We start from the raw sequence: 43276 nt of genomic DNA on the forward strand, positions 1-43276 counted from the left end.
TGGGGGGGGCGGCGGCGGGCGCGCGCCTCCTCACCCCCCCCCCCCCGCCCGGCGGCCCCCCCCCCCCCCCCCCACCCCCCACCGCAACCACCCAACGAGCCGGACAAAACCAGCCCGAACCGCAACCACCCAACAAGCACAGGCCAAGCTCAGCCCGACGCCACCAACTCCACCTCGTACCCCTGCCCGTCCGCCAGATACCCGGCGTACGTGTCGGGCCCGCCGGCGTACGGGTGCCGGTCGGCGAAGAGCAGCTCCCAGCCGTACGTCGGCGCCTGTTCGACCAGCCGGTCCACGGCGGCGGTCGGGCCGGCGTGGAAGGCCAGGTGGTTGAGGCCCGGGGCGCGTCGGTCGTGGCGCCCGCCGGTGAGCGCGGGTGACGCCTCCAGCACCAGATATGTCGGGCCGAGTCGCCAGGAGTGGCCGACCGGCCACTGCTGGAACGACGTCCAGCCCAATTCACCGAGCAGCCAGCCCCAGCTACGCATTGCGGCGTTCAGGTCGGGTACCCAGACCTCCACGTGGTGCAGGGCACCGAAGGTCACCGGCCTCCGCCGGGTACCCATAGCACGTCTCCGTCCGGATTTGCCGTTCTTGACAGGATAAAGAGCAGATCCGACAGCCGGTTGAGATACTTGGCCGGGAGGTGGCTGGTCCGGTCGGGGTCGTGGGTGATGAGGGCCCACGCCGACCGCTCGGCGCGCCGGGCGATCGTCCGCGCCGCGTGCAGCAGCGCCGCGCCCGCGGTGCCGCCGGGGAGGATGAAGGAGTCGAGCTTGCTCAGGCGCGCGTTGTACTCGTCGCACCAGCCCTCGAGGCGCTCGACGTATTCCTCGGTCACCCGCAGCGGCGGGTACTTCGGGTCCGGTTCGACGGGCGTGGACAGGTCGGCGCCCACGTCGAACAGGTCGTTCTGGATCGACCCCAGCACCGCGCGGAGTTCGTCGGGTAGCTGGCCCAGGGCGAGTGCCACGCCGAGCGCGGCGTTGCACTCGTCGACGTCGGCGTACGCGGCGATCCGCGGATCGTTCTTCGGCACCTGCTCGTTGTTGCTCAGCCTGGTCATGCCGGCGTCGCCGGCCTTGGTGTAGATGCGCGTGAGGTGGACGGCCATGACGCACAGCCTACGGATACCGGACCTGACGATTCCGTCCCGGCCGGACGCCGGCGCGGGTTGGCCGGCGGGCGTCGGCCCGGGTGACGCCGGTGACGCCGCGCTCGCCGACGTCGACGTCATCCGGGTGCGTGGTGGTGCCCGGCTCGCCGGCACCGTGCACGTGGTCGGTGCGAAGAACTCGGCGTTGAAGCTGATGGCCGCCGCGCTGCTCGCGCCCGGTCGTACGGTGATCACGAACGTGCCCCGGATCACCGACATCGCGATCATGGGTGAGGTGCTGCGCCGCCTCGGTTGCGGCGTGCGGTTCGACGCCGACGATCCGGTGGACCCGATGGTGGCGGTCGGCGGGGTGGCCCGGTCCCGTTCGGTCACCATCGACGTGCCGGAGCAGCCCGGCGTCGAGGCCGACTACGACCTGGTCCGCCGGCTGCGGGCGTCGATCTGCGTGCTGGGCCCGTTGCTGGCCCGACGCGGGTACGTGCGGGTGGCCCATCCGGGCGGTGACGCGATCGGCTCCCGGGGTCTGGACATGCACATCTCCGGGTTGACCCGGATGGGTGCCGACATCTCCGGCGAGCACGGCTTCGTGATCGCCTCGGCCCCCGACGGGCTGCGGGGCGCGGAGATCGTGCTGGACTTCCCCAGCGTCGGGGCGACCGAGAACCTCGTCATGGCGGCGGTGCTGGCGGAGGGCACCACCGTGATCGACAACGCGGCCCGGGAGCCCGAGATCGTCGACATCTGCACGATGCTCCAGCGGATGGGTGCGCTCATCGACGGCGAGGGCACCTCGACGATCACCATCGTCGGCGTACCTCGGCTGAGTCCGGTCCGGCACGCCACCGTGGGGGACCGGATCGTCGCGGGGACCTGGGCGTTCGGCGCGGCGATGACCCGTGGCGACGTGACCGTGACCGGCCTCGACCCGGCGTTCCTGGAGGTCGCGCTCGACAAGGTGGTGACGGCCGGCGGCATGGTCGAGACCCGGGCGGACAGCTTCCGGGTACGGATGGACGAGCGCCCCCGCGCGGTGGACGTGGTGACGCTGCCCTATCCGGGCTTCGCCACCGACCTGTTGCCGATGGCGATCGGGCTCGCCGCGCTCAGCGAGGGCGCCTCGCTGATCACCGAGAACATCTTCGACGGCCGGTTCATGTTCGCCAACGAGATGATGCGGCTGGGCGCGGACATCAAGACCGACGGGCATCACGCGGTGGTACGCGGCCGGGAGCAGCTCTCCGGCGCGCCGGTGCGGGCGACCGACATCCGGGCCGGCGCCGGGCTCATCATCGCCGGGCTCTGCGCCGACGGGGTGACCGAGGTGTCCCACGTGCACCACGTGGATCGGGGCTATCCCGACTTCGTGGCCGACCTGCGGGCGCTGGGCATCGAGGTGGAGCGGGCGACCGCGCCGGAGGAACCCGAGCTGACCATCTGAGTGACTTAGCCATCGTTCAGGCTCGCCGACTAGGGTGCAGGCAGACACTCATTCGCAGCGAGGGAGTAGCAGCATGGCGGGTCGACTCGCGGTCATCGGTGCCGGTCTGATGGGTTCGGGCATCGCCCAGGTGGCGGCGCAGGCCGGCTGGCAGGTGGTGCTGCGGGACCTGGACGAGACGGCGACGAAGCGTGGTCTGGACGGCATCCGGCGGTCGCTGGCGAAGTTCGCCGAGAAGGGCAAGCTCTCCGACGACGAGGTCGAGGCGGCGCTCGGGCGGATCACCACCACCACCGAGTTGGAGGCGGCCGGCGACGCGGACATCGTCGTCGAGGCGGTCTTCGAGAAGCTGGAGATCAAGCACGAGGTGTTCCGCGCGCTGGACAAGATCTGCAAGGCGGACGCGGTGCTGGCCACGAACACCTCGGCGATCCCGGTGACCCAGATCGCGACGGCCACCGAGCGCCCGGAGGCGGTCGTCGGCACCCACTTCTTCTCGCCGGTGCCGATGATGAAGCTCTGCGAGCTGGTGCGCGGCTACAAGACCAGCGACGCCACCCTGGAGCGGGTGAGGGCCTTCGCCGAGGAGATCGGCAAGACCGTCGTGGTGGTGAACCGCGACATTGCCGGCTTCGTCACCACCCGGTTGATCTGCGCCCTGGCCATGGAGGCGGTCAAGCTGGTCGAGGCCGGCGTGATCTCCGCCGAGGACCTGGACACCGCCTGCCGGCTCGGCTTCGGGCACGCGATGGGCCCGCTGGCCACCGTCGACCTGACCGGTGTCGACGTGCTGCTGAACGCGACCCGCAACATCTACACCGACACGGCCGACGAGAAGTTCTTCCCGCCGGAGCTGTTGCAGCGCATGGCCACCGCCGGCGACCTGGGCCGCAAGACCGGCCAGGGCTTCTACTCGTACTGACGCAGCTGTGGGGAGGGCCGTGCGGCCCTCCCCGTGGCTCAGCCGTCGCGGCGGGTGGTCCACCGGAAGGTGGTCAGGCAGAGCACCAGGCCGATCACGCACCAGACGCCCAGCACCACGGCGACGCGGGTCAGCTCGAACGAGCCGCCGGGCTCGTCCGCGCCGAAGCTCTCCGGCAGGAAGACCGCCCGGAGCCCCTGGCACATCCACTTGAGTGGAAACAGCGCCGCCACCTGCTGCATCCAGGTCGGCAGGTTGGTGAAGACGAAGAACACCCCGGAGATGAACTGGAGCACCAGCGCGACCGGGGTGACCACCGCCGAGCCGCTGCGGGCGGTCCGGGCCAGCGACGAGATGGCGATGCCGCAGAGCGTGCAGGCGGTCACCCCCAGGGCGCTGACCCAGCCGAAGGTCAACCAGGCCGTGGTGGTGGTCGGCAGCTCCAGGTCGAACAGCGTCACCGACACCGCGAGCAGCAGCGCGGTCATCACGACGCCGGTGACCAGCACCATGATCACCTTGCCGGCGAACCAGACCCATTTCGGCATCGGCGTGCCCCGGTAGCGCTTGAGCACCCCCCGATCCCGCTCGATCGGGATCCAGATGCCGAGGTTCTGGAAGCTGACCGTCATCAGGCCGGTCGCGATCATGCCGGTGATGAAGTACTGCGTGTAGCTCACCCCGGGGGCGATCTCCTCGTCGAAGATCGACGCGAAGATCAGCACCATGATGAGGGGGAAGCCCAGCGTGAACACGACGGACTCGCGGCTGCGCAGGAACTGCCGGATCTCCAGCCGCCCCTGCCGCAGGGCGAGGCCGGCCGGACCGATCCGCCGGGCCGGAGCTGCCGCGGTGACCGGCTCCGCCGGTCTCGTCGTGGTGGTCATCGGTGTCCGATCATCGTCAGGTAGATGTCCTCGAGGGTGGGCCGGGTGACGGTCAGGCCGGGCACCTCGCCGCCGAACCGCGCGGCGAGATCCGCCACCAGCGCCGTCGGCGTCGCGCTCTGCGCGCTGTCCGGCGTGCCGTCCGGAGTACGCCAGGAGACCGTGGCCAGCGCCTCCTGCCGGTTGCCGAGCTGGTTCGGTGCGGCGACCTCGACCAGCCGGCCGCCGGCGATCACGCCCACCCGGTCGGCGAGCGCCTCGGCCTCGTCCAGGTAGTGCGTGGTCAGCACGATCGTGGTGCCGGCGGCGGCGAGATCACGGATCAGCTCCCAGAACTCCCGCCGGGCCTCCGGGTCGAAGCCGGTGGTGGGCTCGTCCAGGAAGAGGAGTTCCGGGCGGCCGATGATGCCGAGCGCCACGTCGAGCCGGCGCTTCTGGCCGCCGGAGAGGGTGTGCGTACGGGCGCGGGCCTTGGCGGTCAGCCCGACCCGTTCGATCACCTTGTCGGGATCGTCGGCGTCGGGGTAGAAGCCGGCGAAGTGGTGCACCACCTCGGCGACGGAGAGTTCGTCGAACTCGCCGGTGCCCTGGAACACGATGCCGACCCGCCCCCGCCAGTCGCGCGTCGGGTTGGCCGGGTCGACGTCGAGAACGCGTACCTCGCCGGCGTCGCGCTGGCGGTAGCCCTCCAGGATCTCCACCGTGGTGGTCTTGCCGGCGCCGTTCGGCCCGAGCAGGGCGAACACCTCACCCCGGTGGACGTCCAGGTCCAGCCCGGCGACCGCGGGACTGCCGCCGTACGTCTTGCGCAGCCCTCGGACGCGGATCGCGACGTCGTCACTCATGCCGTCAAGTGTGCGGCCCGCCGTGACCTGGCGTCCGCACCGGGGGTGGCGGAGGCTGTGTGGTTTTGCACAATCCGTTCTACTGAACGGTAACTTAGACTCCCGGCCATGGACGAGAAGGCACTCATGGGCCGGCTGCCGGAGCGGGACCGTCCCTGGGTGATGCGGACATACGCGGGGCACTCCTCGGCCGCCGCGACGAACGCGCTCTTCCGTCGCAACCTGGCCAAGGGGCAGACCGGCCTGTCGGTCGCCTTCGACCTGCCCACCCAGACCGGGTATGACCCCGACCACGAACTCGCCACCGGCGAGGTCGGCCGGGTCGGCGTCCCGGTGTCGCACCTGGGTGACATGCGGGCGCTCTTCGACGGCATCCCACTGGCCGACATGAACACCTCGATGACCATCAACGCCCCGGCGATGTGGCTGCTCGGCCTCTACGGCACGGTCGCCACCGAACAGGGTGCCGAACTGGCCCGCTGTGCCGGCACCACCCAGAACGACATCATCAAGGAGTACCTGTCCCGGGGGACGCACATCTTCCCGCCGGCCGCCTCGCTGCGACTGACCGCCGACGTGATCGCGTACACGCTGCGCGAGATGCCGCGCTGGAACCCGGTGAACATCTGCTCGTACCACCTCCAGGAGGCCGGGGCCACGCCGGTGCAGGAGGTGGCGTTCGCGTTGGCCACGGCGGTGGCGGTGCTCGACGCGGTGCGCGCGGGCGGCCAGGTGCCGGCGCGGCGGATGGGCGAGGTGGTGCAGCGGATGTCGTTCTTCGTCAACGCCGGGGTGCGGTTCGTCGAGGAGATCGCCAAGATGCGCGCGTTCGGCGTGCTGTGGGACCAGCTCACCCGCGACCGGTACGGCGTGACGGACCCGCGACAGCGTCGCTTCCGGTACGGCGTGCAGGTCAACTCCCTCGGCCTGACCGAGGCGCAGCCGGAGAACAACGTGCCGCGGATCGTGCTGGAGATGCTCGGGGTCACCCTCTCCCGTCAGGCGCGGGCACGGGCGGTGCAGCTGCCGGCCTGGAACGAGGCGCTCGGCCTGCCCCGACCCTGGGACCAGCAGTGGTCGCTGCGCATGCAGCAGGTGCTCGCCTACGAGTCGGACCTGCTGGAGTACCCGGACCTGTTCGACGGCTCGCACGTGATGACCGCGCTGGTCGACGAGATCGTCACCGGCGCCCGTGCCGAGCTGGCGACGGTGCTGGAGATGGGCGGCGTGGTCGCCGCCGTGGAGACCGGTTACCTCAAGAGCGCCCTGGTGGCCTCCCTGGCCGATCGGCGGCGACGGATCGAGGCCGGCAGCGACGTGGTGGTCGGCGTCAACCGGTTCACCGAGACCGAACCGTCGCCGCTGACCGCCGCCGGTGCCGAGGCGGTCGAGCAGGTCGACCCCGCCGTGGAGATCGCCGCCTCGGCGGCCGTACGCGCCTGGCGAGCCGACCGCGACGCGGCGGCCGTGGACGCCGCGCTGGCCCGGCTGCGCGCGGACGCCGCGACCACGACCAACCTGATGACGGCCACGCTGGAGTGCGTTCGGGTGGGAGTGACCACGGGGGAGTGGGCGGCGGCTCTGCGCCAGGTCTTCGGCGAGTACCGGGCGCCCACCGGCCTGGTGGGCGGGTCCGCGAGCGGCGGTGACGACGGGCTGGCCGAGGTCCGCGCCCGGGTCGCCGCCACCGCTCGGGAACTGGGCAACGCGCGGCTGCGACTGCTCGTCGGCAAGCCCGGTCTGGACGGGCACTCCAACGGCGCGGAGCAGATCGCGGTCCGCGCCCGCGACGCCGGCTTCGAGGTGGTCTACCAGGGTATCCGGCTCACCGCCGGGCAGATCGTGGCCGCCGCGGTGGAGGAGGACGTGGACCTGGTCGGGCTCTCCGTGCTCTCCGGCTCGCACCTGGCGGCGGTGCCGGCGGTGCTCGACGGGTTGCGGGCCGCCTGCCGACCGGATCTGCCGGTGGTGGTCGGCGGCATCATTCCCGCCCGGGACGCCGAGAAGTTGCGCGCGGCCGGGGTGGCCCGGGTGTTCACCCCGAAGGACTTCGCGCTCACCGAGATCATCGACGAGTTGGTCACCGTCATCCGGCAGGCCAACGAGCTGTGACGCGCGGACCCCGGCGGGTCGCCGGGATCCGCGCGGACGGCACGCTCAGCGGTGGTCGTAGGTCATGCAGTCGGCCATGTCGGCGTCGGGGCCGACCCGGATCGCCGGTGCCTGGCACTCCAGTTGCTCGTTGTGCCGGCAGTCGGCGCGCTGGCACGCCCCGACCTGGGCGATCTGCCCGTCGAGACCCGCCCGGACGGCGGGCATCTCGATGAAGGTGTGGCAGTGGGCGTGGTCCATGCTGCCGATGGTGATGGCGAAGGCGTGGCAGTCGCCGGTGTGGTTGTACGCGCACGCGGCGACCACGCACTCCTGGACCCGGGGCATCTCCATTGCTGCGGTCATGACCCAACCTCCTCCGTTGATTGCCCCAATTTTAGGCTTTAGGGCGGGTTGCGGAGGGGATTCGGTCGAGCCGGCGGCCCGGGCTCAGACGCGGAAGCCCGCCTCGCGTGCCGCCTGCCGTTCCCGACGCCGGTCCGCGCGGCGACGCAGCAGCCACGGCAGGACGAGCACGAGACCGACCAGGAACGCCAGCACCAGCACCGGCAGGATGATCGCGACGAGGGACATGACCACGCTCGTGGCGTCCTCGGCGGTGCTCGCCACCGGCGCACCCAGGCCGGCCGTGGTGGCGTTGATGACCGGCCGCGCGGTCGACTTCAGCAGATGGACGCCGAGCGCGATGAGCACCCCGACCAGCACCGGCAACCACTGGCCGCCGCTGGCGAAGAAGCTGTCCGGGTCGCTGACCGTCACCGTCTCGGACGCCGAACCGGCCCCGAACGCCAGCCCGCCGGCCGTCGGCCGGACAACCGTCTGCACCATGTCGTTGACGTGGTCCACCACAGGCACCTTGTCCGCCACGACCTCGACCACGAGCAGCACCGCGAGGATGCCCAGCACCCACTCGTTGCCCAGCCACTGCCACCCGCCAGGCAGGTCTATCACGCTGGTGTAGCGGGCCAGCAGGCCCGTCACCAGCAACGGAATGTAGGCGTTCAGCCCCGCCGAGGCGGCGAGGCCGGTACCGGTGAGCACTTCGAGCACCAGCCCAGCATGGCACCGGCGCGCCAGCGCCGCTCGGTGGCGACGCCCGGTGACTCCGCTACCCTGCTCGGGTGCGGTTGGTGATTGCGAAATGCTCGGTGGACTATGTCGGACGGCTCTCGGCCCACCTGCCGCCGGCCACCCGGCTGCTGATGGTGAAGGCGGACGGATCGGTCTCCATCCACGCCGACGACCGGGCGTACAAGCCGTTGAACTGGATGAGCCCGCCGTGCCGGCTGGAGGAGGCCCCGGGCGTCTGGCGGGTGGTGAACAAGGCCGGCGAGGAGCTGCGGATCACCCTGGAGGAGATCTTCCAGGACACCTCGTACGAGCTGGGTGTCGATCCCGGCCTGCGCAAGGACGGCGTGGAAGCCCACCTCCAGGAACTCCTGGCGGCCAATCCCGGGGCGCTGGGTGACGGGTACACCCTGGTCCGGCGCGAGTACATGACCGCGATCGGCCCGGTCGACCTGCTCTGCCGGGACGCCAACCAGGGCACGGTGGCCGTCGAGGTGAAGCGCCGTGGCGAGATCGACGGTGTGGAGCAGCTCACCCGCTACCTGGAACTGCTCAACCGTGATCCGTTGCTCGCGCCGGTCGCCGGGGTCTTCGCCGCGCAGGAGATCAAGCCGCAGGCCCGGGTGCTCGCCACCGACCGGGGAATCCGCTGCGTGGTGGTCGACTACGACCGGCTGCGCGGCATCGAGCGCGACGAACTGACGCTCTTCTAGCCGGTCACCGGCTGTAGAGCAGCTTGACCGCCTTCACCAGCCGGCTCACGTCGGCCTCGGTGCGCTCGAAGGTGGTCGACGGCAGCAGCGAACGCCCCCGGCGGCGGGTGACGGCCTTGGCCCGGGCGAACTCGCGCAGCCCGTCCTCGCCGTGGATGCGGCCGAAGCCGGACTCGCCGACCCCGCCGAACGGCAGGGTGGACATGCCGGCGAAGGTGAGTGTCGAGTTGACCGAGGCCATCCCGGAGCGCAACCGCCGGGCGATCGCGACCGCGCGCCGCTGACCGAAGACCGAACCACCGAGCCCGTACGGCAGGGCGTTGGCCCGGGCGAGCGCCTCGTCGGCGGTGCGGACCCGGTTGATGGTCAGGGTGGGGCCGAAGGTCTCCTCGCGTACGGCGGCAGCCTCCTCCGGCACCTCGACCAGCACGGTCGGGTGCGCGTACGGCGGGCGTACCGCGTCCGGTCCACCGAGCACCGCCCGACCGCCGCGGGCCACCGCGTCCTCGATGTGCCGCCGGATCACGTCGAGCTGACTGGGCATGGTGATCGGACCGATGTCGGCGTGGTCGGGGCCGACGGTGAGCCGCCCGGCGCGCTCGACGACCTTGTCGACGAACGCGTCGAAGACCGGCTCCACGGCGTAGACCCGTTCGATGCCGATGCAGGTCTGCCCGGCGTTGGTCATCGCTCCCCAGACACAGGCGTCGGCGGCGGCGTCCAGGTCGGCGTCGGTGTCCACGATCATGGCGTCCTTGCCGCCGGCCTCCACCAGCACCGGGGTCAACGACTCGGCGCACGCCGCCATCACCTTCTTCGCGGTGGCCGTCGAGCCGGTGAAGGCGAGCTTGTCGACCCCGGACCGGCACAGGGCGGCACCGACGTCGCCGAGTCCGTGCACCGCGGCGAGCACCGGATGCTCGGGCACCACCTCGGCGAAGCTGTCGACGAGCCACTGACCGACGACCGGGGTGTATTCGCTGGGCTTGAAGACCACCGCGTTGCCCGCCGCCAACGCGTACGCGATGGAGCCGATCGGGGTGAAGACGGGATAGTTCCACGGACCGATCACGCCGACCACGCCGTGCGGCTGGTACTCCAGGTGGGCCGAGAACTCGGCGAGCACGAGCCGCGAGCGGACCCGCCGGGGGCCCAGCACCCGCCGGGCGTTACGGGCCGCCCAGTCCACGTGCTCCACGGTGGTCACGATCTCGACGAGTGCGTCGGCGATCGGCTTGCCGCCCTCGGCGTGCATCAGGGCGGCCAACTGTTCCATCCGCTGGGCGAGCAGCCGCCGCCAGCGCAGCAGCCGCTCCCGTCGCCCGGTGAAACCGAGCCCCGCCCACCACTGGCCGGCGGCGCGGGCCCGCTCGACGGCGCGTTCAACGTCGACCGCGGTGGCGACCGGGACGCGCCCGGCTTCGTCGCCGGACGCCGGGCTGGTCGAGATCAGGTGGTTGCCCTGGACCGCTGGGGTGCCGGGGGGTAGCACAGCCGTCATGGCGGAAGTCTAGACGCGAGAATTACTCGCCGGTAGGGGTGGGGAAACGGGCGAATCCTCCCAGCCGTCCGGACGGTTGAATCGGACGAACCGCTCGTGCCGCCCGGTAGTTCCGTCGCCGGGTGCCGTGGAATATGTGAACACAAAGCACCCGGACGGTTACCGGTACGCATCCGGCTGGATGGTGGAGGTGGACACCGGGTGGTGAAACGCTGACCCGGGATCGTCACACGGTGGAGGGGCTGACCGTCCATGGAGGAACATCCGCAACTGATGCCGCTGCTGACGGTGGCTGCCGGGCCGATGCGGGGATGGCGCTTCCGGCTGCCGCGCCGGCCGCAGGTGATCGGCCGTGATCCGGCGGTCGACATCGTGGTACACGACCCGCATCTGAGCCGGCGGCATGTCGAGATCTGGCGGGCCGGTGAGGGTGCCTCGCTGGTGGATCTCGGGTCCACGAACGGTACCTGGGTGAACGACCTCCGAGCGACCGAGGTCGTCCGACTCAGTGACGGCGACGTGATCCGGATCGGCGGTACCGAGCTGAGGTTCTTCGACCCGGGCGTGGCCCGCACGGATCCGGTGGGTCTGAGCTTCGAACTGCCGCGCCAGGAGCGGCGGCCGGTCCGACCGCTGCCCGCCACGCTCGCGACACCGGTGGTGCCCGGGCAGGCCGGCGTGCCGGACCCGGCGGCGGTGGTCGGCGTCCACCGCTGACGACCGAGTATCGGTCCCTGTGCCGGGCCCGGCTGTTGCACGCCGGCCCTGCACGCGTGGTTTCCGCCACCGGTTCCGGCCAGGACGCGTGGGTGTCCGCCACCCAAGGGGGCTCGGCCCCGTAGGTGCCGGCCATATGGACCGGCGGTGTCGATCGTGGCAGCATGCCGCGGATGGACAGCCAGCAGCGCGACGTCACCGCGAACGGAATCACCCAGACCCTCCGGGTGGCCGGACCCGTCGACGGCGTGCCGGTGCTGCTCGTGCACGGCAACTGCTCCTCGGCCGCCTTCTGGGAGCCGCTGGTGCGCCGCCTGCCGGCGACCCTGCGGGTGGTCGCGCCGGATCTGCGGGGCTACGGGGCCACGCAGACCGCCCCGGTCGACGCCACCCGGGGCCTGACCGACTTCGCCGACGACGTGGCGGCGTTGCTCGACGAGCCGTCACTCTTCGCCGAGGGCGCCCGGCCCGTGGTGGTCGGCCACTCGCTCGGCGGCGGAGTGGCGATGCGCCTGCTGGTGGACCACCCCGACCGGATCGCCGGGCTGCTGCTCGCGGCACCGGTGTCCCCGTACGGCTTCGGCGCCACCCGCGACGTGGCCGGCACGCCGACCACGCCCGACCTGGCCGGCTCCGGCGCCGGCACGGCGAACGGTGACTTCGTCGCGCGGCTGGCCGCCGGTGACCGCAGCGCGGAGGCCCGGACCAGCCCGCGCAGCGTGCTGCGGGCGGCCTACGTGGCGGACCCCGCCTGCCTCGGCGACGACGAGGAACTGCTGCTCGACAGCGTGCTCTCCACCGCCACCGGCCCGGACAACTACCCCGGCGACGCGGTGAGCTCGCCGAACTGGCCGGGTAGCGCGCCGGGCGGTCGTGGCGTGCTCAACGCGCTGGCGCGGTTCCGGGTCGCCGAGGAACTGGTGGCCGTGACACCGAAGCCCCCGGTCACCTGGATCCGCGGTGACGCTGACGTGATCGTCTCGGACACCTCGCTGTTCGACCTGGCGCAGCTGGGGGCGCTGGGCGTGGTGCCCGGCTGGCCCGGGGCGCAGGAGTGCCCACCGCAGCCGATGATCGGGCAGACCCGCGCGGTGCTCGACCGGTACGCCGGAACCGGCGGCAGCTACCGGGAGGTGGTGCTGTCCGGCTGCGGGCACAGCCCACACCTGGAGCGCCCGGCGGAGTTCGTCGCCGAACTGCTCGCCCTCGCCGGGGTCGATCCCGACTGACCCGGATCCGCTCCCGACCCCGGGCCCGGTCGAATGCCGACCGAGTCGCGCGGGAGAACCGCGACCGCTGACCGGGTCGCGTGGGTAAACCGGGACATCGGTGACATGTGCCACGACGCCTCGACAACGGTGCGTCACATGGCAGACTCGCGCGCATAACCTTAGCGGCCGTTAATGTCCGGCCGTGTCGTTGCGCACAGGGGAGGCCGGGTCGTGACGCGCGAGTTCACCAGCGTGGGTGTGGTGGGTCTGGGCACCATGGGTGCCGGCATCGTCGAGGTCTTCGCCCGCAACGGCATCGACGTGGTGGCGGTGGAGATCTCCGACGGCGCGCTCGACCGTGGGCGGGCCAATCTGACCGGCTCGACGGACCGGGCGGTGGCCAGGGGCAAGCTCGCCGAGGCCGACCGGGACGCGCTGCTGGGCCGGGTCACCTTCGCCGTCGGGCTGGAGGCGTTGCACTCGGTGGACCTGGTGATCGAGGCGGTACCCGAGCACCTCGATCTGAAGCAGCGGCTCTTCGCCGAGCTGGACCGCGTCTGCCAGCCCGAGGCCATCCTCGCCACCAACACCTCGTCGCTGAGCGTGACCGAGATTTCCGTGGCCACCGCGCGCCCCAACCAGGTCGTCGGCATTCACTTCTTCAATCCGGCACCGGTGATGAAACTGGTCGAGGTGGTACGCACGGTGGTCACCTCCGCCGACGTGGTGGCCGACGTGGAGGCGCTCTGCAAGCGGCTCGGCAAGGTCGACGTCACCATCAGCGATCGGGCCGGGTTCATCGCCAACGCCCTGCTCTTCGGCTACCTCAACCACGCCGTCGACCTGTTCGAGTCCCGGTACGCCACCCGCGAGGACATCGACGCGGCCATGAAGCTCGGCTGCGGACTGCCCATGGGTCCGCTCGCGCTGATGGACCTGATCGGCCTGGACACCGCGTACGAGATCCTGGACACCATGTACCGGCGTGGTGGCCGGGACCGCCGGCACGCCCCGGTGCCGTTGCTCAAGCAGATGGTGACCGCCGGGCTGCTCGGGCGGAAGTCCGGCCGGGGTTTCTACACCTACGAGCGGCCCGGCTCGCCGAAGGTCGTACCGGACGAGCAGACGCCGACCACGACGGAACCGGCGGCGTGCGACCAGGCTGTTACAAAGATCGGCATCGTGGGTTCCGGGACCATGGCGACCGGGATCATCGAGGTCTTCGCCACCGCCGGTTACGAGGTCGTGTCGGTGACCCGGGGCGCGGAGCAGTCGGCCAAGGTCTTCGAGGCGGTGCGGACGTCGCTCAACAAGGGCGTGGTCCGGGGCCGGCTCAGCGAGGCCGACCGGGATGCCGCGCTCGGGCGGGTCAACTGGTCGGCGACGCTGGACCACCTGGCCGACGTGGACCTGGTGGTCGAGGCGGTGGTCGAGGAACTCAGCGTCAAGAAGGCCCTCTTCGCCAGCCTGGACGAGATCTGCAAGCCGGGCGTGGTGCTGGCGACCACCACCTCGTCGTTGCCGGTGATCGAGATGGCGATGGCCACCCAGCGCCCGGCCGACGTGGTGGGTCTGCACTTCTTCAACCCGGCCCCGGCGATGCCGCTGGTGGAGATCGTCCGGACGATCCGTACCTCCGCCGAGACCGTCGCCACCGCGCAGGCCGTCAGCGCCACGCTGGGCAAGACCGGGGTTGTCTGTGGCGACCGGTCCGGTTTCATCGTCAACGCGCTGCTGTTCCCGTATCTCAACGACGCGGTGCGGATGCTGGAGGCCAGCTACTCCACCACCGACGACATCGACCACGCGATGAAGCTGGGCTGTGGCTACCCGATGGGGCCGTTCGAGCTGCTCGACGTGGTGGGCCTGGACGTGGCGCTGGCCATCCAGCGGGAGCTGTACCTGGAGCTGCGCGAGCCCGGGTTCGCCCCGGCACCGCTGCTGGAGCACCTGGTCACCGCCGGCTACCTGGGCCGCAAGACCGGTCGGGGGTTCCGCGACCACACCCGCCGCTGACCGGGTCGCGCCGGCTCGACCGTACGCTTGACGACGTGAGTCCCCGTCGTAACCGTCCCCGCCGCGACGACGCGGTGCGCCTCGACGCCGAGCGCGCCCGGCACGGCGTCGCCGCGGTCCAGCAGTGGCGGGACGGGGAGTGGCAGGTGCGCGGCATCAGCGGCGGCTCGTCCACCAAGACGTACCGCTGCCCCGGTTGCGACCAGGAGATCCGGCCCGGTGTGGCGCACGTCGTGGCCTGGCCGGCGGACGGCCGGGGCGACCTCACCGACCGCCGGCACTGGCACACCGGTTGCTGGCGGGCCCGCGACCGTCGGGCCCCGGTGATCCAGCGGGGGCGGCGGAACGGGAGACTGGAGGCATGAGCGCACCGATCCGTGCCTCCTCGATCCTGCCCGGGCATCGAGAGGACATCGAGCTGCACACCGCGGACGACCTGCGGTTGGTCGGCGAGCTGGCCCGCCCGGTCGACCGGGAGCCGGCCGCGACCCTGGTCTGTCTGCATCCGTTGCCGACCCACGGCGGAATGATGGACAGCCACGTGTTCCGCAAGGCGGCCTGGCGGCTGCCCGCCCTGGCCGACGTGGCCGTGCTCAGGTTCAACACCCGGGGCACCAGCAGTGTGCGCGGCACCAGCGAGGGCAGCTTCGACTCCGCCGTCGGCGAGCGCTTCGACGTCGCCGCCGCCATCGAGTACGCCGAGTTCCACGAACTGCCGAACGTCTGGTTGCTGGGTTGGTCGTTCGGCACCGACCTGGCGCTGCGCTACGGCTGCGACCCGGCGGTGACCGGCGCGATCCTGCTCTCCCCGCCGCTGCGCTACTCCGGCCCGTCCGACCTGGCCCAGTGGGCCGAGTCGGGCAAGCCGGTCACCGCCCTGGTGCCGGAGTTCGACGACTATCTGCGCCCGGAGCAGGCCCGCGAGCGGTTCGCGGCGATCCCGCAGGCGGAGGTGGTCGGTGTGCCCGGCGCCAAGCACCTCTGGGTCGGTGACGCCGAGACCGCGCTGGACGAGGTGGTGCGGCGGGTCAACCCGGCGGTGCCGGTGCCGCTGCCGACCACCTGGGACGGCCCGATGGAGACCGGCGACGCCAGCGCGTACGCCGACCGGACGGTCGCCGCGTTCGCCGACGTTCCGGTGTCGGGCCCACCGCAGCGCCAGGCCGACTGAACCGCGCTGGCGGGTCTCTGCCGGTCCGCCCTGGCCCGGCAGGTCAGCGGGCGTCCTGGCGGGGAAGGACCACCTCACGGAGGATGAGCTGGATGGCGGCGACCGTCGGGATGGCGATCAGCGCGCCGATCACCCCCACCAGCGAGACCCCGAGCAGCGCGGCCACCAGCGCGGCGACCTCGTTCACCTGCACCGACCGCCGCATGATCTTGGGGTAGATGAGGTAGTTCTCGACCTGCTGGTAGACCACGAAGAAGATCACGCAGGCGATGCCGACCGAGGGATCGGTGGCGAAGCCGACCAGGCTGACGATCACCGCACCGAGGGTGGCGCCGATCTGCGGGATGAGGTCGGTCACCGCGACCACCACCGCCAGGGCGAACGGGTACGGCAGGCCGACGACCAGCGCGAACACGAAGGTGCTCGCCCCGGCCAGCACCGCGATGGCGAGCGCGCCCACCATGTACGCCCCGACCTTGGTCAGGATCTCGTCACCGATCAGCTGCACCCGCTGCCGACGGGAACGCGGCACCAACGCGTACCCGAGGTTGCGGAGCCGGTCGAAGTAGACCAGGAAGTAGATGGTCAGCACCAGCACGGTGAGCACCCGGAAGACGGTGCCGAACACCAGCTGTGCCCCGCCGAGCACCCCGCCCAACGCCCGGCCGACCATATCCGCGCTGGTCGCCTCCTGGGCGCGGCGCATCAGGTCGAACTGCTCGACCAGGTCGTTCACCGTCTCGTTGCGGCGCAGCGACTCCAGATAGCTCGGCAACTGCTCGACGAACTGCCCTGACTGGGTGACGATGGGCGGCACCAACGCCAGCACCCCGGCCGCCAGCAGCGCCAGCACGATCAGCACGACCGTCGCCACGGCCAACCCGCGCGGGAACCCCCAGGACCGCAACCGGACCACCGCCGGGTGCAGGCCCACCGCGAGGAAGAGCGCGATCACCACCAGGACCAGGATCCCCGCGGCGTTGCGCACCCCCAGATAGACCGCGTACGCGAGCAGTACGCCGAGCGCACCGGTGAAGCCGACCAGGAAACTGTTGCGCCGCAGCGGTCGCCCGGGGGTGCCGAAGCGGCCGGCATCGGCACCTACCGGACGTTGCTGCGTCGCGCCGGTCGCCTCGTCGACCCCCGGCGCTGCCCCTGGCGGCTTCGAGTCGTGCCGCTCCCGCTCGGCCGGTCTCGGCTCGGCCTCATCGGGTTCGTGTCGCGCCATCAGGTCTCCCCGTCGGCTGTTCCGGCGGTGCCGCCGGGTCGGAGTGAGCCCACCGGGCCGGCGAGCCGGCGGCCCTGTTCGGCAGGGTAGTGCCGTCGCCTCGTGGTGATGGTGCGGGCACGCTGTCGAGCTGAGGGCGTGGGTGATTCAGCGCGAGCAGCTGCGCGAGTCAGGTCCGCTTGAGCGTTGCGACGAAGGACCGCCAGGTCGACGGGGTGAACGCGAGCACCGGACCCCGGCGGTCCTTGCTGTCCCGGACGGCCACCAGGCCGGGCAGGTTGTCGGCCACCTCCACACAGTCGGTGCTGCCGCTGCGGGTGGCGGTGCGCCAGGTCGCGCCGTTCAGGGCCATGACTTCACCATCTCGTTGAGGAGTGCGATCGACTGCTGGCGGGACAGTGCCTCGTTGCGCACCGTCTCCCAGCGCGCCAACAGGGTAGCCAGATTCGCCTCGTTGTCGGTCGGTGACGCCGTCAGTTGGGTCTCCTGGCTCGCCACCCAGCCACCGTCCGCACCCCTGGCCAGCGAGAACGACCCGTAAAGGCCGACGTGCAGCCCGACGCTGAGCGGTACGACGTGGACGCTCACGCTCGGGCGCTCGGCGCAGGCGATCAGGTGCTCGATCTGGTGTGCCATGAGCGTCCGGAAGCGCTCGTCCCGCCGGTGCAGGATCGCCTCGTCGACGACCGCGACGAGCTGCGGCGGGTCGGGCTGGTCGAGAATGGCCTGCCGGTCCAGCCGGGCGGCCACCCGCTGCTCCACCTCGTCGTCGCTGAGCAGGTCGTCACAACGGATCACCGCGCGGGCGTAGCCCTCGGTCTGGAGCAGCGCGGGGACCAGCGTCGGCTGGAAGACCCGCAGTTGCCGGGCCTGGCGTTCGGCGTCCAGCCAGGGCAGGAACCAGGACGGCTGCCCCTCCCGCTCGGCGATCCGCAGCAGCGACCCCAGCAGGCCGCCGGAGGTCAGCACCTCGTCGGCCCGGGCCAGGAGCTGACGATCGTACGGCCGGGCGCCGGTCTCGACGGCGGAGACCATCGACGCCGAGTAGTGCACCAGTTTCCCGAACTCCTCCTGGCTCAACCCGGCGGTGACGCGTAGCCGGCGTAGCTGGGACCGGATCAGGTCCGCCGTGGTCTGCTCCACACTGCCTCCACAATCGCCGGCCGAGAACCACTCGGCATTCCTCGGCGGCCTCCGGCTCCCGCACCAGGGCCACCACCAGCCTCGATGCCTTCCGACAGTAGTGGTCCCGTCACCACACTGTCAGCCATGCCGGATTCGTTCGTTGCCCGGAGGGCGCGGACGGGTTCAGGCGGGGGCCGCCCGCAATCCCCCTGTGGGCGGCCCTTCCGAACCCGCTCCGGGTGCGGCTGTCGCTGCCCTGGCCACGACAGCCGCATCCGGGAGCCGTCCTCCCGGAGCTTGCTGTGTCAGCTGAGCGCGCGGCCCGACCAGGTCGACCGCCACACACGCCGTTGCGGCCGACGTGGTGCTGCCGTACCGACGGGCAGCCCTGGCCCTGCGGGGCGGCGCGACTGGCTCGCCTGGACCAGACCCCGCCACCACCCCACACCCACCCGCCGATCATGCAGTCATGGCAATTGATTTGTCCGCTGTGGACCGCTTTGTAGCCGCCACAACTGCATGATCGCCGCTGGGGTCGGCTGGGCGGCGTCAGTCGGAGGTGACCTTGCTGGGCTTGGCGGTGCGCTCGTCCGTGGTCGGCTTGGTGGGGCGCTTGCCGTTCTCGCCGGTGCTGGTGATCTTCGTCGGGGTGGCGCCTCGGCCACCCTCGCCGGGAACCGCCGCCACCGTCGGCTCGCCGTCCAGTCCGTCGCTCGCCGTGCCGCCGTCGGCGCTTGTGGGCTCGGCCGCCGGGCGGGCCGGCGCGGGGTCCGCCACGGTGGTGACCGGTTCCGCCACCGGCTTCGTCACCGGACGGGCATCGTCCCCGCCCGGACGGTCACCGGACCGGCCGCCCGCCGCCGGGGCATCGTCGCCGGAGGGTCGAGCACCGTTCGTTGAGACGCCGGTGGGGCGTGCCCCGTTCGTGGCCGGGGCGGCGACCGCGGGTGCGGCCGACGCGGCGGGAGCCGAGGTGGCCTGGAGCCGCAGGCCGAGCAGCTTGCGCTCCAGCTCGTCGGACTCCTGCCGGGACTTCCACGTCTCCTGGCGCAGGTCGGCGAGCTGCTGCTGGGCCTTGGCGATCTCCAACATCACCTGGGCGAGCTGCTGCCGGCTGGCCGCCGCCTCCTGCTGGGTGGCGGCGAGGTGCTGCTGGGTGGTGGCCAGGTGCTGCTGGGTGGTGGCCGCGTACTCCTCGAACTGGCGGCGGGACGCCGCGACGTGCTCGTCGGCCTCGCGCCGTACGGCGGTGACGTGCTCGTCGGCCTCCCGCCGGGTGGTGTCGGCGTACTCGTCGGCGTCGCGCCGGACGGTGGCGACGTACTCGTCGGCCTCGCGTCGCTTCGTGGCCGACTCGGTCTCCGCCTGGCGCAGCAGCTCACCGGCCTGCTCCTCGGCCCGCCCGCGCACCGCGGCGGCCTCCTGCTCGGCGGCCTGGCGGATCTGGTCGGCGCCCTGCTCGATCTCGTTCTTCCGCGCGGTGTACTCGGACTCGAGCTGGGACCGCCGGGTCTCGAAGCCGGACTCCAGCTCGGCGGTACGGGTGCGGATCCGCTCGTCCAGCTCGGCGTTGCGGGTCTTGTACTGCTTCTCGAGCTGATCGCGGCGGGCGGTGAACTCGCGTTCGACGGTGGCCTTGCGCTCGGTCAGTTCCCGGTCGGCCGCCTCGCGGCGGCTGTTCACCTCCTGCTCCACCCCGGCCCGCCAGGCGCCCAGCTCCTGCTGCGCCTGCGCCCGGGCGTGCTGCACGTACGCCTCGGTCTCGCCGCGCATCCGCTGGGCGTACGCCTCGGTCTCGGCGCGGGTGCGCTTGGCCGCCTCGGTCGCCTGGGTGCTCAGCCGCTCGGCCTCCTGGCGGGCCTTGTTACGGGCGGCCCGGCCGGCCTCGGCGGCGTCGTCGATGATCTGCTTGGCCTCCTGCTGGGCCTTGGCATGGGTGGCCCGGCCCGCCTCGGTGGCCTGGTCGACCAGCCGTCGCGCCTCCTGCTGGGCGTTCGCGTGCACCTCTTTGGCGGCGTCGCGCAGCTGGGTCGCCTCCTGCTGGGCGGTGGCGAGCGCCTCGCGGGCCGCGTCGCGCAGCTTGGTCGCCTCCTGCTGGGCCCGACTGTGGATCTCCTTGGCCGCGTCCCGTAGCTGGGTGGCCTCCTGCTGCGCCCGCTCCAGGGCTTCCTGGGCGGCCTTGCGCAGCCGGGCGGCCTCCTCCTTCGCCGACTTCGCGGCGGCCTCCGACTCGGCCCGGCGAGCGGCGGCCTGCCGCTCCTCCTCGGCCCGGCGGGCGGCCAGGGCGATCTCGAAATCCTTGAGCGCGGTGGCCGCCGCGACGCGGGCCTCCTCGATGATGTGCTCGGCGGCGGCCCGCCGGGCCTCGATCTCCTCGTTGGCGGCGGAGAGGATGTCCTCGGCCTGCTCCTCGGCCAGCGTCAGGATCTGCTCCACCCGTGGCCCGAGATGCCGGAAGGCGGCCCGGTCGACGACCCCGACCTGCTTGCGCACCTGGGCGAGGTCACGTTGCAGCACCTCGACCTGACCGGCCAGCTTGTGGATCTGGGTGTACGCCTGTTCCCGTTCGGCCGCGAGCGCGGCGATCTCGTGCTCCGCACGAGCGACGTATCGGTCGACCTGTCGTTTCTCGTACCCCCGCAGGGCGGACTCGAAGCTGGGCTCCGTGGTCACGTCCCCGCCGAGCGCGAACAGTTCCTCGCCGTGCGACATGCCCCCATCCTCACACGCATCAGGCCCTCCTGGGGCGATACGGACGCCGTGGATTGGAGGTACTTCACACGGATCGCAGCGGGTGTGGGACGCATGACGGCGTGAGGTGCCACCGGTGTCCCGGTGTCACCTCACGCCGTAAATCATGCCCCGGTACGGGAGGCGGCTCAGCTGGCCGACTCGGCGGCGACGGGCTTCTCGGAGCCCTCCGCCTTGGTGTCCTCCGCCTTCGTGGCCTCGACCTTGGCGACCACCGCGTCGGCCACCCCCGGCACCAGACCGGCGAGGCCGGCGAGGCTGGAACGGATCTGGACGAGCTGGGCGGTGACGGCATCCTTCTGCCGGGTCAGGTCCTCGACCTCGCGGCTGGCCGCCTGGGTGGTCAGCTCGGCCTCGGTGCGGGCCTCGCTGAGCAGCCGCTGCGACTCGGCGCGCGCCTCGTTGAGCGTCCGCTCAGCCAGGGCCTTGGCCTTCTCCACCGTCTCGGTGGCGTTGCGCTCCGACTCGACCCGGCGGGCCTCGGCGCGCTGCTCGATCTCCTTGGCCCGGTCCTGCGCGGCGCGGGCCCGCTGCTCGGCCTCGTTGACCAGCTTCTGGGTCTGCGCGACCTGGGCGGCGTGCCGCTCCGACTCCTCGCGCTCGGCCTTCTCCCGCCGCTCGGCGAGCTGCAGCTCCAGGGCCTGGAGATCCTTGTCGCGCTTGTCGCGGGCGTCGGTGAGCAGCTTGGTCGCCTCGGCGCGCTTCTCCTCGGCCTCGCGGGCGGCCTTGGCCCGCTGCTGGGTGATCTCGCGCTCGGCGGTGGCCCGCAGGGTGGCGACCTCGCGCTCCACGGTGGACTTCAGTTCGGCGACCTCGTGGGCGGTCACCGTACGCAGCTGCTTGGTCTCCCGATCCGCGTCGGCGCGCAGCGTGTCGGCCTCGCGTCGGGCCTGGACGCGCACCTCGGCGGCCTCGCGCTCGGCGGCGGTGCGGACGTTGCCCGCCTCCCGCTCGGCGGTCGCCTTCATGGCCGCGGCCTCGGCACGCGCCTTGTCGGTGATCTCCCGCGCTTCGAGGCGGGCGGCGGAGAGGATGCCCTCCGACTCGCGCTTGGCCTCGTTGCGGTGATCGTTGGCCTGCTCCTCGGCGAGCCGGAGGATCTGCTCGACACGGGTGCCGAGGCCGGACAGTGTGGGCCGGCTGTTCTCCTCCAGCTGCTTGCTGGTGTCGGTGAGCTTCTGCTCGAGGGCGGTGAGCCGCTGCTCGGACTGCCGGAGCCGGCGCTGCGCGTCGTTGAGCGCCTGCTCGGCGTCGGCGCGGTCCTTGTTGGCCTGGCTCAGCGCGGCGTTGAGCCGGCCGATGAAGTCGTCGACCTGACCGGTGTTGTATCCGCGCAGGCCAACCGTGAAATCTGGCTGCGAGTTCGCGTTATCGAAGAACGCGAGAGGGGAGGACTGCTGCTGGGGCATTGGGACATACTGGCAGACTCCCTGGGGTGCTTCGCAAGAGCGTGCCGCCCTTTGCCGTCCGCATTACATGGTCAACTCCGGGCGGTGGTCGACCACCGGGTCGACAGGCGATCTTGCCAGCTCCGGGGCGAGCCGGATGGCACGGAGCGTGACGTGGAAAAGGGCCGTGGCGGGATCACGCACGGCCCCTTTGTTTCCGCGTCGCTCTGTCACACGAATGGGTGTCGGGCCGCCCGTGTGGAAAGCCAATCGGCGATCACCGAATGGCCACCGGCGCCTCGGCCGTCAGGTCAGTGTCCACGGAACCGGTTGATGGCCTCGACGTGGCGGTCGCGCAGCTCCGGGTCGCGTACGCCGAGTCCGTCCGCAGGGGCCAGACAGCGCACGCCGACCTTGCCCTGGTGGGCGTTGCGGTGCACCTCGTACGCGGCCTGGCCGGTCCGCTCCAGCGGGTACGTCCTCGACACGGTGGGGTGGATCCTCCCCAGCGCCACCAGCCGGTTGGCCTCCCACGCCTCGCGGTAGTTGGCGAAGTGGCTGCCCACGATCCGCTTGAGGTGCATCCAGAGGTAGCGGTTGTCGTACTGGTGCAGGAAGCCGCTGGTGGACGCGCAGGTGACGACGGTGCCACCGCGCTTGGCGACGTAGACGCTGGCGCCGAAGGTCTCCCGGCCCGGGTGTTCGAAGACGATGTCCGGGTCCTCGCCGCCGGTCAGTTCCCGGATCCGCTCGCCGAAGCGACGCCACTCGTCCGGATTCTGGGTCTCCTCGTCCGACCAGAACCGGAAGCCCTCGGCGGAGCGGTCGATGACCAGCTCGGCGCCCATCCGTCGGCACAGCTCCGCCTTCTCCGCGGAGGAGACGACACAGACCGGAATGGCGCCGCCGTTGAGCGCCAGCTGGGTGGCGTAGCCGCCCAGCCCGCCCGAGGCGCCCCAGATCAGCACCACGTCGCCCTGCTTCATGTTCGCGCCGTGGTGCGACACCAACTGCCGGTACGCGGTCGAGTTGACCAGCCCGGGGCTGGCCGCCTCCTCCCAGCTCAGGTGCGCCGGCTTGGGCATCAGCTGGTTGGCCTTGACCACGGCCAGCTCGGCCAGGCCACCGAAGTTGGTCTCGAACCCCCAGATCCGTTGCTGCGGGTCGAGCATCGTGTCGTCGTGACCGGCCGCGTCCTCCAGCTCGACCGACAGACAGTGGGCCACCACCTCGTCGCCCGGACGCCAGCGGCTCACCCCGGCACCGACCCGTAGCACCACTCCCGCCGCGTCGGAACCGACCACGTGGTACGGCAGGTCGTGCCGACGGGCCAGCTCGGAGGTGCGGCCGTAGCGGGTGAGAAACCTGAAGGTGGACAGCGGCTCGAAGATGCTGGTCCAGACGGTGTTGTAGTTGATGGCGCTGGCCATCACCGCGACGAGCGCCTCTCCCGGGCCGAGTTCCGGCGTCGGCACCTCCTGCAGGTGCAGGGCCTTGCGGGGGTCCTTGTCCCGGGTGGCCATGCCGTCGAACATCCCGGTCTCCTCGGCCCGGACGACCACGCCCCGGTAGCTCTCCGGTACCGGCAGTCCGGCGACGCCGGCCAACTCGCGCGCCGGGTCGGCCGACCCGTCCGCGGCCATGATGGCTTCGAGAATCTCCTGCACGGTGACCTCCGGTTCTCGCCGCGTCAGCGGCGGTCCTGGGGCTGCCCTCGTCGACGCCGTTCGGCGGCCGTCACCATGTCGGCCGCCACCACACACCGCGCCACGGGCTACCTGTGAGGCCGGAGGTTACTGAACGGTAGCTAAGGCTGGAAGCCTCCTGTGAGAAAGTGCATCGGCCACTGCGCGGAGGTGCGTGCCTGCCCGGGCAAGCGCACACCTCCGTGCTCGCGGCTCGTCGGGTCGGGTGGGCGCGGGTCGGGTCAGTGGGACGCGGCCGGTTGCACCAGTTCGATCAATACGCCGCCGGCGTCCTTCGGGTGCACGAAGTTGATCCGGGAGTCGGCGGTGCCGCGCTTCGGGGTCTCGTAGAGCAGCCGCACGCCACGCTCGCGCAGCGCCGCGCAGGCCGCGTCGATGTCGGCCACCGTGTACGCCACCTGCTGAACGCCCGGGCCGTTGCGGTCCAGGAACTTCGCGATCGTCGACTGCGGGGTCAGCGGCGCGAGCAGTTGCACACAACCACCCTCGGCGCTCGGCCCGACCGTCAACATCGCCTCCCGGACACCCTGCTCGGTGTTGGTCTCGGTGTGCACGCAGCGCATCCCGAACGTGCGCTGATAGAAGTCGATGGCGACGTCGAGGTCGGGCACCGCGATCCCGACATGGTCGATGCGGCGCAGGCCGATGTCTGTGACATAGTCGGCAGCGGGCTCGGCGGGGGAGTTCTCAGGCATGACGTTAGTCTGGCCGAACATTCGTTAAGGCGTACAGTGCGGCATCCCCTCGGAGGCAGGTATGGCTTCGGTGATCGTCAGCGGCGCGCGGACCCCGATGGGGCGCCTGCTGGGCAACCTCAAGGACCTACCGGCGACCAAACTCGGCGGCATCGCCATCTCCGCCGCGCTCGAACGGGCGGGAGTCGCACCCGACCAGGTGCAGTACGTGATCATGGGCCAGGTGCTCCAGGCCGGCACCGGGCAGATCCCCGCCCGGCAGGCGGCCGTCGAGGCCGGCATCCCGATGTCCGTGCCGGCCCTGACGATCAACAAGGTCTGCCTCTCCGGTCTCGACGCGATCGCCCTGGCCGACCAGCTGATCCGGGCCGGCGAGTTCGACATCGTGGTGGCCGGCGGCATGGAGTCGATGACCAACGCCCCGCACCTGATGCTCGGCCAGCGTGCCGGCTACAAGTACGGCGACGTGGTGATCAAGGACCACATGGCGCTCGACGGGCTGACCGACGCCTGGGACTGCTGCTCGATGGGCGAGTCCACCGAGCGGCACGGCAGCGCCCGCGGCATCACCCGCCAGGAGCAGGACGAGTTCGCGGCCGGCAGCCACCAGCGTGCCGCCGCCGCCCAGAAGAACGGCCACTTCGCCGAGGAGATCACCCCGGTGGTCATCCCGCAGCGCAAGGGTGACCCGCTGGTGATCAGCGAGGACGAGGGCATCCGGCCGGACACCACCGCGGAGTCCCTGGCCAAGCTCCGTCCGGCGTTCACCTCCGACGGCACCATCACCGCCGGCAGTTCCTCGCCGATCTCCGACGGCGCCGCCGCCGTGGTGGTGATGAGCAAGGCGAAGGCCAAGGAGCTGGGTCTGGCCTGGCTGGCCGAGGTGGGTGCGCACGGAAACGTGGCGGGTCCGGACAACTCCCTGCACTCGCAGCCGTCCAACGCCATCCAGCACGCCCTGCGCAAGGGTGGCCTGGCCGTCTCCGACCTCGACCTGATCGAGATCAACGAGGCGTTCGCCCAGGTGGGCATCCAGTCGATCCGTGACCTCGGGGTCAGCCCGGACAAGGTCAACGTCAACGGCGGTGCGATCGCGCTCGGCCACCCGATCGGCATGTCCGGCGCCCGGCTCGTGCTCACCCTCGCGTTGGAGCTCAAGCGGCGCGGCGGCGGCACCGGCGCGGCCGCGCTGTGCGGCGGCGGGGGCCAGGGCGACGCGCTGATCATCCATGTGCCCGACCCCAGCGAAACCGATCTGTGAGCGAGTCGGACACCCACGTCCCGGCGGCGGCCACCGGTTCGGTGCGCCGCAGCCGGGACGTACCGATGCTCGTCGAACGGGCCCGCGACGGTGACCCCCGCGCGGTCGCCCGGCTGATCACCCTGGTCGAGTCGGGCGACGGGACCGTGCCGGCCATCGCCGCGGCGCTCGCCCCGTACACCGGACGGGCCCAGGTGGTGGGCCTGACCGGCTCGCCGGGGGTGGGCAAGTCCACCACCACCAACGAGCTGGTCCGGGCCCTGCGGGCGCACGGTCACCGGGTGGGGGTGCTGGCCATCGACCCGTCCAGCCCGTTCACCGGCGGTGCGATCCTCGGTGACCGGGTGCGGATGCAGGACCATGCCACCGACCCGGGCGTCTACATCCGCTCGATGTCCAGCCGGGGGCATCTCGGTGGGTTGTCGGCGGCCACCCCGCAGGCGGTGCGGGTGCTGGAGGGCGCCGGTTGCGACGTGGTGCTCGTGGAGACCGTCGGCGTCGGGCAGGCGGAGGTCGAGGTGGCCTCCCTGGCCGACACCACGCTGGTGCTGCTCGCGCCCGGAATGGGCGACGCGATCCAGGCGGTGAAGGCCGGCATCCTGGAGATCGCCGACGTCTTCGTGGTCAACAAGGCCGACCGGGACGGCGCCGACGCCACGGTCCGCGACATCCAGGGCATGATCGCCCTCGGCGAGCGTGGGCCGGGCCAGTGGCGTCCGCAGGTGGTGCGGACGATCGCCGCGCGCGGCGAGGGCATCGACGACGTCGCCGCCGCGATCGACAAGCACCGCGCCTGGCTGGTCGAGCACGACGAGCTGCGCCGGCGGCGCGAGGCACGGGCCGCCGCCGAGGTCGAGGCGATCGCGCTGGGCGTGCTCCGCGCCCGGATCGGCTCGCTGCGCGACGGTACGCAGCTGCCCGCGCTCGCCGCCGAGGTGGCGGCCGGTGCCACCGATCCGTACGCGGCGGCCGAGGCGTTGCTCGCTCAGCTCTCCGGGTAACCGCGTCCACTGCGGACCGTCGGAGACGGTTAGGCTCGCACCGCCGCGCGGTTGCGCGGCTGCCGCGACGGCCGCTGGGGGACGTATGGATCACGAGATGACGCAGGAGCTGGCGATGACGCCGGACGCGGTGGCGGGCGGGCGCACCCACATCTCGGACGAGGTGGTGGAGAAGATCGCGGTGGCGGCGGCGAAGTCGGTGCCGGGCGTGGTCGAGCTGGGTGGCGACATCGCCCGGTTCTTCAACGCGGTGCTCGACCGGGTGGGGCTCGACCAGGTCGGTGACGCGCGGCGGGGGTGCTCGGCGCACGTGACGAACGGCGGTGCCGTGATCAACCTGGTGCTCGTGACCGACGCCGGGCATCCGGTGCCCGAGGTGACCACGGCGGTGCGGGTCGCGGTGACCAGGGCGGTGGAGGCGTACGGGCTGCGGGTCGACGAGATCAACATCCGGGTGGACGACGTGGCCATCGACGGTCCCGCCGGCTGAGTTCGCGCAGCTCGGGTTACCGGCCGGTACGAACTACCTTATCGATCGTTCAGGTAGGGGCTCTACACTCGATGCAGTCGAGGACTCGAGGAGGAGCCCGGGGATGAACGCCGACGACATCGCGGCCGGGCGGGCCCGCTGGCAGGCCCGCTACGACTCCGCGCGCAAGCGGGACGCCGACTTCACCACGCTCTCCGGGATGCCCGTCGAGCCGGTCTACGGTCCGCCGGAGGGCGTCGCGTACCCGGGCTTCGAGCGGATCGGCTGGCCCGGGGAGTTCCCCTACACCCGGGGTCTGCACCCGACCGGCTACCGGGGGCGGACCTGGACCATCCGCCAGTTCGCCGGGTTCGGCAACGCCCGGCAGACGAACGAGCGCTACAAGATGATCCTGGGCGCCGGTGGCGGCGGGCTCTCGGTCGCCTTCGACATGCCCACCCTGATGGGGCGCGACTCCGACGACCCGCAGTCGCTCGGCGAGGTGGGCCACTGCGGGGTGGCGGTGGACAGCGCCGCCGACATGGAGGCGCTCTTCGACGGCATCGACCTGGCCGGGGTCACCACGAGCATGACCATCTCCGGCCCGGCGGTGCCGGTGTTCTGCATGTACCTGGTCGCCGCCGAGCGTCAGGGCGCCGACCTGTCGAGCCTCGACGGGACGTTGCAGACCGACATCTTCAAGGAGTACATCGCGCAGAAGGAGTGGCTGTTCGACCCGGAGCCGCACCTGCGCCTGATCGGCGACCTGATGGAGTACTGCGCGGCCGAGATCCCGCGCTACAAGCCGCTGTCGGTCTCCGGGTACCACATCCGGGAGGCCGGCTCGACGGCCGCGCAGGAGCTGGCGTACACGTTGGCCGACGGCTTCGGCTACGTCGAACTGGGGCTGTCGCGCGGGCTCGACGTCAACGTCTTCGCCCCGGGGCTGAGCTTCTTCTTCGACTCGCACGTCGACTTCTTCGAGGAGATCGCCAAGTTCCGGGCCGCCCGCCGGATCTGGGCCCGCTGGTTGCGTGACGTCTACGGCGCCACCAGTGAGAAGGCGCTGTGGCTGCGTTTCCACACCCAGACCGCCGGCGTGTCGCTGACCGCGCAGCAGCCGGTCAACAACGTGGTACGCACCGCCGTCGAGGCGCTCGCCGCGGTGCTCGGTGGCACCAACTCGCTGCACACCAACGCCCTGGACGAGACCCTCGCCCTGCCCACCGACTCCTCCGCCGAGATCGCCCTGCGTACCCAGCAGGTGCTGATGGAGGAGATCGGGGTGACGAACGTGGCCGACCCGCTGGGCGGCTCCTGGTACGTCGAGGCGCTGACCGACCGGATCGAGGCCGAGGCGGAGAAGATCTTCGACCGGATCCGGGCGCTCGGTGGCGACGGACCGCACCAGATCGGGCCGATGACCTCCGGGATCCTGCGGGGCATCGAGGACGGCTGGTTCACCGGACAGATCGCCGAGGCCGCGTTCGCGTACCAGCAGGCGCTGGAGAAGGGCGACAAGAAGATCGTCGGCGTCAACTGCCACACCGGTACGGTCGCCAAGGAGTTGGAGATCCTGCGTATCTCGCACGAGGTGGAGGTGGAACAGCGCCGGACGCTGGCCGAGCGCAAGCGCGCCCGGGACGAGGGCCGGGTACGTGCCGCGGTCGAGGCGATGGTGGCGGTGAGCCGTACCGGGGGGAACATGATCCCGGCGATGCTTGACGCCGTCCGGGCGGAGGCGACGCTGGGCGAGATCTGCGACGCGTTGCGGGCCGAATGGGGCGTTTACCGCGAGCCCGCACGGTTCTGACCTTCGGCCCACCAGGGCGGTTGGGCAGGGGTGACAGTGGCAACTGCGCGGGCCGAGGCTGATCCGAGTTCGGCGGGCTGCGTGCGAGACTAGACAACCATGAGCGACCCACGGATCACCTCGTCGATCTTCACCCGCGGCGCGGTCGACCTCAGCGCGCTGCGCACCCCTGCCCCCAGTTCCACACCGGCTCCGGTCCAGGCCGGCCCGCCCGCCGGGGCACCCGGCGGCGCCGTCGGCGGGGTCACCGTCATCGACGTGACCGAGGCGACCTTCCAGTCCGAGGTCCTGGAGCGCTCGCTGACCACACCCGTCGTGATCGACTTCTGGGCCGAGTGGTGTCAGCCCTGCAAGCAACTCTCCCCGGTGCTGGAACGGCTGGCGGTGGAGGGTGGCGGCGCCTGGGTGCTCGCCAAGGTCGACGTGGACGCCAACCCGAGGCTCGCGCAGATGTTCCGGGTCCAGGGCATCCCGATGGTGTACGCGGTGGTCGGCGGGCAGCCCGTCGACGCCTTCTCCGGCGTGGTGCCCGAGGCGCAGCTGCGGCAGTGGATCCAGGCCGTGCTCAAGGCCGGCGGGGTGAGCGTGGCCGAGCCGGAGGATCCACGGCTCGACGAGGCGGACGACGCGCTGATGAGCGGCGACCTGGACGCCGCCGAGCAGGCGTACCGGAAGATCCTCGCCGAAACCCCGGCGGACGCCGCCGCCGAGGCCGGGCTGGCCCAGGTGGGACTCGCCCGCCGGGTGGCCGGCGCCGACCCGCAGGCCGCGCTCACCGCCGCGGCGGCCAAACCCGACGACGTCGACGCCCAACTGCTCGCCGCCGACATCGAGGTGCTCAGCGGTCTGGCCGATCAGGCGTACCAGCGCCTGGTCGGGTTGGTCCGCCGCACCGCGGGTGACGACCGGGAGAAGGTACGCCAGCACCTGGTCGGCCTGTTCGCCATCGCCGGCCCGGACGACCCCGCCGTCGCCTCGGCCCGCCGGGCCTTGGCCAGCGCCCTGTTCTGAGTACCTGCCACGCCAGCGCGGGCCGGCGTGTCGCCGGCCCGCCTCCACACCAAGAGGACGGGAGCTTAGGTGAGCGCGAGGAGTGAGCTTGCGAGCCCCGCAGTCGCGAACGAAGGCGGCCCATGATGCGCCGGATCGCCGTCCTCGACGCGCCGAGCAACCTCGGCCTGCGCCCGCCCACGCCCACCTCCGTTCCCGGCTGCGGGAAGGCGCCCGGCGCGCTCCGGGACCAGGGGTTGCTACCCCGGTTGCGGGCCCGCGACGCGGGTTGCCTGACCCCGCCCCGCTACGACGCCGGTGACTGGCGACCGGGCGACGGCGTCTGTCACGCGCGGGAGATCGCCGACTACTCGGCGGCACTGGCCGACCGGATCGGCGCGATCATCGACCGGGGCGAGTTTCCCGTGGTCCTCGGCGGTGACTGCTCGATCCTGCTCGGCTCGGCGCTGGCCATGCACCGGCTCGGCGAGGCGGTGGGTGGCCGGATCGGGCTGGTCTTCGTCGACGGCCACTCCGACTTCCGGCACCCCGGGAACGCGTCGTACGTGGGTGCGGCGGCGGGTGAGGATCTCGCCCTGGTCACCGGCCGTGGCCAGGCCGACCTGGCGGGCATCGAGGGACGGCGACCCTACTTCCGGGACGTCGACGTGGTGGTGCTCGGCATCCGTGCCCAGGACGAGTACCGGCTCGACCTGCAGGCCGCCGGGATCATCACCCGGCCGGTGCCGGCGCTGCGCGCCGAGGGTGCGGCGCGTACCGCCCAGTGGGCGCACGAGCAACTGGCCGACTGCGCCGGCTACTGGGTGCACGTCGACGTGGACGTGCTCGACCCCGCCGTGATGCCGGCGGTCGACGCGCCCGATCCCGGTGGCATCGCCTTCGCCGAGCTGGAGATCCTGCTCGCCGGTCTGGTCGACACCCCGCACTGCCTCGGCGTCGAGCTGACCGTCTTCGACCCCGACTACGACCCGGACGGCGCGTACGCCGCGGAGATCGTCAACACCGTGGTGTCCGGCCTGCGGCCGGTGACCGCCCCCGGCTCGGCGCCACCTCGGCTGCGTCCCGAGGAGAGGCTCCGTCCCACCCCCGGCCCGCGCCGGGGCCTCGATCAACCCGGCCCACCGGACGCACCGGCGCCGGTCGACCGCGGTCAGGCCGACGACCATCGCCACAGCGACGGTCGCCGGAGTGGCGGTGGCGTGGGCGGTGGCGGCGGCACGGACGGCGGCGGCGCGGGCGACGGCAGTGGCGGTGTGGGTGGCGGCGGTGACCCGGTCGGTGGTGGCCTGGCTGATCATGGCTTGGCCGATGGTGGTGTAGCCGATGGTGACCTGGGCGGCACCGCTTTCTCGACGGGGGGCACTCGTCCGGCGACCGCCACCGGCGGGCCGGCCGCCTGACAGAGCGCCGCCGTCTCATCCCGCCGCCGTTCCGGACAACTTCAGAGTTGTTGCTGCCTGGAGGCCTCGCTGACCCAGCAACAACCCCGAAGTTGCTTGTCGGAGAGCGGGGCGGGGGATCAGCGGCGGTGGGGGGCTGAGGGGGTTAGTCGGCCAGGGCACGTAGGAAGCGCTCGGCGATCGGTACCGCGGTGCCGCTGCCGGAGCCGCCCTTCTCGACGAAGACGGCGAACGCGACGTCGCCCTGCCAGCCGACGAACCAGGCGTGGGTGTTCTCCGGGTTGTCGTCGTACTCGGCGGTGCCGGTCTTGCCGTGCACCGGCTCACCCGGCACGTCCCGCAGGGCGGTCCCGGAGCCGCTGGTGACCACCTCGCGCATCATCTCCTGGACCGCCGTCACCGCCTCGGGCGGCAACTGCGGTCCGGGCCCGGGTGCCGAGGCCGGCGCCGGATCGAGCAGCAGCTTCGGCGGGACGAACTGACCCCTGGCGACGGCGGCGGTCGCCGCCGCCATGGCCAGCGGGCTGACCACGGTGGTGCCCTGGCCGATCGCCGCGGCGGCCTGTTCGGTGGCACCGCCGTTGGCGGAGACCTTGCCGGTGAAGGCGTCCAGGCCCAGGTCTCCCCACTCGCCTTCCAGACCGAGGGTGCGTCCGGCGGCGGCCAGGCCGTCCGCGCCCAGCTGGGGAGCGAGCGCGGCGAAGGCGGTGTTGCACGACTTGGCGAAGTCGGTGCGGAACGGCACCTCGCCGAGGGCGAAGTCGTCGGAGTTCTTGAAGGCGCGCCCGTCCACGACGAACCGCTTCGGGCAGGCGACGGTGGTGTCGGGGGTGACCGCGCCGCGCTCGATCAGCCCGAACGCGCTGACCATCTTGAAGGTCGAACCGGGTGGCACCTGGGCGGTGAAGGCCAGGTTCTCCCCGGTGGCGCCGGGCCCGTTGGCGGCGGCGAGCACGGCACCGTCGGTGATCCGAACGGCCACCAGGGCGGCCCGCCGGCGTTCCGCGCGCAGCGCCCGGTCCGCGGCGTTCTGGGTGGCCACGTCGAGGGTGGTGCGAACCGGCTGGCCGGGCTGGGGTTCGCTGCGGAACACCTCGGTGCCGGTCGACTCGACGGTGCCGTCGGGCCCGGCCCGGTTGATGACGACGGCCAGGCCCGGTACGCCGCGCAACCGTTCGTCCCAGCGGCCCTGCAACCCACCGTGACCGACGAGGTCGCCAGGGGAGTAGCGGTCGGGATGGTTGGCGAGATCCTCGGCGTACGCGGGGTCGACGGTGCCGAGCACCGCCCGGGCGAACTCGCGGGTGGGTGCGAGGTCCAGCTTGTCGGTCGGGAACTTCGTCCCGGACAGCGGGTAGATGCGGGACTTGATCTGTCGGTACGCCTCGTCACGCAGGGTGACCACCTCGACGAACGCGTCCGGTTTCGCCTCCTTCAGCCGCTTCGGCAGGTCCGACAGGTCGACCGGCGGGGTGATCGCCGGCCGGATCGCGCGGAACGCGCTGTCCAGTTCGCGGATCATGGCCTTGACGTCGGTCACCTCGTTTGGCTGCAACCCCACCCGGACCACGTCGCGGGGCGCCACGATCGGCTCACCGGCACCGTCGAGCACGGTGGCCCGGGTGGCCCGATCCCGCCGCAGGCCCAGCCGATCGCCGCGGGTCAGCTGTTCCTGGACGATCTGCGGCTCCCAGATGACCTGCCACTGGTCGTCGCGGCCCTGGGTCAGCCGCACCGGCCGGTCGTACGCCCACCTCGTCCCGCCCGGAAGCGTCCACTCCGCCCGGACGCTGGCGGTGGCGGTGTTCTGGACGACCTCGGGGTCGCCCTGGCGGGTCAGCGTGAGCGGCGCGTCGACGAGTTCGCCGGAAAGCTCCCGGATCTCCTGTACGACGGTGCCGGCGGAGATCTTCGCACCGGTCGGGTCGACAAAGCCGACCGCGTTCAGGTCGCCCTTACGCCAACCCTCCAGGAAGGCGTCGACGGTGCCCTGCGGGCCGTCCTCACCGGAGCAGGCGACCAGGCCGGCCGCTACGACCAGGCAGGTGGCGGCGACGGCCAGTGGCGACCGCCTGCGGCGGTGTCGGCGCGGAACGAACATCTGTGCTTCCTCCAGGTCGGCTGCTCCGCACGCTAGTACGCCGGGGGGCCGGCCACTGCCCCGCTGGTCCTGGCCAGGCGAAAAGACGGTCTCGTGACGGTGTGATGAACAACATCAGGCGGGGTACTCCGAACCCGGTCGAACCTCGTACCGCAAGGGGTGAAAGGACGGCGTCGGAGATCCGGACGTCCGGCCGGTGGTCCGCCGACGGAAGTACCGATCGGTCGGCCTAGGCTTGGCGGCAGAGTGACCCACAGCGTTGTGGGTCGAGGGGAGTGGCACCGATGGACCGGCGTCCGGCGATCAAACCGGAACCCGACCTCCGGCAGGTTGACACCGGCCGGGACGACAGTTTCGACACGGCGACCGACGGTGACGGGTTCGGTCGGCTAGACACAGGCGCGACCGGAATGACCGGTTCGAGCATCGACACCCTCTACGATCTGGGACTGCCGCCGGAGGCGCTCGCCGACGACGCGGAGGACTCCGAGTTCGACGAGCCGGTGCCCAACGCCGAGCGACTCGTGGCCCAGGCCGTGTCGCTTGCCGGCGACGACCACGACGCGGCGACCCTGGTGGGCAGGTTCTGGCGGTTCGCGCCGGACGAGGAGCTGATCGGGTTCACTGCCGAGGAGATGCTCGACGCCGCCCGTGCGCACCGGGAGCTGGCCCGGCAGCGGGTGCCGGGCGAGTTGAAGCTGCGGATCCACTCACCCGACGCGGAGCAGCACCACAGCGTCATCGAGATCGTCACCGACGACATGCCGTTCCTGGTCGATTCGGTGACCGCCCTGCTCAACACCCATCACCTGGACGTCCACCTGCTCGTGCACCCGCTGGTCGTGGTGCGTCGGGAGCCGTTGGGGCGGCTGGTCGAGGTTGCCGCCGACGTGGAACCGGACGACGCGATCTCCGGTGACCTGGTCGAGAGCTGGATGCGGATCGAGATCGACCCGGTCCGCGACCCGGAGGAGCGGGACAAGCTGCGCCGGGAGTTGCAGCGGGTGCTGACCGACGTGCGGGAGGCCGTCGAGGACTGGCCGAAGATGCGCCAGCGCGCCCTCGCCCTGGCCGACGAGTTGGCCGCCGCGCGGACCAGCGACAACCGGCCACCGGTGCCGGAGAAGGACATCACCGACTCGGTCGAGCTGCTGCGCTGGCTCGCGCACGACCACTTCACCTTCCTCGGCTACCGGGAGTACCGGCTGGTGCCGAACGCGGCGGCGGACGGGCCGGCGTTGGAGGCGGTGCTCGGCACCGGGCTGGGCATCCTGCGCCAGGACTCGCCGGAGGCGCGGGCGCTGTCCTCGATGACGCCCGAGGCGCACGAGAAGGTCACCGAGAAGCGCCTGTTGATCATCACCAAGGCGAACTCGCGGGCCACCGTGCACCGTTCGGCGTACCTCGACTACATCGGCTTCAAGATCTTCGACGAGAACGGCGAGGTGGTGGGCGAGCGCCGTTTTCTCGGCCTGTTCTCCACCGCCGCGTACCGGACCAGCGTCCAGGAGCTGCCGGTGGTCCGGCGCAAGGTCGCCGAGGTGCTGGACCGGTCGGGCCTGAGCCTGCGCAGCCACTCCGGCAAGGATCTGATGCAGATCCTGGAGACGTACCCGCGCGACGAGCTGTTCCAGATCAAGACCGACGACCTGTACCACGCGGTCATCGGGGTGCTGCGGATGGCCGGTCGCCGGCAGTTGCGGGTCTTCCTGCGCCGGGACGCGTACGGGCGGTTCATCTCCTGTCTGATCTATCTGCCCCGGGACCGGTTCACCACCCAGAACCGGCTGCGGATGCAGGACATCCTGCTGCGTGAGCTGAACGGTGTCGGGGTGGACTACACCACCCGGGTGACCGAGTCGATGCTGGCCCGGGTGCACTTCATCGTGCGTACCGATCCGATGAGCCCGCCCGGTGACATCGACGCCGACCTGCTGGCCGAGGAGTTGGCCGACGCCACCCGCTTGTGGGACGACGACTACCGGCTGGTGCTGGAGCGCAAGCTCGGCGACGAGCAGGCCAAGCACCTGTTCGGCCGGTACGCCGACGCGTTCCCGGAGGGCTACAAGGACGGGCACACGCCGTACGAGGCGATGAAGGACCTGGCCAAGCTGGAGCTGCTGGAGGAGCCCGGCCAGCTGGAGATGCACCTGTTCCGCAAGCAGTTGGCGCCGCGTGCCGGTGGCCGGGGTCCGGACGTCGACGAGTCGATGGACGTGCGGTTCAAGGTGTACCGCTACGGCGAGCCGATGATGCTCTCGGCGGTGCTGCCGGTGCTGCACTCGCTCGGCGTGAAGGTGGTCGACGAGCACCCGTACGAGGTGGAGCGGGTCGACGGCCGGATCTGGCTGTACGACTTCGGGCTACGACTACCCGAGGGGCACCAGCAACTGGCCGAGGTGCGCCCGCACGTGGAGAACGCCTTCGCGGCGGCGTGGCGGGGCGAGGCCGAGGTGGACCGCTTCAACGAGCTGGTCCTGCTCGCCGGGCTGACCTGGCGTCAGGTGGTGGTGCTGCGGGCGTACGCGAAGTATCTGCGGCAGACCGGCACGGTGTTCTCGCAGGACTACATGGAGTCGACCTTCATCGCGTACCCGCACCTGGCCACGCTGCTGGTGCAGCTGTTCGAGGCGCGGTTCGAGCCGGGCCCGGTCGCTGCCGAGCAGCGCCAGCGACGTGGTGCCGAGCTGGTGGCCGAGATCCGTACCGCGCTCGACGACGTGGCCAGCCTGGACCAGGACCGGATCCTGCGCTCGTACCTCTCGTTGATCCAGGCCACCCTGCGGACCAGCTTCTACCAGCGGCCGGTGGGTGGGCGACCGAAGCCGTACGTGGCGTTCAAGCTCGATCCGCAGGCGATCCCCGAGCTGCCCGCGCCCCGACCGAAGTTCGAGATCTTCGTGTACTCGCCCCGGTTCGAGGGTGTGCACCTGCGGTTCGGGCCGGTGGCCCGGGGCGGCCTGCGCTGGTCCGACCGGCGGGAGGACTTCCGTACCGAGGTGCTCGGCCTGGTCAAGGCGCAGATGGTGAAGAACGCCGTCATCGTGCCGGTGGGTGCCAAGGGCGGCTTCGTGCTCAAGCAGAAGCCGGGTGACCGGGACGAGGCGGTGACCTGCTACCAGGAGTTCGTCTCGGCGCTGCTGGACGTCACCGACAACATCGTGGCCGGCGAGATCGTGCCGCCCGACGACGTGGTCCGCCATGACGGTGACGATCCGTACATGGTGGTGGCGGCGGACAAGGGCACCGCGACCTTCTCCGACACCGCCAACGAGATCTCGACCGCGCACAACTTCTGGCTGGGCGACGCCTTCGCCTCCGGCGGCTCGGCCGGCTACGACCACAAGAAGATGGGCATCACCGCCCGGGGCGCGTGGGAGTCGGTCAAGCGGCACTTCCGGGAGATGGGGCACGACACCCAGAGCCAGGATTTCACCGTGGCCGGAGTCGGCGACATGTCCGGTGACGTGTTCGGCAACGGCATGCTGCTGTCGGAGCACATCCGGCTGGTGGCCGCCTTCGACCACCGGCACATCTTCCTGGACCCGGATCCGGACCCGGCCACCTCGTACGCGGAACGGAAGCGGCTGTTCGAACTGACCCGGTCCACGTGGGAGGACTACAACGCCGAGCTGATCTCCGCGGGGGGCGGGATCCACCCGCGTACGGCGAAGTCGGTGCCGATCTCACCACAGGTCCGTGCCGTGCTCGGGCTCGACGACGACGTCGACCAGTTGAGCCCGCAGGAGCTGATGAAGGCCATCCTCACCGCGCCTGTCGATCTGTTCTGGAACGGCGGCATCGGTACCTACGTCAAGGCGTCCAGCGAGACCAACGCCCAGGTCGGCGACAAGTCCAACGACGCGATCCGGGTGGATGGTCGCAGCCTGCGCTGCCGGGTGGTCGGTGAGGGTGGCAACCTCGGCTTCACCCAGCACGGCCGGATCGAGTACGCCCAGGCGGGTGGCCGGATGTACACCGACTTCATCGACAACGCGGCCGGGGTGGACTGCTCCGACCACGAGGTGAACATCAAGATCCTGCTGAACACCGCGGTCGCCGACGGCGAGCTGACCATTCCCGAGCGGGACGAATTGCTCGCCCGGATGACCGACGAGGTCGCGGAGCTGGTCCTGCGGGACAACTACGACCAGGCTCGGGCGATCAACAACTCCCAGGCGCAGGCCACCTCGCTGCTCCCGGTGCACCGCCGGATGATCACAGAGCTGGAACGCGCCGGAGTGCTGAACCGGTCGCTGGAGGCGCTGCCGCCGGACGAGGAACTGGCGGTACGCACCGAGTCCGGGCTGACCGCGCCGGAGTTCGCCGTGCTGTTGGCGTACGTGAAGATCGCCCTGGAGAAGGAGATCCTCACCGACGCGCTGCCCGACGAGGAGTGGACCGGCGAGGTGCTGGTCAACTACTTCCCGACGCCGATGCGGCAGCGGTTCGCCGACCGGATGGACCGGCACCGGTTGCGTCGCGACATCGTGACCACGGTGCTGGTCAACGAGGCGATCAACCGGGGTGGGATCTCGTTCGTCTTCCGGGTGGTGGAGGAGACCGCCGCAACGGCGGCGGACGTGATCCGGGCGTACGTGGTGGTCCGTGAGGTCTTCGGACTGCGCGAGCTGTGGGACGCGGTCGAGGCGCTGGACAACCGGATCGATCCGGAGTTGCAGACGAACGTCTATCTGGACACCCGACGCCTGCTCGACCGGGCGGTCCGGTGGCTGGTGACCAACCGCCGCTCGCCGATCGACGTGCCGGCGGAGATCGCCCGGCTGCGGGACGGGGTCGCCCGGCTGCTGCCCGGGATGGAGACGCTCTTCTACGGCAGCGAGCGCGAGTCGATCGCGGCCCACATCGACTCCATGACCGAGCGTGGGGTGCCGCGTGAGCTGGCCGAGCGCAGTACCCGACTGATGTACAGCTTCGGTCTGCTGGACGTGGTGGAGACCGCCGCGAGCACCGGACGGGACGTCGGCGAGGTCGCCTCGGTCTACTTCGTGCTCTCCGACCGGTTCCGGGTGGACTCGTTGCTGTCGAAGATCTCCCTGCTGCCGCGCGAGGACCGGTGGCAGACGCTGGCGCGGATGGCGTTGCGGTACGACCTGTACGCCGCGCTCGCCGCGCTCACCGCGGAGGTGCTGGACTCCACGCCGGGCGACCTGCCGCCGCAGGAGCGGGTACAGCAGTGGGAGCAGTCGAACGCCACGTCGATCCACCGCGCCGAACGGGCGATGGGCGAGTTCGACGAGTCCCGCGCGGACCTGGCGGCCCTGTCGGTGCTGCTGCGCCAGATCCGCACCCTGGTCCGCACCTCCGCCGCCAACTGACCGCCCCGCCCTTCGCGATCATGCAGTTGTGGCGCCCCGAACGCGTGGACACACGGCCTTCGTTCGGTGCCACAACTGCATGATCGGCGGGGTGGTCAGGGCAGCAGGGTGGCGAAGACGATCACGTTGTCGGGATAGTCGCCGGTGGCCTCGTCGAACTGGCCGCCGCAGGTGACGACCCGCAGGCCCGGACGGTCGCTGGGGCCGTACACCTGCTCGGTGGGGAAGGCGTCCTTCGGGTACGAGGCCACCGAGTCGACCCGGAAGGTCGCCGTCCGGCCGTCGGCCCGTTCGACGCTCACGGTGTCACCGGGTTGCAGGGCGCCGAGGGAGAAGAAGACGGCGGGACCGATCGCGGCCGAGTCGACGTGTCCGACGATGACGGAGTTGCCCGGCTCGCCCGGGCTCGGGCCGGGCTCGTACCAACCGGCGAGCAGCGCCTGGTCCAGTGGCGGCACCTGGACGGTGCCGTCGGGGTTGGTGCCGAGCGCCATGATGCCGGCGCGGACTCCGATGCGGGGGATGTCGATCCTGGTGGGCGCGGCCCGCGGGAGTCCGGCGGGTATCCGCCGCGCGTCGTCGAGGTCGGCTTCGGCGAACGGGCCGTGCGGGGTGCGGTCGGCCGTACCCGCCACGGGCTGCGGCGGGCGCGCGGCGTCGGTGCTCTTCAGTGACGCGCCGACGAGCCCGGAACCTGTCATGGCGAGCAGGACGACGACGGCGGTGCCGACGGCACGCCACGGTCTACCGTGGCGGCCGCCGGCCCGTCTCGTCGTCGCGTCAGGCCGCGAACTCATCGACCCGACGACGGCGCATCAGCACGAGGCCGCCGAGGGCGGCCGCGCCGACCAGGCTCGCCCCGGCGGCGGCCAGACCACGGTCGGCGCCGGTGGCGATGCCACCGTCACCGCCGTCGACCCCACCGTTCGGCAGGACGACCAGCTCGCCCGTGCCGCAGGAGCCCTCCAGCTTGTACGTGCCGGGCTTGGCGTCCTCGGCGACCTGGGCCTCGCCGTAGTAGACGAAGTCCTTCTTGTGCTCCCAGCCGCGCTCCTCGGCCTCGTCGGCCGCCCAGTCGCCCTTGCCGGACCATTCGCGCTCGCCCGACTCGCCGGACCAGTCACTTTCGCCTGACTTGCCGGACCAGTCGTCCTTGCCCGACCATTCGCGCTCGCCCGACTCGTCGGACCAGTCGCCCTTGCCGGACCAGTCGTGCTCGGCGGAGTCCGCGCCGTTCTCGTGCCGGCCGGACCAGCCGCCGGTGGACTCCTCGGCAGCCGAGTCGCTCTCCTCGGCCTGGCCCTTCCAGTCCTTCTCGCCGTGGTCCTTCGCGTCGCCACCCTCGGCTTCCTGGCCGTGCTCCTCGCCCTTCCAGTCGTCGCGGGCGTCCGCCGCGCCGCCGCCCCAACCGCTGCCGGACTCGGCCTCGGCGGGCTGCGAACGCTCGTGGCCGGACCAGCCCTCGCTGTCGGCGCCTTCGGCGGCGCCGTTCTCCTCGCGCCAGTCCTTGTGGTCGCCACGCGAGTCGCCGCCCCGAGCCGGTTCGAGCTTGACCTTCCCGGTGACCTTGGACCAGACGAAGGGGTGCTCCTGCTCCTCGGGGCAGATCTGCACGAGCTTGACCTCTTCGCCGGCCTTGACGGCGTGCGGCTTGGCGAAGACCTTGCCCTCGTCCGTCTGTGCTTGGCCGTCGGCGTACGCGGCCCCCGGCGCGAACACCAGCAGGGAAGCGCTGCCGAGGGCAGCACCCGCAACCACCTTCCCCAGCATCTTCTTAGCCATGACCTGTGTCACTCCATCCCTGTTGTCCTGCGGCCGGCAACAACCGAGCCAGAACCGACGTTAGACCGTTTCATGACTTATGCAGGGAAAATTCGTGTTCTGGCATTAGTTCGGTATGCCGGGTTGTACCGGTGCACTTGCCCCGGCGCGCGCCGGCCTGTCCGGTGCCTGGGTGGATGGGGGTGCAGTGCTTGCCAGGGCGGCCCGCTCGCGTTGCAGTGGAGTTGGGGGTTTTGCCCCGGTAGGGTTTCGAAAATATCGAACCATTGCCATGGAAGCGCTCCCATGCAAGAATCGCTGCACGCGGTGAGCAGAGCCACACCGCGTAGGCAGGTGTCGAGGGCATCCGGTTCGCCGGACGACCACCTGGCCGCCGACCGGTGACGCCGGTCGTCGCACCACCACCAACGCCCGTCCGGGTCGGGCGCTCCCGAAGAATCCCGTTGGCACCGGCGGCCGTCCGCACCGGACGTCCTTCGGGCCACGTGCCGGGCCGTACGCGGATCCGGTCTCGCCCAAGGAGATCAGTGGCATGAATGTGTGGAGAAGGCTGTCCGGTCGACGCCGGGCCGTCGCGCTGGCCGGCGCGAGCGCGCTGGTCGCGGGCGGTTTGGTGACGCTACCGGTGACCGCGGCGCACGCGGCGACGCAGTGCGACGTGTCGTACACGACGAACGACTGGCAGGGCGGCTTCACCGCCAACGTCACCATCAGGAACGTCGGTGACGCGCTCAGCAACTGGACGCTCGGCTTCACGTTCCCCGACGCCAACCAGCGGCTCGTACAGGGCTGGTCGGCCCGGTGGAGCCAGTCGGGTCGCAACGTGACCGCGCAGAACGAGTCGTGGAACGGCAACCTGGCCACCGGCGCCAGCACCAACATCGGCTTCAACGGCTCGTGGAGCGGCAGCAACCCCAAGCCCACCTCGTTCACCGTCAACGGGGTGGCCTGCAACGGTGGCACGACGCCGACCACGCCGCCGCCGTCGACTCCGCCGCCGAGCACGCCGCCGCCGCCGACGACCCCGCCGCCGAGCACGCCGCCGCCGCCGACGACCCCGCCGCCCACCACGCCGCCGCCCGGTACCAAGGTGGACAACCCCTACCTGAACGCCCGGGGTTACGTGAACCCGGAGTGGAAGGCCAAGGCCGAGTCGGTCGCCGGTGGCAACCGGGTGTCGAGCATCTCGACCGCAGTCTGGATCGACCGGATCGCGGCGATCGAGGGCACCGACAACAGCCAGTCCAACGGTCCGATGGGGATCCGGGACCACCTGGACGAGGCGCTGCGGCAGAACGCGCAGTACATCCAGTTCGTCATCTACAACCTGCCCGGCCGCGACTGCGCGGCGCTCGCCTCCAACGGTGAGCTGCAGGCGAACGAGCTGCCGAAGTACAAGGCCGAGTACATCGACCCGATCGCGGCGATCCAGGGTGACGCGAAGTACCGCAACATCCGGATCATCAACGTCATCGAGGTCGACTCGCTGCCGAACCTGGTGACCAACACCAGCGGCAACCCGGGTGGCACCGTGATGTGCGACACGGTCAAGGCCAACGGCGCGTACGTGCAGGGTGTCGGCTACGCCCTGGCCAAGCTGGGCGCGTTCTCGAACGTCTACAACTACGTCGACGCCGGGCACCACGGCTGGCTCGGTTGGGACAGCAACTTCACCCCGACCGCCCAGATCCTGAAGGAGGCCGCCACGGCCTCCGGCAGCACCGTCAACCACGTGCACGGGTTCATCACCAACACCGCGAACTACTCGGCGCTGATCGAGCCGTACGCGAAGGTCACCGACTCGGTGAACGGCCAGACGGTGCGGCAGTCGGACTGGATCGACTGGAACCAGTACAACGACGAGCAGAGCTTCGCCCAGGCCTTCCGTCAGGAACTGGTCCGGCAGGGCTTCCCCAGCAACATCGGCATGCTGATCGACACCTCCCGTAACGGCTGGGGCGGCCCGAACCGGCCCACCGCCGCGGGCCCGACGACCAGCGTGAACGCCTACGTGGACGGTGGTCGCGTCGACCGCCGGATCCACAAGGGCAACTGGTGCAACCAGTCCGGTGCGGGCATGGGCGAGCGGCCGAAGGCCGCGCCGGCCTCCGGCATCGACGCGTACGTCTGGGTCAAGCCCCCGGGTGAGTCGGACGGCTCCAGCCGCGAGATCCCGAACAACGACGGCAAGGGCTTCGACCGGATGTGCGACCCGACCTACACCGGTAACGACCGCAACGGCAACAGCATGAGCGGTGCCCTGCCGGACGCCCCGATCTCGGGTGCCTGGTTCCCGGCGCAGTTCGCCCAGCTGATGCAGAACGCCTACCCGCCGCTGTCCTGACGGACACAGGCACACCCGCCGCCGACAGTAGGTGAGGCGCTGCGGCGGCAGGTCACCCGGGCCCCTGGTCCGACCGCACCGGTCGGACAAGGGGCCCCTCGCGCCGCCCGCGCCACGGTCGCCGTCACCCGCCCGGCGGCGGTG

Annotated in this window: 34 protein-coding genes; 17 read left to right on the plus strand and 17 right to left on the minus strand. The window is 71.3% G+C overall.

Features of this window, described 5'->3' with window-relative positions:
• Positions 1-149 precede the first annotated feature (149 nt).
• Entirely contained in the window at positions 150-566 is a 417-nt protein-coding gene (locus tag V5O40_RS20600; protein ID WP_332906989.1) for a VOC family protein, read from the minus strand.
• On the minus strand, positions 542-1114 hold the full coding sequence (locus V5O40_RS20605; RefSeq protein WP_332906990.1) for a cob(I)yrinic acid a,c-diamide adenosyltransferase: 573 nt from the start codon (positions 1112-1114) through the stop codon (positions 542-544). The genes V5O40_RS20600 and V5O40_RS20605 overlap by 25 nt, the downstream gene beginning before the upstream one ends.
• Between V5O40_RS20605 and murA the strand changes: the two genes are divergently transcribed.
• Positions 1113-2555: a UDP-N-acetylglucosamine 1-carboxyvinyltransferase gene (murA, locus tag V5O40_RS20610; protein ID WP_332906991.1), complete on the plus strand. Its 1443-nt coding sequence runs from the start codon at positions 1113-1115 to the stop codon at positions 2553-2555. The two genes, V5O40_RS20605 and murA, sit on opposite strands and share 2 nt — an antisense overlap.
• A 73-nt stretch (positions 2556-2628) precedes the next feature.
• On the plus strand, positions 2629-3477 hold the full coding sequence (locus V5O40_RS20615; protein ID WP_332906992.1) for a 3-hydroxyacyl-CoA dehydrogenase family protein: 849 nt from the start codon (positions 2629-2631) through the stop codon (positions 3475-3477).
• Between the two features lie 38 nt (positions 3478-3515).
• Here V5O40_RS20615 and V5O40_RS20620 read toward each other — a convergent pair whose 3' ends face one another.
• The gene (locus tag V5O40_RS20620; protein ID WP_332906993.1) at positions 3516-4364 is read right to left on the minus strand and encodes an ABC transporter permease; all 849 of its coding nucleotides are present in this window, start codon (positions 4362-4364) and stop codon (positions 3516-3518) included.
• Positions 4361-5209 (minus strand): ABC transporter ATP-binding protein, encoded by an 849-nt coding sequence (locus tag V5O40_RS20625; RefSeq protein WP_332906994.1) that lies wholly within the window; start codon positions 5207-5209, stop codon positions 4361-4363. The genes V5O40_RS20620 and V5O40_RS20625 overlap by 4 nt, the downstream gene beginning before the upstream one ends.
• A gap of 108 nt (positions 5210-5317) precedes the next feature.
• On the opposite strand from V5O40_RS20625, the gene V5O40_RS20630 reads away from it, so the two are divergent.
• Entirely contained in the window at positions 5318-7321 is a 2004-nt protein-coding gene (locus V5O40_RS20630; protein ID WP_332906995.1) for a protein meaA, read from the plus strand.
• 45 nt (positions 7322-7366) lie between these two features.
• Here the strand turns inward: V5O40_RS20630 and V5O40_RS20635 are convergent, their stop codons facing one another.
• Entirely contained in the window at positions 7367-7666 is a 300-nt protein-coding gene (locus V5O40_RS20635; protein ID WP_210830096.1) for a DUF1540 domain-containing protein, read from the minus strand.
• A gap of 84 nt (positions 7667-7750) precedes the next feature.
• On the minus strand, positions 7751-8371 hold the full coding sequence (locus V5O40_RS20640) for a DUF4126 domain-containing protein (protein WP_164447628.1): 621 nt from the start codon (positions 8369-8371) through the stop codon (positions 7751-7753).
• A 71-nt stretch (positions 8372-8442) separates the two neighbouring features.
• Here V5O40_RS20640 and nucS point away from each other — a divergent pair, with 71 nt between their 5' ends.
• Positions 8443-9102, plus strand: coding sequence for an endonuclease NucS (gene nucS / locus V5O40_RS20645; protein ID WP_332906996.1), 660 nt, complete (start codon positions 8443-8445; stop codon positions 9100-9102).
• A 4-nt stretch (positions 9103-9106) separates the two neighbouring features.
• Here the strand turns inward: nucS and V5O40_RS20650 are convergent, their stop codons facing one another.
• Positions 9107-10603 carry an aldehyde dehydrogenase family protein gene (locus V5O40_RS20650; protein ID WP_332906997.1) on the minus strand — a complete coding sequence of 499 codons (1497 nt, stop codon included), beginning with the start codon at positions 10601-10603 and terminating at the stop codon, positions 9107-9109.
• 252 nt (positions 10604-10855) lie between these two features.
• Between V5O40_RS20650 and V5O40_RS20655 the strand changes: the two genes are divergently transcribed.
• The 5 genes from V5O40_RS20655 to V5O40_RS20675 all read left to right on the plus strand — a co-directional run bounded on the left by V5O40_RS20655 (position 10856) and on the right by V5O40_RS20675 (position 15718).
• A complete protein-coding gene (locus tag V5O40_RS20655; protein WP_332906998.1) occupies positions 10856-11320 on the plus strand; it encodes an FHA domain-containing protein in 465 nt (154 codons plus the stop codon).
• Between the two features lie 164 nt (positions 11321-11484).
• The gene (locus tag V5O40_RS20660; RefSeq protein ID WP_408631913.1) at positions 11485-12549 is read left to right on the plus strand and encodes an alpha/beta fold hydrolase; all 1065 of its coding nucleotides are present in this window, start codon (positions 11485-11487) and stop codon (positions 12547-12549) included.
• Between the two features lie 213 nt (positions 12550-12762).
• Positions 12763-14547, plus strand: a complete 1785-nt coding sequence (locus V5O40_RS20665) for a 3-hydroxyacyl-CoA dehydrogenase family protein (RefSeq protein ID WP_332907000.1) — start codon at positions 12763-12765, stop codon at positions 14545-14547.
• Positions 14548-14621: 74 nt separating this feature from the next.
• Positions 14622-14912, plus strand: a complete 291-nt coding sequence (locus tag V5O40_RS20670) for a hypothetical protein (protein WP_269738708.1) — start codon at positions 14622-14624, stop codon at positions 14910-14912.
• The gene (locus V5O40_RS20675; protein ID WP_332907001.1) at positions 14909-15718 is read left to right on the plus strand and encodes an alpha/beta hydrolase; all 810 of its coding nucleotides are present in this window, start codon (positions 14909-14911) and stop codon (positions 15716-15718) included. The genes V5O40_RS20670 and V5O40_RS20675 overlap by 4 nt, the downstream gene beginning before the upstream one ends.
• 43 nt (positions 15719-15761) lie before the next feature.
• On the opposite strand, the gene V5O40_RS20680 is transcribed toward V5O40_RS20675, so the two are convergent.
• The 7 genes from V5O40_RS20680 to mce all read right to left on the minus strand — a co-directional run bounded on the left by V5O40_RS20680 (position 15762) and on the right by mce (position 24611).
• Entirely contained in the window at positions 15762-16946 is a 1185-nt protein-coding gene (locus V5O40_RS20680) for an AI-2E family transporter (protein WP_332907002.1), read from the minus strand.
• Positions 16947-17115: 169 nt separating this feature from the next.
• Positions 17116-17298, minus strand: coding sequence for a DUF397 domain-containing protein (locus V5O40_RS20685; protein WP_332907003.1), 183 nt, complete (start codon positions 17296-17298; stop codon positions 17116-17118).
• Positions 17289-18089: a helix-turn-helix domain-containing protein gene (locus V5O40_RS20690; RefSeq protein ID WP_332907004.1), complete on the minus strand. Its 801-nt coding sequence runs from the start codon at positions 18087-18089 to the stop codon at positions 17289-17291. Before V5O40_RS20690 ends, V5O40_RS20685 begins: the two co-directional genes overlap by 10 nt.
• Positions 18090-18620: 531 nt before the next feature.
• Positions 18621-20783 carry a coiled-coil domain-containing protein gene (locus tag V5O40_RS20695; RefSeq protein ID WP_332907005.1) on the minus strand — a complete coding sequence of 721 codons (2163 nt, stop codon included), beginning with the start codon at positions 20781-20783 and terminating at the stop codon, positions 18621-18623.
• 167 nt (positions 20784-20950) lie between these two features.
• A complete protein-coding gene (locus V5O40_RS20700) occupies positions 20951-22231 on the minus strand; it encodes a DivIVA domain-containing protein (RefSeq protein ID WP_164447617.1) in 1281 nt (426 codons plus the stop codon).
• A 290-nt stretch (positions 22232-22521) separates the two neighbouring features.
• Positions 22522-23877 (minus strand): crotonyl-CoA carboxylase/reductase, encoded by a 1356-nt coding sequence (gene ccrA / locus V5O40_RS20705; RefSeq protein ID WP_332907006.1) that lies wholly within the window; start codon positions 23875-23877, stop codon positions 22522-22524.
• A 260-nt stretch (positions 23878-24137) separates the two neighbouring features.
• Positions 24138-24611: a methylmalonyl-CoA epimerase gene (gene mce, locus V5O40_RS20710; RefSeq protein WP_164447615.1), complete on the minus strand. Its 474-nt coding sequence runs from the start codon at positions 24609-24611 to the stop codon at positions 24138-24140.
• 61 nt (positions 24612-24672) lie between these two features.
• Here mce and V5O40_RS20715 point away from each other — a divergent pair, with 61 nt between their 5' ends.
• The 6 genes from V5O40_RS20715 (at position 24673) to V5O40_RS20740 (ending at position 31566) form a co-directional block, all read left to right on the plus strand.
• The gene (locus V5O40_RS20715) at positions 24673-25872 is read left to right on the plus strand and encodes an acetyl-CoA C-acetyltransferase (RefSeq protein ID WP_332907007.1); all 1200 of its coding nucleotides are present in this window, start codon (positions 24673-24675) and stop codon (positions 25870-25872) included.
• 65 nt (positions 25873-25937) lie between these two features.
• Entirely contained in the window at positions 25938-26873 is a 936-nt protein-coding gene (gene meaB / locus V5O40_RS20720) for a methylmalonyl Co-A mutase-associated GTPase MeaB (protein ID WP_408631915.1), read from the plus strand.
• A gap of 85 nt (positions 26874-26958) precedes the next feature.
• The gene (locus tag V5O40_RS20725) at positions 26959-27363 is read left to right on the plus strand and encodes an Asp23/Gls24 family envelope stress response protein (RefSeq protein WP_269738029.1); all 405 of its coding nucleotides are present in this window, start codon (positions 26959-26961) and stop codon (positions 27361-27363) included.
• 103 nt (positions 27364-27466) lie between these two features.
• Complete coding sequence (locus V5O40_RS20730; RefSeq protein WP_332907010.1) at positions 27467-29155, plus strand: acyl-CoA mutase large subunit family protein; 1689 nt, start codon at positions 27467-27469, stop codon at positions 29153-29155.
• A gap of 99 nt (positions 29156-29254) precedes the next feature.
• Positions 29255-30166 carry a tetratricopeptide repeat protein gene (locus tag V5O40_RS20735; protein ID WP_281582169.1) on the plus strand — a complete coding sequence of 304 codons (912 nt, stop codon included), beginning with the start codon at positions 29255-29257 and terminating at the stop codon, positions 30164-30166.
• A gap of 122 nt (positions 30167-30288) precedes the next feature.
• Positions 30289-31566 carry an arginase family protein gene (locus V5O40_RS20740; RefSeq protein WP_408631914.1) on the plus strand — a complete coding sequence of 426 codons (1278 nt, stop codon included), beginning with the start codon at positions 30289-30291 and terminating at the stop codon, positions 31564-31566.
• A 145-nt stretch (positions 31567-31711) separates the two neighbouring features.
• Here V5O40_RS20740 and V5O40_RS20745 read toward each other — a convergent pair whose 3' ends face one another.
• Positions 31712-33667 carry a penicillin-binding transpeptidase domain-containing protein gene (locus V5O40_RS20745; RefSeq protein ID WP_332907011.1) on the minus strand — a complete coding sequence of 652 codons (1956 nt, stop codon included), beginning with the start codon at positions 33665-33667 and terminating at the stop codon, positions 31712-31714.
• A gap of 284 nt (positions 33668-33951) precedes the next feature.
• On the opposite strand from V5O40_RS20745, the gene V5O40_RS20750 reads away from it, so the two are divergent.
• A complete protein-coding gene (locus V5O40_RS20750; RefSeq protein ID WP_332907012.1) occupies positions 33952-39006 on the plus strand; it encodes an NAD-glutamate dehydrogenase in 5055 nt (1684 codons plus the stop codon).
• A 95-nt stretch (positions 39007-39101) separates the two neighbouring features.
• Here V5O40_RS20750 and V5O40_RS20755 read toward each other — a convergent pair whose 3' ends face one another.
• The gene (locus tag V5O40_RS20755; protein ID WP_332907013.1) at positions 39102-39803 is read right to left on the minus strand and encodes a class F sortase; all 702 of its coding nucleotides are present in this window, start codon (positions 39801-39803) and stop codon (positions 39102-39104) included.
• On the minus strand, positions 39787-40788 hold the full coding sequence (locus V5O40_RS20760) for a hypothetical protein (RefSeq protein ID WP_332907014.1): 1002 nt from the start codon (positions 40786-40788) through the stop codon (positions 39787-39789). The genes V5O40_RS20755 and V5O40_RS20760 overlap by 17 nt, the downstream gene beginning before the upstream one ends.
• A gap of 532 nt (positions 40789-41320) precedes the next feature.
• Here V5O40_RS20760 and V5O40_RS20765 point away from each other — a divergent pair.
• Complete coding sequence (locus tag V5O40_RS20765) at positions 41321-43132, plus strand: glycoside hydrolase family 6 protein (RefSeq protein WP_332907015.1); 1812 nt, start codon at positions 41321-41323, stop codon at positions 43130-43132.
• Positions 43133-43276: the final 144 nt, after the last annotated feature.

The sequence above is a fragment of the Micromonospora palythoicola genome (genome assembly GCF_036689795.1).
In the GTDB taxonomy this organism is placed as follows: Bacteria; Actinomycetota; Actinomycetes; order Mycobacteriales; family Micromonosporaceae; genus Micromonospora; species Micromonospora palythoicola.

Coding starts and splice junctions, on each gene's coding strand:
- meaB (WP_408631915.1), top strand. CDS start 25,938: ATGCTCGTCGAACGGGCCCGCGACGGTGACCCCCGCGCGGTCGCCCGG.
- V5O40_RS20660 (WP_408631913.1), top strand. CDS start 11,485: ATGCCGCGGATGGACAGCCAGCAGCGCGACGTCACCGCGAACGGAATC.
- V5O40_RS20605 (WP_332906990.1), bottom strand. CDS start 1,114: ATGGCCGTCCACCTCACGCGCATCTACACCAAGGCCGGCGACGCCGGC.
- V5O40_RS20755 (WP_332907013.1), bottom strand. CDS start 39,803: ATGAGTTCGCGGCCTGACGCGACGACGAGACGGGCCGGCGGCCGCCAC.
- V5O40_RS20680 (WP_332907002.1), bottom strand. CDS start 16,946: ATGGCGCGACACGAACCCGATGAGGCCGAGCCGAGACCGGCCGAGCGG.
- V5O40_RS20620 (WP_332906993.1), bottom strand. CDS start 4,364: ATGACCACCACGACGAGACCGGCGGAGCCGGTCACCGCGGCAGCTCCG.
- V5O40_RS20765 (WP_332907015.1), top strand. CDS start 41,321: ATGAATGTGTGGAGAAGGCTGTCCGGTCGACGCCGGGCCGTCGCGCTG.
- V5O40_RS20735 (WP_281582169.1), top strand. CDS start 29,255: ATGAGCGACCCACGGATCACCTCGTCGATCTTCACCCGCGGCGCGGTC.
- mce (WP_164447615.1), bottom strand. CDS start 24,611: ATGCCTGAGAACTCCCCCGCCGAGCCCGCTGCCGACTATGTCACAGAC.
- murA (WP_332906991.1), top strand. CDS start 1,113: ATGACGCACAGCCTACGGATACCGGACCTGACGATTCCGTCCCGGCCG.
- V5O40_RS20715 (WP_332907007.1), top strand. CDS start 24,673: ATGGCTTCGGTGATCGTCAGCGGCGCGCGGACCCCGATGGGGCGCCTG.
- V5O40_RS20655 (WP_332906998.1), top strand. CDS start 10,856: ATGGAGGAACATCCGCAACTGATGCCGCTGCTGACGGTGGCTGCCGGG.
- V5O40_RS20635 (WP_210830096.1), bottom strand. CDS start 7,666: ATGACCGCAGCAATGGAGATGCCCCGGGTCCAGGAGTGCGTGGTCGCC.
- V5O40_RS20625 (WP_332906994.1), bottom strand. CDS start 5,209: ATGAGTGACGACGTCGCGATCCGCGTCCGAGGGCTGCGCAAGACGTAC.
- V5O40_RS20745 (WP_332907011.1), bottom strand. CDS start 33,667: ATGTTCGTTCCGCGCCGACACCGCCGCAGGCGGTCGCCACTGGCCGTC.
- V5O40_RS20700 (WP_164447617.1), bottom strand. CDS start 22,231: ATGCCCCAGCAGCAGTCCTCCCCTCTCGCGTTCTTCGATAACGCGAAC.
- V5O40_RS20630 (WP_332906995.1), top strand. CDS start 5,318: ATGGACGAGAAGGCACTCATGGGCCGGCTGCCGGAGCGGGACCGTCCC.
- V5O40_RS20675 (WP_332907001.1), top strand. CDS start 14,909: ATGAGCGCACCGATCCGTGCCTCCTCGATCCTGCCCGGGCATCGAGAG.
- V5O40_RS20600 (WP_332906989.1), bottom strand. CDS start 566: ATGGGTACCCGGCGGAGGCCGGTGACCTTCGGTGCCCTGCACCACGTG.
- V5O40_RS20685 (WP_332907003.1), bottom strand. CDS start 17,298: ATGGCCCTGAACGGCGCGACCTGGCGCACCGCCACCCGCAGCGGCAGC.
- V5O40_RS20615 (WP_332906992.1), top strand. CDS start 2,629: ATGGCGGGTCGACTCGCGGTCATCGGTGCCGGTCTGATGGGTTCGGGC.
- V5O40_RS20725 (WP_269738029.1), top strand. CDS start 26,959: ATGGATCACGAGATGACGCAGGAGCTGGCGATGACGCCGGACGCGGTG.
- V5O40_RS20730 (WP_332907010.1), top strand. CDS start 27,467: ATGAACGCCGACGACATCGCGGCCGGGCGGGCCCGCTGGCAGGCCCGC.
- V5O40_RS20760 (WP_332907014.1), bottom strand. CDS start 40,788: ATGGCTAAGAAGATGCTGGGGAAGGTGGTTGCGGGTGCTGCCCTCGGC.
- V5O40_RS20740 (WP_408631914.1), top strand. CDS start 30,289: ATGATGCGCCGGATCGCCGTCCTCGACGCGCCGAGCAACCTCGGCCTG.
- V5O40_RS20695 (WP_332907005.1), bottom strand. CDS start 20,783: ATGTCGCACGGCGAGGAACTGTTCGCGCTCGGCGGGGACGTGACCACG.
- V5O40_RS20750 (WP_332907012.1), top strand. CDS start 33,952: ATGGACCGGCGTCCGGCGATCAAACCGGAACCCGACCTCCGGCAGGTT.
- V5O40_RS20650 (WP_332906997.1), bottom strand. CDS start 10,603: ATGACGGCTGTGCTACCCCCCGGCACCCCAGCGGTCCAGGGCAACCAC.